Genomic DNA, 57,671 nt, shown 5'->3' with positions numbered 1-57,671 from the left:
AATTTCATGGGTGTTCCGCCAAGAGCTTCTAACCATTTAGGCGTGTCTGGAGCTAAATTCATGGCAACGGAATAATCGTCACCTAGGGCTTTTTCAATAGTTTCTCGGGCGATTAGCTGAGTATCTGAGTCTGCTACACGTACCAAGATTTGTTCGTTTTCAAGTACAATACTTTTACTTGGTATATTTGCTGATTCCAACTCTGCCGTCACTCTTTGCACTGTAGATGCATCGATTACGGCACTACTGCCAGCAGATATTTGTACTGCATGATCTTCACCATACAAATTTGGGGATGCATACAGCGCACAGATGCCTACCACTATAATGACCGCAAAGTATTTCCAAAGCGGAGTTTGATTTAACACAAGACATTCCTTCCGATTTATAAAAAAAAGGGGAGATACCCCCTACAACTTAAGCCTTAGATTGCTTTCATAGTACCTTTAGGTAATACGGCTGATATAGCAGATTTCTGAACAACAATATTAGTGCTGTCGTTTAACCCTATTTCAATGAAATCTTTATCTTCAGAAACTTTTGTAATTTTACCAACCATACCGCCTTGGGTTAAGACTTCGTCACCTTTGCTTAGTGAGCTTACTAAATTCTTATGCTCTTTAACGCGTTTGGCTTGTGGGCGATACAGCATAAAGTAAAAGATTAAGCCAAACACACCTAACATGATTAACATTTCAAAACCGCCACCAGCAGCTCCACCAGCATCTTGTGCGTACGCATTCGATATAAATAAACTCATAAATTCCCCTAACATTTGTTATTAATTAAAAATTTGGACGCCGTTACTCTTTCAACTCAGGTACCGGTAATCCTTTTTGTGCATAAAATTCGCTAACAAAGTTATCTAACTCGTTAGACGCTATTGCATCACGTAATCCTTGCATAACACGTTGGTAATAACGCAAGTTATGTATGGTGTTAAGACGTGATCCTAGGATTTCATTACATTTATCCAAGTGATGTAGATATGACCGAGAATAGTTTTTACAAGTGTAACAATCACATTTATCGTCTAAAGGACCGGTATCTGTCTTGTGAGCAGCATTACGAATTTTAACTATCCCATCGGTTACAAATAAATGACCGTTTCTGGCATTACGGGTTGGCATAACGCAATCAAACATGTCTATACCGCGACGCACTGCTTCTACAATATCTTCAGGTTTACCCACGCCCATCAAATAGCGAGGTTTATCAGCTGGGATTTGCTCAGTGGTATGATCAAGTATTTTAATCATTTCTTCTTTCGGCTCGCCTACAGATAAACCGCCTATGGCATAACCATCAAATCCTATATCTTCTAACCCTTGTAAAGATACATCCCGAAGGTCTTCATACATACCACCTTGAATAATACCAAACAGGGCTGAAGGGCTGTCGCCATGCTCTGCCTTACTGCGCTTCGCCCAGCGTAAAGACATTTCCATTGACACCCTAGCTTCGCTTTCGGTTGCAGGATATGGGGTACACTCATCAAAAATCATCACTATGTCTGAGCCAAGGTCACGTTGAACTTGCATAGACTTTTCTGGCGTTAAAAGTATCTTTTCACCATTTATTGGAGAGCGAAAGGTCACCCCTTCTTCAGTGATCTTACGTAAGTCCCCTAAACTAAAGACTTGAAAACCACCTGAGTCAGTCAAAATTGGCTTATCCCAATGCATAAAATCATGCAAGTCACCGTGTTGTTTGATGATTTCGGTTCCCGGACGTAACATCAAATGAAAAGTATTACCTAAACATATATGTGCCCCAGTCTCATCTAACTCTTCAGGTGTCATACCTTTAACTGTACCGTATGTACCTACTGGCATAAACGCAGGGGTTTCTACCACACCGCGCTCAAATACCAATCTACCGCGGCGAGCCTTGCCGTCTGTATTGTCTAATTCAAATTTCATGTATCTCTCTCTGCTTATCGGAAAACAGTCCGATGGCGAAAAAACCACCTTAAATCACAGTCTATTGCGTTAAAGCTGGCTAAAAAATTTGCGAGATTATATACGAATCACTGCCTTGTTTGAAAATATATAATGGCTTAATTTTAGATGTTTGCTTTATGGAAGGTTTAGTTTCAATATTTGCCCGACTTGGCAGAGCAAACATTGAAGACAAATTAGAATGAAACGAGAGGCACAACTTAGCACTTATAGGTATAAAAATTTCACCTAAGGCTTAACCAAAGTAAATTATGATAGTTTGAACTGATTGACTATTTTATCTAGCTCGTCGGCTTTTTCACGTAAAGTGCTGGAAGTTAGATTATTTTGTTCAGCAATATCTTTTAATCCTTGAGTTTGTGTTGAAATATCCACAATTCGTTTACCTATATCAGTTCCGACTCTATCTTGCTCTTCTGACGCATTCGCAATTTGCGTGTTCATATTTGTTATGACAGAAATAGACTCAGCAATATCGTCTAGCGCAACCGAGGACTCAGAGACGCTCACCTCAGCACTGGAACTACGAGTAATACTTTGCTGCATTGCTTCAACGGCTGATTTTGAACCATTTTGCAATTTAATAATCATTTGCTGAATTTCATCTGTACTTCCCTGGGTTTTACTCGCTAAATTCCTAACTTCGTCAGCGACAACCGCAAAACCACGGCCCTGCTCTCCAGCCCTTGCAGCTTCAATAGCAGCGTTCAATGCGAGTAAGTTAGTTTGCTCAGCAATACTTTCAATTACTTGTAAAATCGCGCTGATATTATTGATATCGTCTCCAACCACTTGCACCACATCATTCGCTTTATTGATTTCTGTGATAAGCGCTCCCATTTCACTGCGACTTGTTTTCACTTTATCAAGGGCAATTAAACCGTGGCTATTGGCGGAATGTGCGGCATCAGCAGCACTTTTAGCATTGAGTAGTACTTCATTTGAAGAAGACACCATTTCGGTAGAGGCTGTTGCAACGAGCTCAACTGCAGACTGCTGCTTATTACTCATTAGTTTTAGGTTTTCAGCCTGTTGCACCATTAAATCAGTCTCTGCACCTAAATCTTCTGCCACCTTAAGAACCCGTGTCATATTTCCCTGTAATGAAGAGAGCAAGGCGTTAAGATTTTCAGCTAACCGGCCAGTTTCAAACTTATCTTTAACTGGGATACGTTTGGTTAAGTCACCATGTCCTTGACTTAAAGTACGAATCGAATCAGAAACCGAGGATAAAGGCATTAGAATGGACTTAATAATACTGATGCTGATTAAAATCATAATAAAAATCAATACTATAGATATGGTAAACACAGAAGTTATAAGCATTAAACTTACTTCTTCTACTTGTTTTTCAAACATAGAAGCAGATGTATTAATACTATCAATATAAACCCCTGTACCTATCATTAAATCCCATTTTTCAAGGTAAATGGAATAAGACAGTTTAGGATAAGCTATGCTCTCATTTGGTCGAGGAAAATGATAAATGACAAAGTTATCGCCCTTACCTAGATTATTTTTCTTTGCTGCAGTTACTAAGTCATTAATGAGATAAACACCGTTTTCATCCTTAAAATCACGATAACTATTTCCTATTCCCGCACTTCCAGAGCCACTAAACACTCTTATAGAGTTGCTATCATAACCAAAAATATAGCCATCAGAACTGAACTCCATTCTTTTTAGTAATGCAACGCCTTCCTCTCGGCTTTTCCCCGAGTCATAAATAGGCTTAACTGTGGAATAAGCTAAATCTATAATATTTTTTAATTCTGCCTTTTTCCCTTCAGTTAACAACATAGTCGCAGCTTGGGTTTCAGTTTTAACTAGCCCATTTAACTGCACGTAAATAATAGAAAGCAGTGCGACGCAGGTGATTAATAGAGGTGCCAAAGAAACAATAAAAAGCCTTTGGCGAATCGAAAATTGATTGAAAAACCTACTCATTATTAATGTTTCCCTAAATAAAGCACGTAAACGTTTATGAACAAAATAGTATATTACTTAGATAACGGCCAACTTCCGGTTTTACTTAGATACTATTTAGCAGCAAGGTAAAAAATATAAGAAATGGAGTGGTTTCTACCCGACATTAACAAATTTAGGGTAAAGGGTGCACTACTAAAATAGTTATTTGAAAGTGTAAACCTATTAGGCACGCCCTTAATTACACTTTTTTTCCAAAAACATAGCATCGCCATAACTGAAAAATCGATAGGCATGTTCAATAGCTTGATGATAAGCGTTAAAGATATTTTCTTTACCACTAAATGCGCTAACAAGCATGAGTAAAGTAGACTCTGATAAATGAAAGTTAGTGAGCATGGCGTCAACTAGCTGAAACTCATAACCAGGATAAATAAAAATATCTGTATCATCAAAGAAGGGTTGTAAATCGTTACCTGATGTCAGGGATGCTTTGGCTGCAGACTCAAGTGAACGTACAGAGGTAGTCCCTACTGCAATCACTCGCTTCCCCTTTGCCTTAGTCGCCTTAATAGCATCCACAACCTGTTGCGAAACTTCTGCATATTCGGAGTGCATTTGGTGCTCAAGTATATTATCTACCCTAACAGGCTGAAACGTTCCCGCTCCAACATGTAATGTTACAAACTCAGAGTTAACCCCTTTATCTTTAAGCTTTTGTAAAATAGCCTCATCGAAATGCAAACCAGCAGTAGGGGCAGCAACTGCTCCAGGGACTTGATTATATACAGTTTGGTAACGCTCTTTATCAGAGTCTTCATCTGGCCTGTCAATATAGGGAGGTAAAGGCATATGCCCAAACTGCTCTAGCAAAGCTAATACGGTTTCGTCACTATGAAATTTCAATTCAAATAACGCTTCATGACGAGCTAGCATTTCGGCTTTTAACTGCCCTTCCAAGATAAGCATACTCCCCTGTTTTGGCGACTTACTGGCTCTTACATGGGCCAATACCCTATCCTCATCAAGCACCCTTTCCACTAATACTTCAACCTTACCACCAGACTCTTTTTGGCCAAGTAGGCGGGCTGGTATCACCCTTGTATTATTAAATATTAATAGATCTCCCTCATGAACTAACTCGACTATGTCATTAAAATTTTTATGGGAAATGGCGCCACTGTCACCATTTAAATGCATCAACCGACTAGCCGTACGGTTTTTAGTTGGGTATCTAGCGATTAAGTGTTCAGGTAAATCAAATTGAAAATCTGTTAGTTTCATAATGTTCTCGAGGTTGAATCGCCGAGCATTTTACGGTGATGTGAAGGCTAGCTCAAGCTGGGTTTTATTATTCCAAACTAATCTGCCTAATACCTTTCGTTAGGAATGGCAGCCCCTTTATTTGTCAGAGCTAATTAACCAATAAAAGCACGCTGCTTTTATTTTAAAAATTACGATTCAGACAATAGTCGTAGAGCTATCAATAAATCTAGTTTGATATGCTAAAGTGTCTGATATATCAATCAAATAAAAACGAATTTTCAATGGCATTTGGCTGGATTGTATTAGCATTAACCTACTTAGTCGGACTATTTTTTGTAGCCAAATGGGGAGAGAAAAGCTCCCCCCTTGCAACAAAGCTTACATCTCACCCAATAGTATATTCACTAGCACTGGCAATTTACTGTACCGCTTGGACGTTTTTTGGAGCGGTAGGAGAAGCAGCTCGAGATACTTGGCAATATTTACCGATATTACTTGGGCCAATTATCGTCTATATTTTTGGCTACCGATTTATATACAAACTTACCCTAGTCAGTAAAAAGCAGCATATTACGACTATTGCAGATTTTATTTCTTCAAGATATGGAAAAAGGCAATTAGTAGCTTTGCTGGTTACCATTATTGCTTTATTAGCGACTATTCCCTACGTGGCATTGCAGCTAAAAGCGATTGGGGCCGCTTTTCAGATTGTAACCAAACAGGATGGAAGCGATCTCATTGTGATGTTGGCCACTGGATTTATTGCTTTATTTTCAATCTATTTTGGCACCCAACGCACAGATGTGACCGAGCACAGGCATGGCCTGATTTTAGCTATCGCACTTGAATCATCACTGAAGTTAGTTGCTTTAGTTGGGGTGTGTTTTATAGGGTATCGTTGGTCACTATCTGTTGATCCTGAAGCCTTTAAAAATACACTTAAAACCTTTAATGATTTGAGTGGATTCAGCTCTTTTTCATTTATTGCGCAAACCATAATGGCTGCAGCAGCAGTGGTTTGCTTACCTCGTCAATTTCATATTGCTGTCATTGATAACCTTAAACTGAAACACCTAAAAACAGCCCGCTGGCTATTTCCCTTGTACTTGATAATTACTGCTGCAGTCATTCCTATTATTGCAGCCTCCGGAGAAACAATTTTAGGTCACCAAGAGCCCGATACTTATGTACTCAGCTTAGCAATGGCTTCAGACTCATTAATCGTTCAGGTTCTGGTATTCCTCGGCGGATTATCTGCAGCTACCGCCATGATAGTTATCGCAACGCTTACACTTAGTACCATGATAACCAATGACGTTATCATGCCAAAAATTTTAGCCAAGCCACAGGATCAAAATACTAACGCAGGCGACAGCAAAAATTATGCAAGGGTAATTTTAATTGTTAGGCGCTTAGTAATTGGCTGCTTACTCCTCTTAGCGTATATCTATCAGCAGCAAATGACAGGAAGCCGCTCTTTAGCATCAATAGGACTAATAGCCTTTTCACTCGTTATTCAACTTCTTCCAGCAATCGTTGGTGGACTTTACTGGAAAAAAGGACATGCCCATGGTGTTTATGCTGGCCTTGTGAGTGGATTATTTACTTGGGTGTTATGGATAATTTTACCTTTGAGTAATGAGTTGGCTAACGATGCACTGCACTCAGATGCAATTAGTATGGTTGCGTTATTAAGTTTAACGATTAATACGTTTACCTACATTTTGTTTTCATATTTTGCACAGGACAGGCTAATCGACCGATTGCAGTCTCAAGCGTTTGTATCTCCTCGTGAAGGGCAAGTAGATGAGTCTAAAAAAAGGCAAACCTTAGCTACCGTTAGCGACTTATCAACATTACTTTCAACCTTTTTGGGTGAGCCCAGAACAAAAAGTTTATTATTTGATTACGAAAGACGCAGCGACCGTCCGCTGGACTGGCAAAAGCCCCCCCAACCTGATTTTCTAATGTTTTGTGAAAAAGCTTTAGGAGGTGTACTTGGCAGTTCAAGTGCAAAACGCTTAATTGACAGTGTGCTTATCGGTAAAAAACTTAACTTTGAAGAAGTAGTGACCTTTTTCGACGATACCACTCAAGCCATTCAGTTTAACGCATCAGCTCTTTTTACATCTATTGAAAATCTTGAGCAAGGGATAAGCGTAATAGACAAAAACCTTAATTTAGTAGCTTGGAATAAGCGCTATTTAGAACTGTTTGATTATCCTGACGACCTCATAAGTGTAGGAACGCCCATTGAAAAAATGGTTTACTTTAATGCTGTCAGAGGTGAATGCGGGATTGGTGAGGTAGATACATTAGTCAAAAAACGTATCGATCATTTAAAAGCGGGCCACCCTCACAAATTTGTGCGCCAAAGAAGCGATGGAAAAATGATTGAAATGGTGGGCAATCCTTTGCCTGGTGGTGGCTTTGTAACAAGCTTCGCCGACATCACCTCTCACATTGAGATTCAAGAAGCGCTCAAAGAAGCCAACATTAATTTAGAAAAACGAATTGAGATAAGAGGTAAAGAAGTCCAAGCAATTAATGGAGAATTAAGATTAGAAATAGAGCGCCGAGCCCAATTAGAGCATGATTTACTCAAAGCCAAACAAGCAGCAGAAGAAGCCAATGCCAGTAAAACTCGCTTTTTAGCTTTTGCCAGCCATGATGTTCTCCAGCCGTTAAATGCAGCCAAGTTGTATCTTTCTGTCCTCGATGAGGCCGACGTTACTACAGAGGTGCGAGAAGTACTCAAAAAACTAAATGATAGCGTTATTTCCAGTGAAACCCTGATAGCTACCTTACTTGATATAGCAAGGCTGGATCAAAACGAGCTACAGATCAATCAAGAGCCTTTATCTTTGCAGTCACTACTTAATCCTCTTATCGATGAGTTTTCAATGAAAGCACAAGACAAAGGCCTAGTTCTTCGTACGCGGATAGCTGATTCTTGGGTAACATCCGACAAAACCGCTTTGTATCGAATCGTACAAAACCTACTTTCAAACGCAATAAAGTACACCAATGAAGGTAAAATTTTAATTTCTGCTAGGGTTCGTTCATCAAAAGATAGCCCTACCAATAACCCATCATTGCTATTACAGGTATGGGATACTGGAATTGGCATGGCTAAGTCTGAGCAACAAAAAGTTTTTGACGATTTTTATCGAGTGACAGAGCACACAGTGCAAGGGGTGGGATTAGGCTTAGGGGTTGTAAGCAGATTGAAAGACAAACTAGGTATTCCAATAACACTGCGCTCTGAACTAGGAAAAGGCAGTTGCTTTTCAATAATTCTGCCTATTGCTGCCCCGCAGCCCTTTTCACCGATAAAGGTAGTAACTGCCAAAACAGATCTAGCGCAGCTGAAAATATTATGTGTTGACGACATATCAGAAAATTTAGATGCAATATCGACACTTTTTAAGAAATGGAACATTCAAAATCATTGCGTGCAAACCACACAACAAGCATTAGAAATAGCAGATACATTTTCCCCAAATGCGTTGTTAATTGATTACCAGTTATCAACATCAGAGAATGGCTTACAGTTAATTAAAAACCTAAGAGATAAGATGGGTAAAGCTTTACCTGCAATATTGGTCACAGCCAACCAAGAACAAACCTTATTGGAGCAGTGCAAAAAACAAAATGTTGAATATCTCAGTAAACCTATTAAGCCTGCTAAACTGAGAGCTTTGTTAAATAGTTTTAAGACCAAGATTTAATAAAATTAAAAGGTAATGACTACTCTTGGCCATTAACAGCGCTAGTTGGTGGCTCTAATTGTAACTGAGATGCTATAAGCACGCCTTGAGTACGATTATTAATAGACAACTTTTTAAAAACCTCAGTTACATGGGCTTTTACTGTTGCCACAGCTATTCCCAGTTCATAAGCAATTTGTTTGTTTAATAAGCCATCGCGCATTAAACACAACACCTTATATTGAGCTGGAGTCAAAGTGGCAACTTTGGCCGCCAACTCTGCAAACTCATCATCTTGTTCTTCTATGTCATTCACTAAGGTCTCAGGTATCCAAATATCTCCTTGCAGAACAGTTTCTACCGCTTTTGCGATATCCTCTGAACTGGTGGTTTTTGGTATAAATCCCATAGCTCCTGTATTTAATACTTTAGAAACTATGTCTTTGTTTTCTAGACCAGAAATAATTACTACAGGTAACTCAGGAAACAACTTACGTACGTGTATTAAGCCAAACAAATCCTGACTACCAGGCATATGCAAATCTAATAATAATAGGTCAATATCTGTCTCTTCGATTACTTTCAAGGTATCAGCAAGTGAGCCAGACTCGAGTAATGACAGAGCTTGCAAAGAGCCATTAAGTGCACCTTTCAGGGCGTCTCTGTATAGAGGGTGATCATCAGCAATGAGGAGTGTATACATTTTTCGCAGGTATTTTGTTAATAATAGGTTGTTGAAATAGTATAACCGATACAAATCAATAACATCACATGATATTGACCTATATCGGCCTAACTAACAAAAATTATTAACAAACGGCATAAGTTAACGTACTAAGCGGTTCTCGATTAGGTTATCGACTACGCTAGGATCAGCCAAAGTTGAGGTGTCACCTAATTGGCTATGTTCATTTGCTGCAATTTTACGCAATATACGGCGCATAATTTTACCTGAACGAGTTTTAGGCAAGCCTGATGTCCATTGCACCAGATCAGGAGAGGCAATAGGACTCAGTTCTTTACGGACCCATTTGATTAACTCTTTAGTTAACTCTTCTGAAGGCTCAATCCCTTCCACAGGACTCACGTAAACGTAAATGCCCTGCCCTTTTATATCGTGGGGATAACCAACAACTGCAGCTTCTGCAACGGCAGAGTGAGAAACCAAAGCACTTTCAATTTCAGCCGTACCTAAACGGTGACCTGAAACATTGAGTACATCATCGACTCGGCCTGTTATCCAATAGGTACCATCAGCATCTCTTCGAGAGCCATCACCAGTAAAATAAGCATTATCAAAGGTACTAAAGTAGGTTTGAATAAAGCGCTCATGATCACCATAAACCGTTCTGGCTTGGGCTGGCCAACTATCCTTAATTATTAAGTTACCTTCAGTTTCACCAGATAACTCATTGCCTTCACTGTCTACTAAAGCTGGCTTAATGCCGAAAAATGGTGTGCTGGCAGCGCCTGGTTTTAAATCAGTCACACTAGGAAGGGGCGTCATCATTATCCCACCCGTTTCTGTTTGCCACCATGTGTCTACGATAGGACAACGACTTTTACCAATAGTCTCGTAATACCATTGCCACGCTTCAGGATTAATTGGTTCGCCAACAGATCCTAGTAAGCGCAATGAGTCACAATGGGTGCCTTGTGCCGGATAGTCACCATGAGCCATCAATGCACGAATAGCGGTAGGAGCTGTGTATAAAATGTTTACCTTATGCTTATCTACGACTTGGCAAATACGCCTAACATCAGGATAAGTAGGGATACCTTCAAATAATAAGGTGGTAGCACCATTTGCTAAAGGCCCATAAACCATATAAGTGTGCCCAGTAATCCAACCCACATCAGCAGCACACCAATAAATTTCACCTTCGCGATAATCAAAAACATATTTATGGGTCATAGAAGCATAAACTAGATAGCCACCTGTTGTATGCACTACTCCTTTGGGTGTACCTGTAGAGCCAGAAGTATAAAGTATAAACAAAGGGTCTTCTGCATTCATTACTTCGGGTTCACAATTAAAGCTGCAACTATCTGTTAATGTGTTCCAATCAATATCTCTGCTTTGCTTGTCGACATCGCCGCCGGTATTTTTAAACACAACAACATGTTGAATACTTGGACATCTATCATCTTGCAGAGCTTCATCAACATTCACTTTAAGCGGCACAACTCCACCACCTCTGCGGCCCTCATCAGAAGTGATAACAACTTTTGCATCACAATCATTTATACGATCGGAAATGGCATTTGGAGAAAAGCCACCAAATATGACAGAGTGAATAGCACCGATACGGGCGCAAGCTAACATTGCATAACTGGCCTCAGGGATCATTGGCATATAAATGGCGACCCTATCTCCTTTAGCTACCCCTAACTTTTTAAGACCATTGGCTAATTTACATACCTCATTATGTAATGTCTGATAGCTGATATGCTTATCTTGGTCTGGTGTATCACCTTCCCAAATAATGGCAGTTTGATTTGCTTTGGTAGGTAAGTGCCTGTCAATACAGTTGTAACTAAGGTTTAATTCGCCATCTTCAAACCATTTAATACTTAGGTTATTTTTATCAAAAGAAGTATTCTTAATGATGGTAGGCTCTTTGAACCAATCAAGTGTTTCCGCTTGTTTTCCCCAGAATACATCTGGGGTATCCACAGACTCTTGATACATTTTTAAATACTTCTCTGGAGTAAGATGGGAGCCTATTTTTGCCTGTGTTGGCACTGGGAAACGTGATTCAGTCATAATTTTTATTCCGTACTAAAATTGGATGGCTAATACTGTAAACGCACTGCTCAAATTCAACATGAGACTTTGGTCTTATAGACCATCAGCCTATATGCAAACTCAAATAAATCGTTCAACGTTAACAAAACATCAAAATAATGTTAAATAGTTATCACAAGGAAAAACCCATGAGACTAAAAACAGCGTTACCAGCAGCTATGGTTATAACAAGTTTCGCTTGCTCAGCACAAGCGAATCTATTAGAAACAACAAACGTAAAATTTAGTGGCTACATTAAAGCCGATGCCATGTTTAGTAGCTACAGTGATGGCACTTTAGCTGCCGGAAGCATAGGTAGAGATTTCTATATACCTAGCCTTACTCCTACAGGTGGCGCTGAAGAATCAACACAGTTTGATGCACACATAAAACAAAGCCGGTTTCGCTTTACGTCTGATACTGCACTCGCTAATGGGGAAAAAATAACTGGGGTATTAGAATTTGACTTTCACGTTACCGATGGCGGTGATGAGCGAATCAGTAGCTCTTATATTCCACGAATCCGACATGCATTCATTAAATATGACAATTGGCTCATCGGGCAAACTTGGTCAACCTTTCAAGATGTGAGAGCACTACCAGAAAGTGTAGATTTCATTGGCGTAACCGACGGTACCATATTCGCTCGCCAAATGATGGTTAGATATACATCTGGTAACTTTGAGATTGCGGCAGAAAACCCTGAGAGCACCATCTCAAATTATCAAGCTGGCGGCAGGATCGTCTCTGATGACAGTTCATTTCCGGATATTACCGCTAGGTATACTTTCCAAGGAGATTGGGGCCACTTTGCAGTAGCAGGCTTAGCTCGGCAGTTGACATATATTAACAAGCAAGGAGGGGCTGACATAGACACATCAGAAACTTCAGTGGGGCTCAGTCTAACGGCTAAATTTAAATTAGGTGCCGACGACATAAGAATAATGGCCAACACAGGTAAAGGCTTGGGAAGGTATTTAGGGTTAAATGCCGCCAATGGTGCCATTTTAAATGAAAACAACGAACTTGAAACAATAGACTCTTCGGGTTTTACCGTTGCCTATAGACATATTTGGAGCGAAACATTACGGAGTAACTTTATGTACTCATCATTTAGCGCGGATAACGATATGAGTTTAAATGGTTCAATAGACCCTATTAAATCAACATCTAGTGCTCGCGTTAATCTTATGTATTCACCCACCAAAGAACTGACTTTTGGTGGAGAATACGCTTACGCCAAGAAAGAATTAGAATCAGGGAGTGATGGCACTTTGGGGCGTATTCAACTAACAGCTAAGTACGCCTTTTAAAGTTAATACCACTAAGTTTACAAGCGATACTATGGCGTCTATTTGGTAGTTTTATCATTTAGGCGCTTTTTATTGTCTTAAATATATATTCTTTGAAATCTATCGATAATTTTGCTGTGTGATACCTATTTAACACTTTGCAGCTAGCTCCTAATTATCAGATTTACCCTCAATAGTTTTCACTAAAACAACATACCTATTGATTAAAAAGCATACTCTTAAGTGATTGCAGTAATTTTTCACTAAATTACTATTTACCTACAGTTTTTATTGACGTTTCTCCCAAAACTGCTCTTTGCCCGAATGATATTACTATCAGCTCGGGCTTTTTTTTGAGTAAATTGTATGAAATTAATTGAAACTAAAACATGCTCAAAAATACAAACAAAGCAATTAATGCATAAAATTTATTTTTTACTTTTTATTATCGTATTTTTTATCATACCTACGCAGCTTCCTATATACCCTAATCTGATTGTGATTCTACCCAGCTAACCTAAGATGTAGACACAGTTTTTATTGACGTTTCTCCCAGAACTGTTCTTGTCCGAGCTTTGCTCGGACTTTTTTTTACTCGTTAAAAAATTACTCGCTACAACAATCCATTAAAGGGTAGTAAAAGTCATTTTGCGCAGATAGAGGCATTACTCAAGAGGATTTCCTAAATCTGTAAAAATATCCAAAATATCATCACGCTCAATTCGGCGCATATTTAATACGTACATGATTTGTAACAACAAATCTGCTCCCATTATCCCTTTATTTACTTTATTTCTTAGGTTGTCTGCGCTTTGATGTACCCCTATAGTAAGCAATCTATCGCTGAGGTCTTGGTACTTGGTACCTCTCTTTGACATTTCAGCTTTAAGAATGCGTTGTACTAGTTGACGCCAGTCACCTGTATGTGACCTGGCAGCGATTAAATTTTCTGCGTCATTCTGACTAGACATATTGAGCACCAATTGAAACAAACGTGAATTATAATTTACATTTAAAACATATAAATATCAAATGTTGATAAAAACAATTTGACTATTAAACTTTTTAATGGCTACACTATGCCTGTGTTTGAAGTTCGTTGCATCTCTAAAGTAATGCTACAAATATTAAGTTCAACACACAGTAGTCATAAGCCTAAAGGAGAATATCCATGACTTGGGATCTTAACCAACTTGAGACCCTTTTAGCTAGCAACCAAGACTTGGTTGTTACTAAAGAAGAAAATTGTCTTTTAATTGCCAACAGTGATGGCATTGATGCGTGGCTTGCCATTAGTGGAGAGCAAATTTTAGTGGAGTCACTGCTATTTGCTAAAGCTGAAGTGAAAGATACTGCAAGGCTAAATGAAGAGATATTGAAGACACATATGATATTTCCATTGACCACAGTAGGAATATCACAAGTGGCAGGTGATGAATACTACACAGCCTTTGGTTCACTGAGTTCCCAATCTAAGGCTGAGAGCATCATCATTGAATTAGCGACTTTGTTCCAAAATGTTGAAGCATTTATTGATGCCTATCAAGAACATTTACAGTAAATAAATTTGTAAAATTAGGAGAAAGAATATGTCAGTTTGGAGAAAATTAGTTACAGCCGTTAAAGGTGGGGCAACTGAAGCCGCACAAACTGTTGTTGATAGCCAAGCTATCCGCATTCTAGAGCAAGAAATTCGTGAAGCTAAAGATGAGTTACGTAAGTCAGATCACGCAAGAACACAGATACTTGCAAAATGTAAACTAGCGCAACAGAAAGTTGATAACTTACAAGGCTCAATTGAGCAATATGAAGCCCACGCACGTAAAGCTATTGATAGCGATCGTCAGTTAGCATTAGATTGCGCTCAAAAAGTAAGTGATTTACGTGCCGAGCAAGAAGCAGAACAAAAATACCTTGATCAATTCAAGCTGTCTGAAAAGCAACTAGCATCTAATATAAATCAGGCTAAATCCAACCTGAAAAGACTAGAGCAACAGGTTGATATGGTAAAGGCAACTGAATCTGTTCAAAAAGCGCAAGTAGCGGTTTCATCTAGGCATTTAGGTGCAAACAGTAAAATGAAAACAGCTACAGAGTCATTATCTAGAATTCAAGAAAAGCAAAATTTAAGAAACGCAGAACTGCAAGCTGCAGAAGAATTAGCTAACGAAGAATCAAGTGATGACCTTTCTAAACGTTTAGCAGAAGCTGGAATATCAGGTGGAACAACCTCAGCAGATGATGAGCTTAACCGTATTTTGGGTAAGTAATTTATAACTATTTAGAACACTTGTTGATGTATAAATATGTTTCCAAAGCTACGTAGATTATTAGTTAAAGCTTTTTCTGAGATGCGCTGGTACAGCATTGTGCTAGCGCTTCTTTTTTATGGTGTAAGCAGTTGGGTTTTACTGTTCCTAGCAGATGAGCAAGCACTAACGAAACCTGTCGATTTTATTTATTGGTTGATGGTCACAGGTTCCACTGTGGGATACGGAGATTTTTCCCCTTCTACTGTGTCAGGTAAATATATTGTTTCATTTTACATTATCCCCCTAGGATTAAGTATATTTGGTTTGGTATTGGGACGTATCGCCGCATGGGTCTCAGAACAATGGCAAAAAGGAGCGAAAGGGTTGAAAAGCCTTCATGTAGATAATCATATATTGGTGCTTGGCTGGAATGGCCCAAGAACTATTCGGTTACTTGAGTTACTTATACGAGAGCGTGACTCTATAGAAGATGACCCTGCTATAGTGCTATGCGTTCGAGCAGATATAGTAAATCCCCTGCCCGACCAAATCGAGTTTGTTAAGGTAACCACTTTTAGTAACGATGCCGATATGGACAAGGCATGCATAGCAAATGCTAGTGTGGTGCTAATGGACAATCCTGAGGATGACCTAACCATGACGACAGCGCTATATTGCAGCCAACGTAACCCTAATGCACAAATGATTGCGTACTTTAATGACGAAAGTTTAGTTAACCTGCTACAAAAACACTGCCCTAACGTAGAATGTACACCAAGTGTTGCAGTAGAAATGTTAGCAAAGTCAGCATTTGACCCCGGCTCAAGTGTACTGCACCATGACTTGTTAGACGTGAACATGGGGCAAGCTCAATACTCTGTTAGCATTCCTGAAGACATTCGTCCGCTTCAAGTCAAAAACATATTTCAAGCGCTAAAGATAAATTATCAAGCGACCCTAATTGGCATGGCTAGAAAGAATGAAAAGTTAAATATTCAAGTTAATCCAGACCTAGATAACACCCTTTATCCCGGCGATAAAATTTATTACATTGCACATCAGCGAATTAACAAAATTCAATGGGAAAAATTTCTAGAGGCAGATAATGTTTAGTAAATTATTCCGAAAAAAAAGCATAGTAAAAACCACCCAAGCACCCGAGGTAATGGGGTTGTACCTAGGTGGCTCCTTCGAAATAGACCCACTAAAGCTAAGGCTACTTGAGCCTAACCTGATGATTGAAAAAGCTGCTACTCATCACTTTATTCAAGCTGTAGGAGAAGTTAATCTAGACACTGGTGGTAAAATTTTACGTTTTTACACTGATGACGATGCCTTCTTACAGGTTGTTTTAGATGGAGGTGATACCGAAAATCACATAACAGATGTGAAACTATGGTATTTCTACGACACAAAAACAATTGGTTCCGATAAGCAATGGAAAGAAACGATTGCATCAGGCATATCTATGCCTTCATTCACCTTGGCTGGGCAAACCTTTGAAAGAGTCTGGGATGCGGTAGGAACAGAATCCCCCCCAGTGGCCATGACAGAGAAAACCTACGAAGAAGACGGAGATACCAGTGAAACCGACCAGTTTGTTATGTTGTATGAAAGAGCAGCCACAAACGATGAAGTCGAAACACTACTAATTTGCGCAGAAGAGAAAGTAGTAAACAACAATTTAGATCGCTGTTTAGTTATCAGCACAGGCTTTAACATTGGGCAAGCAGACATTACTATCAATGGCTAACCAATAAAAATTAAACACTCCCAATACAGTTGGGATTTACTTTAATAAAAAGGATAAAAAATGGACGCAGTTTTAAACTCACTAGCAGGATTAAGTAACTTTGCATTGTATTTTGCTGTTTCAATTTTGTTGTTGTTTGTATTTAAAATTATTTATGCATTTGTAACACCCCACGATGAATGGGCATTAGTAAAAGTTCATAAAAATGAAGCCGCAGCTATAGGCTTTGGTGGTGCAATGATTGGTTTTAGTATCGCCCTAGCTGGGGCCGTAGCTAACTCAGAGTTTTTAATAGACTTTGTAATCTGGGGAGTTGTCGCCATCATTGCCCAGTCTTTAGCATTTGCCCTGTTACGTTTTACATTTATGCCTAAAATCGCAGACAGAATTGATAAAAATGAAGTGTCTGCTGGAACAATTTTAGCGGCGGTATCTATTTCTGTTGGGCTATTGAACGCCGCCTGCATGAGCTATTAGGAGAACTAGATGGAACCTAATAAAAGTAAACGTTCAAGTAATATAAACTTACAGAGCATGCGTAAAGGGTTTTGTGTCAAACCTTTAGCTTTAGGTATAGCCGCAATATTCCTATCTTCTTGCGGTGAGCAGCAAAAAGCCACTGTTTATACTGACGTAGATGACTGTACTAATGCCAACCCAGAAGCTGCTGAGCAATGTGAAGCTGCATATCAGCAAGCTATGCAAGAAGCTGAGCGTACCGGCCCAAAATACAACACTCAAAGTGATTGTGAGGCCGAGTTTGGTTACAACCAATGCAATTACGTGCAAAACAGTTCAGGCTCCTTCTTTATGCCATTCATGGCCGGCTATATGCTTAGCAACCTTTTGTCTCCAAGAGGTTACTATTCTCAACCCATGTTTACCTCCTATTCTCGATATTCACCTTATAGAAATCGATGGATGGGAGCAGATGGCCGTGATTTTGGTGATTACCGCCGCCGCACAATGAACGTAAATGAAAGCGTATTTAAACCTAAACCAACGGTTAATAAAACCATCAAGCGTGGCGGCTTTGGTAGCAGTGTACGAGCAAAATCAAGTTGGGGCAGTAGTTCTAAAAAAGGTGGTTGGGGTGGATAACCTCAATACGCAGCACTTAGTTAATTTAAATTTTAAGTAGCTTTGAAATGTTACGTATCGACATTAAAGAGAGGCTAAATTGGCGCCGAAAAGCAGAGGAGTTTGGGTTTAAGTTCCATACTATGCATGGTGAGCCCTACTGGGATGAATCTGCCTACTACCAATTTACCCTAAAGCAAATAGAGCAGGACCTAGAAGCCCCCACAGAAGAAATACACCAGATGTGTTTACATGTGGTTGATAAAGTCGTTAAAGATCAGGCCCTACTAGAAAAATTCCAGATACCTGAGTTATTTTGGGACCAAATACATGACTCATGGCAGCAAAAAGATCCATCTTTATATTCACGATTAGACTTTGCATATCAAGGTTGTGGCCCAGCAAAGCTATATGAAAACAATGCAGATACACCTACATCATTGTATGAATCAGGCTTTTGGCAATGGCTGTGGTTGCAAGAGCAAGTTGACGCTGGAAATATAGCTAAGCAAGCCGATCAGTTTAACTCCCTTCAAGAAAAACTAGTCAACAGATTAGCTGCTATTGCTTCCCATTACAAAATAGAACATATGCACTTTGCCTGTTGCCAAGACACTGAAGAAGACAGAGGAACGGTTCAATATTTACAAGATTGCGCAAAAGAGTCTGGCCTGTTAAGTGATTTTGTTTTCATTGAAGATATTGGCCTGGGTGATTGCGGCAGTTTTAGTGACCTCGAAGATACTAAGATCCAAACTCTATTTAAACTTTATCCTTGGGAGTTTATCCAAAGAGAAGAGTTTGGAGCAGTGGTTCAAGGGGCAAATGTAAACTGGCTAGAACCAATTTGGAAAACAGTACTATCCAATAAAGCACTAATGCCTATGTTATGGAAGTTGTTTCCTGATCATCCTAACTTACTGCCATCCTACTTTGAAAATGAATTACATCTGGCTACAGAGTCGAAACTAGTTAAAAAACCCATATACTCACGAGAAGGGGCAAATGTAAGTGTAATAGAAAATGGAAAAACAATCTTACAAGCTCTTGGACCTTATGGAGATGAAGGCTTTATTTATCAAGCATATGCAGGTTTACCGCAATTTTCTGATAATCACACTCTCATTGGCTCTTGGTTGGTAGACGATGAAGCAGCTGGTATTTCAGTGAGAGAAGACAAATCGGCCATAACTCAAGATATGTCTCGCTACCTTCCCCATATTATTTTGTGACAATTAGACATGATTTCGACTTTCATTTTCAGCGACAATAGCGGTACTTCTTCTTGGATTTGATTAGCATATGAAACTTACTTCTGGACAAATTACCACTTCACAACAAGTTAAAGTAATTTTTTGGCTTTTCGCAATCATAACAATTGTTGAGGTTATCAACCTTTTTACAGGCCGTATGTTAAATCAACTGGGAAACTTCCCCCGATACATACCTGGGTTAAAAGGAATATTACTGGGGCCATTTATTCACGGTAGCTTACAACATTACTTTTCTAATATTATTCCACTGTGTATTTTTAGTTATTTACTTTTGCAATATGGTTTAAAAAAGTACGCACTAGTCAGTTTATGGATAATATTGATTACTGGGGCATTAGTATGGTTATTCGGCCGCTCGTCAAGCCATATAGGTGCAAGTGGCGTCATTTATGGCTATTTTGGCTACCTAGTGTTAGCTGGACTTCTAAGTGGTAAAATTAAACTTATCTTGATCTCAATCGTAGTGGCGTTTTTCTATGGGGGGTTAATATGGGGAATACTGCCCACGACACCATATGTTTCATGGGAGTCACATTTGTTTGGTTTTCTATCTGGGCTCGCCGCCGCTAAGCTATGGCAGCATAAATGAATAAATTAGCATTTCAAAATGCCTAGCCCGATTTTGTTAACTTTTATATACTCCACAAAAGCAATTTATTGCACAATTTTAGGTAAAATATGACCCAGTCTAAACCCAAAAAACAACCAGGAATGCTAGGTAACTTAGCGTTCAATATTGTTATTCCAGTACTAATATTAACTAAGCTCAGTGGCGACGACTATTTAGGTCCAGCTTGGAGTATTGTCGCTGCGCTTATATTTCCTATTGGTTTTGGATTATGGGATCTCAAGCAATCAGGAAAAGTTAATCCTTTCTCAATTTTAGGAATTGTAAGTGTATTTCTAACCGGCGGTATTAGTCTATTAGAATTACCAGCAGAGTACATAGCCATCAAAGAAGCCACTATCCCTGCACTTATTGGACTTGCTGTTTTAATTACTCAAAAAACCAGCAAACCATTACTAAAAGTATTTGTACTTAATGAACAAATTGTGAATTGGGAAAACCTTACTACCTCATTAGAAAAATCAGGAAAAACAGAAGCTTTTGAGAAAAAGCTCGCCACCAGCTCATTTATAGTCGCGGGCTCGTTTTTCCTTTCATCAGCTTTAAATTATATTTTAGCAAAGGTAATCTTAGTCAGCCCTCCTGGTACAACAGCCTATACGGAAGAGCTCGGCAGAATGACTGCTTTAAGCTATCCGGTAATAGTGATCCCTAGTATGATTATGTTAATTGGGGCCCTTTGGTATATATTTGCACAGATTAAGAAACTAACAGGCGAAGACCTAGAACATTTTTTAGTTGAGCAATAGCCCTTCTGAGAATAGAAAAGCCAGCATTAGTGCTGGCTTTGGGGCGTGATCTTTTGTAGTTACTAAATAATAACTAGTTAAACAAGATGATTAATTCGCCTTAAGCAACTCAAAAATATTCTCAGCTATTTGAGTGTTATCCAAGTGACCTTTAAAGTGATTACTCCCTGGACCGATAGCCATAACAGGTACATCTACTCCCGTATGCCCACCTGTTGTCCAACCTGTTATTGAACGGTTATCTAATATTTTTGTGATTGCTTTATGAAATACTCGGGCATTATCAGACTCTATATCCACCAACTGCTTTCTTTCTTCATCAGTTAACTCTAAACCTAAATGATTAGCCGCCACTTGCGCTCTATCCTTAGCCGTAACTAACAGCTTTGAAATTTCCTCTGGTGAAGATTTTAAGTTTTTAAGTGGCGCAGGATCCCAATTATAAATACGATTAGCGCCAATTGTGAGCCCACCAGTGCTATGATCTGCCGTTATTACCATGAGTGTATCATCGCGACTTTTTACGTACGCTTCTAGCCATTCTAGTGTTAAAGCTAGGTCATGCATTTCAGCCATAGCTGCTGCCACATCATTAGCATGACCTGCCCAGTCAACCTGACTCCCTTCTACTAACAAAAAGAAACCTTTGTCGTTTTCTAACTGCTTAACTGCTGTTTTCGCTAATGCTCTTAAACGTTGCTTGCCTTCACTGTCCAACGCCCAAGGCAAACCCACATCAGCAAAAAGACCAAGTAGAGGTACTCCTGCCTTAACAGTATCAAGTTGTTCGTATTTATCTATATATTGGTAACCGGATTGTTCAAACTGCTGCACTAAGTTTCGGTCTTCACGAATAAAATACTTCCAACCACCGCCTAACATAACATCCAATACAAATTGATTGTTTATTTTATCATCAAAGTAACTATCAGCAATTTCATTATAATTTTGGCGACTTTCATTGTGAGCACTAAAACCTGCGGGGGTTGCGTGGTTAATTTGTGATGTGACAGCAACACCTGTTTTACGCCCTTGTTGTTTAGCCAGTTCTAATACAGTCTGTACTGACTGTTTATCTACATCAACACCGATTGCTCCATTGTAGGTTTTTACACCTGTTGATAGGGCTGTAGCACCTGCCGCCGAATCTGTTACATACCCAGTAGTTATATCTGGGTGAGTACTTGCCATTCCTACTAGTAAGCGATCAAATACTGTTTGCTCTACCTCTGGAGTTGAAGGGTCGTCAGCATACATTCTATAAGCGGATGTAAAGGCTGGTCCCATGCCATCTCCCACTACCATAATAATATTTTTTGGGGCTTCTGAGGCCAAAGCTGAGCTACACAAGCCCGCCATTAATAACGTAAATACTCGCTTCATCTTCTCTCCAATGATGAATTTAAAGGATGGAATTATACGACAGACGTGTAGATTAGTAATGTAAAATTAGATGAAACTATGATGACAAAAGACGGGCTTGATGCTTAGGTTTAGGTATTCAGAATTTCTCTCATTCTTTGCTGTACAACCTCTACTAACAAGTCTGGTTGAAACTTTGAAATAAAACGATTACATCCTACTTTTTTAACCATAGCTTCATTGAAACTCCCACTCAAAGAGGTGTTAAGAGCAATAAATAGATCGCTCATCCTAGGATCATTTCGAACTTCAGCGGTCAATCTATATCCATCCATTTCTGGCATTTCAGCATCTGTAAACATCATGACTATTTCATCAGTGACAGTTTTACCCTCATCTGCCCACTTTCGAAGTAAATTTAAAGCTTTTAAACCGTCATTTACTGCAATTATCTCTAAACCAAGTTGACTAAGGGTTTCTCTTATTTGCCAATGGGCGGTGGCAGAATCATCAACCACTAAAATTTTCTTTCCATTTAAGTGAGCAGATATTTCAGTATCCAGAACGTCATCAGAAATTGATGTGTCATATTCTACTATTTCAGCAAGTACCTTCTCCACATCAATTATCTCCACAAGCTCACTGCTATCATTTATTTGAATATCAGTAATTGCAGTAAGGTAGTTATTTTTACCAGCCACAGTAGGTGGAGGCTGAATATCACTCCATGAAGTATTAATAATATGCATTACTTTACCGATTAAAAAGCCTTGAACGCTTCTATTGTATTCAGTAATGATTACATTCTCGGGTTCATAATTATCAGAGGTTAATTTAATACCAATAGCAGCACGCAAATCGATAATAGGAATCGAGGCCCCTCTATAGTTTGTCACCCCTTTTAAGTTTTTATGGGCACCTGGTATTTGATTCATAAAAGGGACAGTAATCACTTCCCTTACTTTGAACACATTCAAAGCAAAAGTATGCCTAGTCCCCAATTTGAACAGCAATAGCTCCAACCTGTTTTCACCTACAAGCTGGGTTCTTTGGTCAATTGATGACATTAACTCTGACATAGATATTCTTTAATTAAACTGTCTAAACTCATATAACTATAACTACAAATCTAACGAAAACAAAATCTTATTGCTTAAATATCCTACTGCCCCTACCCCATGTTGATATTCTTCAACCTGAAAAGAATGAACTAGAATCATTTATATAAATGTCAAAGTCAGTACAATTCCAAGATTAAAGAATTTAGGCTCGAGGCCAGCATGAATATTTCAAAGGTAGACTTAAACTTACTTGTTTATCTGGACGTTTTACTGCGAGAAGGAAGTGTTACTAAAGCAGCTAACCAATTAAGTATCAGTCAACCTGCCATGAGCAATGGTTTACGAAGATTAAGAGAGCTATTCAAAGACCCCCTATTAATTCGAACCAGTGGAGGGATGACCCCCACAAAACGGGCGATTGACCTACAACCTATCATTCGAGATGTACTATCAAAACTAGAAACAACCATTAAGCCAGAGGTTGACTTTGACCCGCTTCAAAGCAGTAGAACCTTTAGGATCATGGCAAGTGATTACGCGGAGTCAACATTATTAATGGAAGTTATTAGAAGGCTAACGGAAGAAGCACCTAACGTAACCTTAGATCTAATAACACCAAGTGATGTTACCTTCCATGATGTGGAGCATGGCAAAGTAGACATGGCAATTAATCGCTTTGATGAACTTCCTTTATCTTTTCACCAAAAAGTCATCTGGTCCGACTCATTCTGCTGCGTGTTAAACAGTCATAATCCAATAGTGGATAATTTTACCTTAGATAGTTACTTGTCCAGCAAACACATCTGGGTAAGTAAAACAGGGTTTGGAATTGGTGTAGGGATAGATCCTACTGAAGTACAAAAGCTAGGTTGGGTAGATGCTGAATTAACTAAAATAAATAAGCAGCGTAATATTCGGGTGTTTACTAGGCACTATCACGTAGCTTTGCAATTAGCGAAAGCACAGAACTTAATTGCAACCTTACCCAGTGAGGCAGCCAAACTCTATATTCATGACCCCGAAGTGGTTATGCTAGAGCCGCCTTTTAAAATCCCACCTATCACGTTAAAGATGGCTTGGAGCCCTTTACTACAGCACGATGCGGGTCATATCTGGCTAAGACGCTTAATAATAGAAGTAGGTTCTGAACTTTGTCCTCCTTAACTAATTTAGCTCTTCGCTAGACTGCGTTCATATCTGCACTTAGCACTACATTTTAAAAATGTTAAGGCTGATCAATTTCTTTAGTGAAGATATGTTTCCCGAACAGAAGCTTTGTCAAAGATATACACCCTTTGCTAACCAGATGATAAGTCAGTATGTGCAATGGCATTTTTTGAAAATGGCCTCTAATTAAAACCATAAATTCTGCAGTTGAAAAATAAGCTTGTCTGCAACTTGGATGACTTGGCTTGAGAGCTCTCATATACATGAAATCTAAAATCCTAATATTCCACGGACAAAAACGAGCAAGGCTATCGGTTACGTGATTAGGTATGGGAGTATTTACTATTTTTTGAGTATACCGACAAGCTAAGTAAAGCTCTAAACAAAACCCGGTTTCTTCGGCTAAACTGATGAGCGTTTCCCAAAATTTATTATTGTTGTTGGTCGTGACTAATGTATGTATGTCGATGATATCTCGGTAGCCTTTCTTAACCTCTTCATTAAAAAACAGGTGAATAATGCTATGCAAGGTCATTGCCTCAAAAGACAATATCTGCAGACCGTTCTCTAGCACCTTGCTATTTTTGGCAAACTTAGCAGCATCAACCTGCCTACCAGAAATAATTGGTACTATATTATGGTGAATGTCTACAATTGAACCCCGCTTCCCATGCCTCAGAGGGGGAATTTCATGAGCCCACTTCCTGTAGTATTTTTCATCGTGTTCCGTTAATTCCTCTGGCAACCAACCAGCCAAACAAAGCCTTTTCTCAATCCTATCTATTGAAGCTTTGTCAGCCAAAATATCTATATCATTATAAATACGACTTTCTCCTACAGGAGCCCCAGATAAACTATAACCTGCACCCTTGAGGAAAATTAGATACTCTTGTTTACCTTGCAAATATTTTTGTAACTCGTACGCTTCGAAGAGCACTTGCTTTTTGTGATTTTCCGCCAGCAGTTTTGCATTCAAAAAATGTCTTTGGGTTTGACTTGGTATTTTTTCAAAAATACCTGCCCGCTTGAAAATATAATAATAGCAAGCAAGCAACTGCTGATGGCGCAATACTAATACTAAGCTCTGCCACTGATTAGCATTAAGACTTAAAGCTGCCTCGGGGGTAATGAATACATCACAAACTTCATCAGAAGTTAAATTAGACACGAGCGATAACTTCCTCATCTAAAAATTCTGCTACTTGAGATAAATCACTATGAAAAATTTCAAACGTTTGAACATTATCAATTAAATTAGTTAACGTACTAAATGCGGTTTCCCGTAAAATACTGTAATTAAAAGCGTTTTCAACCAGCTGCATAAAGGCCTGTGTTTTATCTAACTGATATATCTGTAAATCTTGTTCAGCTCGAAAGTTTGGAAACACAACAGCTACCAACTCAGCGTTAGTAGTATGACTCTCCCAGCTAAGTTCAGGAGGAGAAAGATGTATTACATCGCCTTTGTGGGTATCTTTAGCAATATTTGAAAACTTACCATCTGGAAATAGGCTTTTAGCTAAATCAATTGATTGATTTTTCAAGCAAATTGGACGAACAAAAGGGACAACAGTTTTAGAGTTTGGAATAATTAAGGCCATTTCATCAGATAACAGCCTCCAGCCATTGTGACTCAAATACGCAGTTAACGTACTCTTGCCAGACCCTGGTGGCGCTGGAAATAAAATAGCCTTATTACCTTTCGCTAAAACGGCAGAATGGATTATAACATGTTGGACTTCATTGCCGGCTATTGTCCAATTCATGCCCCACTCTAAAAAAGCATAAGCCTTTTTAAAGTCTAAGGGTTTAAATGGCTCATGCTGGTCACAAAAAAATCGTGCTTGAGGACGAATAAAAGAACGAAAGCCACCAGATTTATCAATAGAAAGTTCATAGTCAGGAATAAAGTGAGGCTCGAAATGCTTAAATCGATTTCCATAGATGGTCGTTAAGTTTGCAACCACTCCCGACAAGTTAGTTTTTATGGAAAAAGAAAACGGGAATAAATCTAAAAAGTAGTTATTCAACATAGGATTCTTTGATTGTACTTGGCTTTAAGAAACCTTTTTGGACTAAGGTTGATAAGGCAGCTAGATTTTCAATGTCACTGCGCTGTTCTGAACAAATAAACTCAATGAGATTTGCTTCGGTTAATTTAACACTTAAAGTCTCGCCTGAATCGCTATTAAAAAATACACATCCAGAAGAATCAATAAAGGAGTGTAAAAACACTCCTTTTTCTAAAAAATCAATCAAACTTTATCCAGATTAAAGTTACTTTAGTTGACTTTAACAAGCTCCTCCTGAGCTGTACATAATAATTGTATCATTTAGCAACTTACCAACACCTGCTGGATCTTCTGAGGCTGATGTATATAAGTAATTTGCAAATGCTGCTTCACTCCCATGTTGTTCAATTGCAGGATAAAAAATGCCATTATATCCATGGTTTACAGCATTCAAATACATTAATACAAGCCCAATATTGACACTATTAACGCCCTTCTTGTGCCTATTGGTTGTAGTTAATATTTCTTTAAAAGTTAAATCTCCGTTGGTGCGAAGAGCTCCATTGTCATTCCACGGGATACCACCAAAAACACTTTCAAAAGAAACCTTTTTGTAATCACTAGCATTGAATTTACTAGAAAGTACAGTACAAACACCTGCTTGCGCATCTGAACCATGCCCAGAAGCTACAATAGAACCAGCAATCCCGGCCCAAGCAGAGCGGGCTGGTATTGAGGCTATCACAGCCCCTGCAGTGGCTCTTTTCAAAAATACGCGACGCTGCTTACTATCTTTAGAAACCGAAGAAACTATTCCATTTGGATTATCTAGACTCACAACAATTCCTTAATTTAAATTCTTTACTGAGCATAAAAAAGCAATTACTAGGCCAATTTGCAAGTAATTGATTTTTATAAATAAATTAAAAATCAACTCTAATACATGTAAAGAATAATGACACACGACTACATAGGAGATCTAGTTTACATCTAGACCTTTACTTACCGCAAGTTCCAATAGGTATTTTATGGGTATGGCGTAACTAATACCTGACGGCTTTTCAAGCACAGCTTCTTTTGACTCTTTTATAAAGACTTTGTTAAGTATCCCCAATACTTCCCCTGAATCCACATCATATATTGGACTACCACTGTTTCCGGGATAAGCAGTTATATCAAGTTGATAAATTAAAAACTGCTCATCCAATCTTTTGAGAATTCTTGTAGATAACACTTGAGAATTTACACTAGGAATTACATCGGGTGTTGTTGCGGCAATCATTCCTTTATGAGTTGCGGGATATAAACCTAACACTGCCCCAATTGGGAACCCAGTAAGCAAAATCTCTGTACCATCGGGAGCATATTTTTCATCAGCTAAGGCTATAGGTGTTAGAGGTTTAGGTAACTTTAGAATTGCTAAATCATGTGCCGGATCAGTGGCGACTACCTCAACTTTATAAATATTGGGTTTTCTTCCTATCCCTGAAAACACAATAAGATGCTGGACTTTTGTGGGATCTAACTCAATCGAAACAACATGATAATTAGTAGCAACAAGAGAACCGTCACCAAAAACAAAACCACTCCCCATCAATTTATGGGGCTGCACTCCCAATGGGTCATATAAACCAACCCCAACAATTGATGGTTTAACTTTAGTTACCAGTTCGCTGATTTCACCACTAACAACTTTACATGAAAAAACAACCGCAATTAATGTGACAATAAAATTCAATAAATATTTTTGATTTTTCATAATTTTCCATGCTGCTATCTGCAAGTATCTGAGTATAATCACAAATTACTCTATTCCAATCCATTTAAATTGTTAAGTTTAAAGGTTTTAAAGATATTAACTAAAATATAAGGTAATAAATATGAAAATTCTGGTCACCGGCGTTGCTGGGTTTATTGGGTATCATGTTACAAAATACTTACTAAGCCGTGGTGATCTAGTTGTCGGTATTGATAACTTGAATGACTACTATGATGTTGCTCTCAAAGAAGGGCGATTAAAAGAGCTAAGTAATCATAATGCATCTGAAAATTTTACATTTATAAAAATGGACTTAGCAGATAGAGAAAATATAGAAAACTTGTTCAAAACTAGTCACTTCGAAAAGGTAGTACATTTAGCAGCACAGGCTGGTGTTAGATATTCAATAGAAAACCCCCATGCCTATGTTGATAGTAACTTAATTGGGTTTATGAATATCTTAGAAGGGTGTCGGCACTTTAATATCAAGCACCTAGTTTACGCATCATCAAGCTCAGTTTATGGTGCGAATGAAACTATCCCATTCAAAGAATCAGATAATGTAGATCACCCTGTTTCCCTGTACGCTGCCACTAAAAAAGCAAATGAAGCCATCGCTCACTCCTATAGTCATCTATATAACTTACCCACAACAGGCTTACGATTTTTTACTGTATACGGTCCATGGGGCAGACCTGATATGGCTTTATTTAAGTTTACTAAAGCGATTTTAAAAGAAGAAACGATAAAGGTCTTCAACTATGGTAACCATCGCCGAGATTTTACTTATATTGACGACATAGTTACCGGAATAATACTAAGCCTAGATAATATAGCCCAAGCCAACACCCAATGGACGGGCGCCAAGCCGGATCCTAGTTCTAGTAAAGCACCTTGGAAAATATATAATATTGGCGCCCACAAACCGGTGAACCTATTAGCTTTCATTGAAACACTAGAAAATGCACTGAATAAAGAAGCACACAAAGAGATGCTGCCGTTACAAGCTGGAGACGTACCAGATACCTATGCTGATGTAAATGCTCTGGCTGAAGACGTTGGGTATCAACCTAAAACAGACCTAACAACAGGAATTGGAGAGTTTGTGAAATGGTATAAAGTCTTTTATGAAATACTGTAAAGTTAAGGAATCGCAACACTTCCTATGTTAGAAGATATAGCAAGATCTCTCAGCTCCCCTTTAGTTCATTCAGCGCTACTATTTATATTGCTAAGGCTTGCTTATTTAAGCTCTAAAAGTAAATTGTTATCATTCTTTTCATTCTTACCTATAAGTTGGCTTTTACTTTGCTCGATGACTTATCCAAGTGTTTTATTAATCAAGCATTTAGAAGATCCATACCCCACAGTCAAAATTGAATCTAAAGCTTGGCAACAAACAGATGCAATCGTTATCTTAGCCTGTAACTACTTTGAAGATAATGAGTTACCTTTTGTCTCAAGATGGCCAAATTGCTCTATGCAAAGAAACCACCATGCCGCACGAATGTATCACTTAGTAAACAAACCTATCTACCTAGCCGGCGACATTTTAGGTAAAAAAGATGTCAACTCACAAGCAGTACATAATCGGGAATTCTTAACGAATATGGGGGTAAACTCCCATGACATATTTATCAATGCCAAAGGGAGGAATACTGAAACCGAAGTCGCTGCACTAGCCGAAATGCTCGATGGAAAATATATCTCTTTAGTTACTTCTGCAAGCCACTTAACCCGCGCACTCACATACTTCGAAGACTACAATATTAAGGTGCTTCCTATACCAGTTGAACACTTGAGTCGTAAAAAAGTCGAGCCAGTACTAGGCTTACCCAATGCGTTTAGTTTATATAGGAGTGAAAGAGCCCTACATGAATACTTAGGGTTAATTTACCAAAACCACCTGCGTTAAACACATTAAAAACATGCTAAATAAGTGAGTACCAAATTACAGGTATTATTCTAACTTAACCATCTTTTAGACATTCTATCATTGTTATTTAGAATGATAAGTCAAATAAAAAAACAACTCTATTCCTCTTCAAAAGAAAGAATTTTAGATGTATCCAACCTATTTGTTTTTGAATTATTTGGCAAGTCTCCACTAGGCTTGCCTATTCTTAAAATCCACTGTATTTCTCTCGTTTCTACACTTAAAAGTTTACGATATTTAGCCACATCAGATTGAAGATAAGGTGCTTTTATCCCTGTGGCGCTGAATATATTAAGCTTTGGTTTAATATCAGAGTTAAGGATCTCTGTACTTAAGGTAGAAGGCTGAAAAGCATAACCTAAATTGGTTAGGTTAAGTAAAACATTAAACATTTCACTAGAAGCATTAACTTTCTCTTCCAAACTCATTCCAGCTTGTACAGAAAATACAAGTGCACTTTGACTAGAAACCCACAGTTTTTTCTGAGCAAACTTCATCATCAATCTAGCGCCGATAAACTTCAATAAATCAAAAAACACATGATGAAATTGTATTAATTTTATGGGAAATACTTCTGCTTTGCTTAAGCCTAAATTCCTCCATGGCAAACCAGTTTCTGACTTCGTATCAAAGGCAACACTATTCATGATATCAAGTCCTAACCCCTTAGACTGCCAAACTGTACAATCACAATTAGATAAAAAATTAAGTAGGTCCTGGGGAATATTTTTAATAAGTTTACATTGACTCAACTGCAAATTGTTATTTAACAAAGTTTCATCCGCACTAATAAAGCTTGCGGGTAAGTATGGCCGTCTATCTACAGCCCGTTTAGTTAAGGCCTGATATAAACTCTTTGTCGCTAGCTTGCTTTGATTACCACTTTTAATAACCTTAAGCGCTATGACAGATTCTTGGCTTGTGAAAGGCGAAAAATTTGCAAGGTTAAATTCTACATCCGAACTAAAACTATGCTCCTCTAAAGAAACAAGTATATAGGTAAGTAGACTCCCCAAAGTTATGGCAATAGTATAATCGTCATATACAAGTGCATGCTTCGCTTTATCAGCTAAATAATCAACATGAAATGTTTGTGTAGAAAGATTAAATCTAAATCTAAAAGGCTGGCAGTTATCCCCACTCATATAATACTTTGCAGTGTCAATTATTTTTACGGCTAACTCTTTATCCATCATACTACTTACTCAACACGATTCTTTTAGCAATATTAAATTTTATCTTTTGAATTAAACCTCTATTACCAAAAGGGCACCAAGTTTTTACTAGCTTATTCTTATATGCATCAAAGTGAAAACCATGAGGAGCAGAGATTAAGTCTCCTCGATTCAATAATATCTTTAGAACATATGTTCCCGCTACACCAGCACAAAAGTCTACTGACATGGGTGTAGATGGCCCTTTTCGAGCGTTAAAATCAGCTCGACTTTCGTCTACTAAATATGAGCGCTGCAACATACTTGGAGATAAACCAATTAAAAACTGTATGAACTGCTCATTTTCAGTTTTTGCATCGTTAAATCTAAAATATTCCTCATAGGTCATTTTTCCTGGCTCAAAGTATAAAAATGCCACCCCCATACCTAATGGAGCAGCAGTTAAAATGGGAATGTTTTTTTGTTGGCATTTGGAATAAACCAATTTTCTAGCTTCAAGTGCGAAGAAGTCCAGACTATCCACATAGACATCAACACCTTCTAAAAACTCATCTACATTTTCTTCATTGACACCTTTAAGAAACGTTTTTATTTGACTCTCTGGGTTTATATCTAAAGCCATTCGCTCCATAACCAAACACTTTGGTTGGTCAAGGGTAGACATAAATGCCCCTGCCTGACGGTTAAAATTATGAACCTCAAACTCATCAAAATCTGAAATATTGAAATTAGCAATCCCTAATCTAGACAGTGTCAATAGATGTACGCCACCTACACCGCCACACCCTGCGATTGCGACTTTTTTGCTTCTCAATATTTGTTGTTCAGCTTCTGTGACCCACCCAATATTTCTAGAGAATGCTTTTTCATAATTAAAGTCCGACATCAGTACCTCTTTAAAACACTTTTTTCATAAAAAAATTATGTTCAACAATGAATTATTCTTTATGCTTAAGAGACTTTCGGATCTCTTTAAGCATTACTTGAAAGCCAGGAGTTAAGCTCTCCATTAGCAAGGAAGGGTTGATATAATATGGCGCTCTTTTACCATGATAATCGACAGTCGGGCCTATTTTTTCAAACTTAATTCCAATAAACCCCATACTTCTAGCAAGGCGAGGTTCCATCATGACAAAGGTATGCTTAATGTTATTTTCTAACACAATAGAAGCCGCTGATAAATATAGACCAACCGCGATAAATGGGAAACAACGTAACTCATTCTCCGAGTAAATCTCTTTATTAATAACGGCAGTTGCAGCACCTTCGAATTTATCCGTGTGTCTTTTTCGAAAGCCTTTTGGTACTGCTAGCCTAGAAATTTCACAAATCTCATAGGGAGCGAAATCAGCTGGATTAATTTTATCTTTTGCAATTGAATCAGCACAATATGTCTGCAATGGAAGGCTATGTTTTGCTGTTTCCGGCCTAACAACTCTTACAGTACCAGCAAACTGTAATGATGGAATATGCTGTATAAGGCAATGGGTAGAGTAATTATCAAATTCATCACGTTCAAAACCATTGTCTGACGTATTTAAAAAACCCAACTCTTCACAATAAACATCGTGTCTTATTTTAAATGACTCTTTTGATAACTCGGGAGTCTCGGCTACTAACGGGTGCAGATATTTAGAAAAATGACGTGCTACTGTTTTAACTTCTCGATTAATTCCAAAATCTATTACCCTCTTAATAATTGGACCAATGACTGGTTTTTCAGTGTACTTTTTAAGTTTCTTCACATTTAACAATCCGTGACTTTCAAATCAACAACGAATACTTTAAAACCTCAATATACAATGTTTCTAAAGGTAGTAGTTCAGTATTCCATAACACCTAATATTGAACTAGTTACATAGGTGTCACGATCTAAAAATAATTTAAGCTTACATCATTACATAATGAGCATTATGGGACCAACTTTTTAAATCAGGTAAATAAGTTTCAAACATCTGTACTCCATCAGTGGCTGGTGGGGGCAAAAAGCTTTGATATTTATTTGGATCCTAGATTAGTGAATTGAGAATAACAACTTATAATACAGATATAAAAAAAACGCTATTTGCGTAATGCCGATCAGTTAAGCAAAATAACTTGACGCTCAGCGTAATGAGATCAAAATCTTGTGATCATGGTCACAGGATTTTTTTTATGTCTCTCGTCTCAGTTTTAGAATCAACATTATCCGAATTATCTGAACTTACCTCACTCGATAAGCTTCAAGGGTTACTCCACCCAGAGCTGCTAGAGCAAGCCTTCGAACATGCAGGAGTGATCACTGTACGCAGACGTCGTTGACCGCTGGATGCAGTGATATGGTCTGTCATCGGCATGAGCCTATTCCGTCACGCGTCAGTGTGGGATATTGCTAGCAAACTGGACATTTCATTGCCCGGTAAACATAAGTTAATCGCACCCAGAGCCTTGGTACAAGCGCATCAGCGACTTGGGTTTGGAGCGGTTTAAAAAACATTTGAATTACAAGCATCTAGAGCATTTGGCTCCTATGCAATCGAACAATGGAATGGGCTAAATCTTCTCGCTGCAGATGGCGTGGTATATCGAACTGAGGATACCCCTGAAAACTTCACTGCATTTGGTTGTGATAGAAATAATCACAGCCTGAGTCCTTACCCGTAGGTACGAATATGCTGTCTGGTGGAGGTATCCAGTCATTCATTAACACTGTTTAATAGAGGTTATTACTCTGTTGGATTACTTCATCAGTGGCAGCAAGCTGGTGAGAGTACGCATTGGATGCTCCCCGATACGATAGAAGCGCGGTTAACGACATACTACCTATCGAGTACTGAGTTCATTAACCGAAGTCTATGCAGAGCGCTGGGAAATTGAACTGGGCTTCAGAGAGATGAAACAAAGCTTACTGCACGCAAATTATACATTAAGAAGTAAGAAACCTGACATGGTTGGTCAAGAATTATGGGGGCTGCTGCTTGCTTATAATCTTGTTCGTATAGCCATTCTTGATGCGACTAAAGAGCTGGACATCACACCAATACGACTGAGTTTCTCTCACTGCGCCCGACATTTCATGGCATTCTTAACCACTATTCCCATACGAAGCGCAAACAAATTACCGTTGCACAATCAAGAACTACTTGGCACGTTAAAACTATTTATTTTACCCGACAAGGCAGTACCCAAGAGCGGTAAGAAGAAAATCTAAGAAGTATCTATACAAAAAAAATGCCAGTCAGTTGTTGACTGACTGGCATTACGCTATTTGCGATTTTTGATCATTTAATTAAATTAATAATTAAACTAATTTTCTACGGCGTAACCCAAGACCAACAAGACCCAAACCTAAAATAGCTAAGGCAGAAGGCTCTGGAACAACACCAACTTCAGACAAAATAAAATCAGTACTACCATTTAATGAATCAACAACGGCAGTAACTCTAGATATTTGGCTTAGATCAACACCACCGAACAATGACAACGATACCAATTCTGTATAGTTTACTGGGAAAGTAACAAAATCCGTATTAACCACTTCAGGAATAGTTACCGATGCAGTTGATGTTACATCATTTATATCAGTTAAAGAAATATCTACAGTAAAACCAGCATCTGCACTAACAATATCGAAATAGAAGTCACTACCAGCAGTAGCAAGGTCTAAAATTCCAGTATTATCGCCAGCGTCATATGTAGTGTCTCCGTTTACATCTACAAAGTAGTCAATGGATAAAACAGAATTAACACCAGAGTCTTCACTATAATTAAGATACCCGTCGTTAAACAACAAACTACTAGAAGTAGTATTGACGCTATCTGAAGGAGGTCCACTTTGCCAGGTTAAAGTATAAAATACATCCGCACCTGCATCCGAAACTTCTTGATCACTGTCAGTTTGCGTTACATTGGTTACTTCTAGCTCTACGCCTGGAGCCGGATAATTAAATGAATCCAATACAAAATTAGCTTGAGCCGGCATTACAGCAGCAAGCGTTAAAGCAGAAGCCATAATAGCTTTTTTAAATTTCAACATAGTTTTAATCCTTCAATTAAATTTTATAACACATCTTAGTTGCCTCAAAAAATAATATGCACAGGACATGCCAACAAACAAAAAACCTTACAAATCAACAACTAGTTACAACCTCAAACTCAACACCAAACAAGAATGTAAATATTACTGACACAAAAAAGTAATAATAGTTGGTGTTTCTTCTGTCCCAAACCTAATGAAGTGACTTACGTAACTCTTTAGATTTTAGTGAGTACTCCTCTGCTTTTACCTCATACCCCAATTTAAATAACACCTGTGAATATGTTTCCAACACACTAGGAGAATCAGGAGCTAGAACTACAGCCTTCTCAGCATATGACAAAGCCCCTTGATAATCAGACTCTAAAAATAATAAATATGCTAAGTTGTTAAGAGCGTTAATATTCTCAGACTCAACTTCTATAACATGTAAATACGATGATTTAGCTAAATCTAAATTCTCACTTAAAATTGCCAACTCCGCAATTTGCAACTCAGTGACAAGAGCTCTACCTGTCTGATTTCCATGGTTTAATAAAAACTTTAATGCATCAGTATATCTTTTATCATCCCTTAGAGCTTTAGCATACAAACTTGCATTATAATCACTTGGATACGCATCATAGTACTCTTTCAACTTAGGGATGGCCCCTGCATAATCTCCCTCTAAAGCCATTAGCTGACCTTTAAACCCATGACCTGTTGCACTGTTTTGAGTATCCAGAGGTAAATTAGCAAACGCTTTATTACCTTGAACTACTTCTCCTAGCTTTATATAAAAATAAACTGCAAGTATGCTAAAGCGCTTATCATCTGGAAATTTCTGTTTGGCTTCACTTATGACAGTTAACGCCTCTGTGTTATTTCCTAACATATCATTTAACGTAATCATCTTCAGATATACATTTTTATCATCAGGCTGGGCTGCATGCCATTTACCTAAAATTTTATTCAGATTTTCTAGTTCTTCTAGTTTGTAATAAACGTTTGCTAATAAATTCCATAACAAGCTTGAGGTATTTTCGTCAGTGTCATCCAAAGTAAACACACTAATAAATTTGTCAAATTGACTATCCGTATACAAGGCAGAGGCATAAAGTAATTTAATCCCAATGTTAGTTGAAGCTCTTGAAAATGCCTCTTCAATACGTGCTAAACCTTTGCTGGAATCACCTAATCTTTTGTTGATAAGAAAATATTTTTTTAAAGCTATTACATTTTCTGTATGAACTTCTAAAACATTTAATAAATAACTCTCAGCATTCTTAAAACGACCTTTATTGACATTCATATCTGCAAAATAGAAGTTTGCTTCTGGATTAGCTGGAGCAATATTCAATACTTTGTTATAAAGCAATTCAACATTAGCTATATTACTTAAACCAAGCTCTGCTTTAGCGGCTAAGGTATAGCCCTTGATATCATTAGGCTCTTTACTAATCCAGACGTTTGCTAACTCCAGAGCCTTAGTAAACATTCCTGCATCAAGATAAGCTTTGGCTAGAGCATTCTTACCAGCCTCACTGCTTGAGTCTAACTCTAATGCGCTTTCTAAACTATCTATCCCTTCTAAGTTATCTAACGTGAGCTCCAGTATTCCTTTTTGAATCAAATTTAGTGGATTGGTATAATCCAGTCTATTAGCTACAACAGCCAATTTTTTAGCCGCTTCATTTTTACCTTGCCTTAAAAGTTGAGACGATGCGGAAGATAACAGTAATACATCATCCTCAGTTAAACCATCAAAGTCAGATAAGGCATCGCCTGCTTGTTCGTTAAGACCTAATTTTAATTGGATAATAATCAGTAACTTTCGAATAGGGCTATCGTCTGACAATTGGCCTTTTATCGCAGAGATATGGTCATAGGCTTGCTCGTAATTTTTTAGCCTGAAAGCACTAAGCCCAGCAATAACTCTGTTTGGTACAGAAGACAAATTATTTTGAATCGCTTTTTCGATAAACAATTTAGCATTTTCAAAATCATCAGCTTGATAACGAATAATCCCTTTTAACTGGTTAACAAACGGTTGGTCTGGATTCGACTTGAGTAATTGGTCCACTTCTTTTTCCGCAATATCAAATTGATTATTTTTTATATAAGCATTCGCTAAAAACATTCTAGATTGAATATTTTGCGGTAAAAGCTCTTTGTATTTTTCATAACTTGCCACTGCTGCTTTACTATTATTTAGTAAAGTGGATAGCTGACCTTTCAACAAATAAGCATCAGACAAGGTGGGCTCAATTGCGATTACTTGATCAATTTTCTGTAATGAAGCTTCCACCTGTTTATTACTAAGGTCAACATAAGCGTTACCCAATTGACTATAAATAGAATCACTGGATATTTCATTAGCACCTCTAATGGCTTCTTTAGCTTTATACTCTTCGCCTAACTGAAAGTGTGCAAGAGCTTTGTATACTAATAATGAAGTCATGACCTCTGCAGAAAGACCTCTAGCCCTTTCTACTAAATCAATTATTTCTTTTTGCCTAAACTGTAAACTATACACCTTGACCAGTAACGGCAATACTTCATTAGCTTCGTACCCTAGATCCAGTGCTAATTTCAGTTCTTTCTCTGCGCTTAGGCTGCTTCCTTGCGAAGCATAAATTTCCCCTAACATAAACCTTGATTCTGCTATGTTAGGATTAACTCGAATAGCATTTTTCAACTCAACTATGGCAGCAGATATATTTTCTTTCGCTATATTTTCTTTTGCGAGCTCGATATATTCTTCTGAAGTTTTTTCAGTACACCCTGAAGCAACTATCATAAAAAACCATAAAAATGCCACACGAAATTTCAACATCACTTTTCCTATTTCCTATTCCAAACTATTTATATACTAACGCCAGCTGTGTAAATAATACTAATGCTTTGTTACTAACGGTTATCAGTATCAGAGATATCAGCTTATTTAAATCAATACTCAGCTATATAAAACTATCCCTGTAAAAGGTTGCGAAACACTAACTCTACAGTAGGCTAGAGTTCTTAGAAGCTGACTTTATCTAAATTTTTAAAAGGATGGAGTCTATTCAAAATAAAGTATATACATCTAATTAGTTTGTATTTTTATGTTCCATGTAGTTTTTCTTTTCTATGTGATTTCTGTCTAGTTTCGGTTAGCCTTAATATCATTAACCAACTTCACGTTATTGGAACCAAGCCTTGTCAGAAATAGAAAAGGAACTTATGTCTCAATTACCATTTACGACTAACTGTTATTTTCTGAAAGAAAATCAATTAGAACAATTGTCGCATAAATGGCTAGCACTAGAAGCACAAAGCAACTCCTCTATATTTGTCACATGGTTTTGGATTAAGCAGTGGTTAGCTAATAAAGACCTTTCTAACAACAACTGCATTTGTATCGAAGTAACAGCTGGTGAGAATATTGTTGGTTTGGCATTATTTGGGATCAAACGTAAACGTGTATTTTGGGGACTCAATTTCAACCAATACTTTTTACACAAGAGCGGCAATATAAAAGAAGACCAAACTTGGATTGAGCAAAACACATTTTTAGTACATAAAGAATATGCGCAACAATCCACTAAACAGATATGTCTTGCTCTTGAGAATATACCCACGATAGATGACATAAAGATAGGTATGAGCTCACCTAGCTTTATTAATGAACTAGAGATTTCAGGGTTTAAGCAAAGAAAAGAGTTATCTTCCACTGGCTATATGGTCAACTTATCCGGATTACAAACACTCGAAGATTATTTAGCGTCCTTATCTAGAAATACCCGCTCTCATATTAAGCGCTCTTTGAAATTGTTAGACGAAGGTAATTCATTGAAGTTAGTATTAGCTTCCGATACCACAGAGAAAGAAAAAACACTTGGTGATATCGCTGAATTACACCGGAAAAGATGGCGCTCTACCATCTACGGTAGCGGTTTTGATAATCCAGTATTCTATAAATTTCATCGAAATTTAATTAAGCAAGACACAAGTGGCACGCAGTGTAGGTTATATACTTTGTTTCATAATTCAGAGGCTCTTGGGCATGTGTATTTGTTAACTAATGGAAAAACCTGGACATTTTACCTCTCAGCTATAAATTTCGATAAAGATAATAGAATTAAAGTAGGATTAGTGATCCACACCCTTATCATTGAACAAGCAATAAAACTTGACGTTACAACCTATGACTTTTTAGCAGGAGAAGCCCAATACAAAAGCTCACTATCTAACTCCCCACCTTACGAGCAGCATATCTATTGTTTTTATCGTCAAAAGCCTTTGTTGTTAATTAGAGAGCAACTAAGAAAATGGAAACATATGATCTTTGGGGGAATATATACAAGCTTGCGGACAAAATTAAATGGCTAATATACATCAAATCCAACTGCCAATTACTCATAACGAAGACACACATAGTGAAAAGGAGCGTTATTGTGAGGTTTCAATTCCCTTACCTGAGTCTTTAGTCTTTAATATTGAACAATTATCGCTAAACCTAAACTCACAAAATGATAATGACAGTGAAGTAGATACCATCGATGGCATTTGCCAAATTATCTCCTACTGGCCTGATGGCAGTATTAAATGGCTTAAAATAACTTACCTGGCACACTATAAAGCCAATATTTATTTAGGTATATCTAAGGAGCAATCAGATAACAACTACACGTCTAATAATGAACCCGAAGCCTGTATCGTTATTACTGACGATTATCAATACAAAGCAGATGCGAAAACCCTATCAATTAATCTAATTGAGAACCACATTGATTTATTGAATCACAACGAAGAATCAATCTTATCTTTTACCGCTAAAGATTTAAAATTAACAGATCTCAACGGAGTGCCAATACAGGCTAAGTTTCGCCACGCCAAATTAATTGAGCGCAGCAACTTAAAACCTGATAGTGATTCGTCTGTATATCTGATGATTGAAGGAGTGTTTATAGATACGTTAGTGAGTTTCAAACTTAATATAGATTGGTTAATACCACTAAATTTACTTACCTGTTCGGTTCAAATCCACAACACTAACAGGGCTATACACACAGATGGAAAATGGGATTTAGGAGACCCAGGGTCTTTTAACTTCAAGAGCCTAATTTTAGATGTACATACCAACCCCACGGTAAGTCACCCCAGCCATAGCTTAACTAACATTGAAGATAATCTTAGTTACATAGGGGATAGTTTATTCTGCGAACAATTTTCAAGTGGTGGTGTTAATTGGCAAAGCCCAGTTCATGTAAATAAAGATAATAAAGTAGTCATGCTGAAGAATGGTTATGAACTTTCTGTTGACGGGACAAAGCAATCAGGAACACGATGCCAACCAGTTCTTCAATTGAAAAACAATTTAGCGCTAAGGTTAGATAAGTTTTGGCAAAACTTTCCAGCATCCTTAAAATTAAAAGAAAACACCGTATTTTTGGGTTTATTCCCTGAAACCTATTACTCACACGAGCTACAAGGTGGTGAGAAAAAGTCGTATACCCTATTTATATCCTTAGACAGTGAAATTAACGACTTAAAAGCGAACAGCCCTATTCACAGAAGTTCAATCAACTGGCAGTGGATCTCTGACGTAAATTTGTACCCGTATTTAGACCAAGAGAATTCAGATTTAACTCCCCTCCAACCTATAATTGATTTAGGACTCGCTCCTTCCGTTGGCTTTATTTCTAAACGAGAAACACTAGATGAATATGGTTGGCGCAACTTTGGAGATTTATATGCAGACCACGAAACATCAGGATATGTGGGCGACGATCTGTTTGTGTCTCATTATAATAATCAATACGACCCTATTTATGGCTTTTTAAGGCAATACCTAATCTCGGGTAATACCAAATGGTTTGAATTAGCTGATGATTTAGCAAAGCATGTAAGAGACATTGATATTTACCATACAAAACTTGATAAAGATGAATATAACGGTGGTTTATTTTGGCATACAGACCATTATTTAAAAGCTTTTACGTCAAGCCATAGATCATATTCAAAATATCAGTCCAGTGATGCTTATCAAGATCACGCTGGAGGAGGAGGCCCAGGCGGGCAGCATTGCTACACCACTGGTTTGTACTTACATCACTGCTTAACAGGAAATCAAGAGTCTAAAGATGCGGTGCTAACCTTAAGCAATTGGATTTCCCATGTATATGAGGGCTCAGGTACTTGTATTGAACTACTTTTAGCGTTTAAAAACCGTCATATTCCAGGTGCAAAAAATCACTTTACTGGTCAATATCCGCTAGACAGAGGTACCGCAAATTACATTAATGCCCTTCTTGATAGCTTTGAATTAACACAACAACAAAACTATTTGGATAGAATAGAAGATATTTTTGCTAATACTATGCATCCCGATGAGGATGTTGCCGATAGAAATTTACAAGATGTAGAAAACACTTGGTTTTATACTGTATTACTGCAATCCTTGTGTCGTTATTTACAGGTAAAAGAAAGTAGAAAAGAGTTCGATGAGAACTTTTATTATTGCCGAGATTGTTTATTAAACTATGCCGAATGGATGGTTCAACATGAATACCCTTATTTAGAAAAACCAAACATTCTAGAGTATCCAAATGACACTTGGACAGCTCAAGATTTACGAAAAGCCCATGTACTAGCTGGAGCATATTATTACTCCCCAGATAAACAAGAAAAATACGCAGTGAAAGCTCGTTACTTTCAACAGTATGTAGCAGAAGAGCTAAGTAAATCTGACACAAAAAGCTACACTCGCATTTTAGTTTTGCTGATGCAAAACCAAGGAATGGTTGAGTCGTTTCTTAATTCCACATCTGGCATAAGCTTTAATGCAATGAAAACTTGGCCTTTGGCTAGCTACCAACAAACATCTGTTGTAAGTGGGCTATGCAAAGTAATGCTCAAACGAGTAATCAATTTATCTCTCTCAGCAGAAATCAACTGGCTAAAAAAACGCTTGGCGTAGGCACATAAGGATAAATAATAACAAATGCAAATATCTTTTATTATCCCTCATAAGGGACGATTTGAAATGTTATCCCAAACATTAGAGTCAATTAACCGTCAAAACTTTAATTTGCAAAACGTTGAAGTAATAGTCGTTAGCCAAACACCTGAGCTCACACAACAGGAACTTGTCAAAAATCCACTATTTCAACTAAGCATATACACTAGGCCAGTTAATGAAACTATTTCTGCCCTGCGTAATTATGGGGTTTCTGAAGCTACCGGGAAGTATGTGGCATTTCTTGATGCCGATATTTGGTTATCAGAAAACTGGATAGAGCAAATGATTAATGAGCTGGCACTAAATCCAAATAGAATTATCAGTAGTGCTATGCAGATATGTAATGATGATGCGCCAGCTCTAGAAAAAATACGTACAAATTTAAGCAATGCAGATGTGAATTGTGAGGTAGCCTTTTTGCCTGGCAGAAATCTATTTTTAACAAAGGCAGACTTTAATAAAATAGGTGGATTTCCAGAGCACTTAGTTACCTGTGAGGATTATTACTTCACAGATCAAGCGGCTAAACTGGGTAAATTATTTTATACATCGAAGGCAACCTACATTCACCTCGGTGAAGATAAAGTATATAAAGATATGTTTCACAAAGAAATATGGCGGGGGCAGTCTAATTTGCAGTCTATTGCAGGAAGGAGTATCCCTTTAAGAGAATGGCCTAGCTTTATCGCTCCACCAGCAGTGCTTTTAGTGTTCACAGCGTCATTAATTTTATTGCTTTTGGGTTTTTTCTCATTCGCTTTATTGAGCTTTTTAGTGGCAGTACTCCCTATTTTTATATACAGTTTGCGATTATTTTTAATTGCGGACAAAAAACTGAGTTTAATTCACATCCTAAAGTTTTATTTTTGTTATTTTCCCGCAAGAGCAATTGGTACGGTGTTAGGTTTGTTTAAATCCATTGGCATCAAAACATATTAAGGACCTATGCCTGTGACTGAAGTAATTGAGCAAACACGCAAACACACAATAAATGTATTACAGTTTATATGCCCAACTGGATTTTACGGTGCAGAGCGCTGGGTTTTAGCATTAGCTAAACACCTAGACCCAGCATATATACGCTGCGATTTAGCAGTCACCATGGAGCCAGATCAAAAACCACTAGAGCTGGTAAAGGAATATCAAAAGTTAAACCTACCTTGTCATATTGTTAGCATGAAAAATAAGTTTGATTTTTCTGCAGTCAATAAAATGGTAGAGCTCATCAAAAGTAAGAATATCCATATAGTCCATACCCATGGTTATAAGTCAGATATAATTGGTGTTTTAGCAGCCAAAAAGGCAGGGGTACCTTGTGTAGTAACCCCCCATGGATTTGAAAATGCTAAAGACATCAAGTTACGTACTTTTATTTGGCTTGGTTGCCAAGCCATGAAATACGCTACCAAAGTAGTGCCCCTATCACAGCAGCTAAAACAAGACTGTAAGAGAATGGGTGTTAAAGAGGCTAAGACACTATATATTCAAAATGGTGTAGATTTATCTGAGGTCGAAGCCACCCCAACTCCCCCTAGAGATAACTCAAAAGAAAAGCGCATTGGTTTTGTCGGCCAAATGATTAGTCGTAAAAATATATTTGATATCTTAGATATTTTTGAACAGTTACATAGCAAACACCCAGATACTAGGTTGGTACTTTTAGGCGATGGTGACGCCAGAGCAGAATTAGAAGCTTACAGCCAAAAACTTTCAAGCTACGACTATGTTGAGTTTTTAGGGTTTAGAGACGACAGGTTATCTTTGTTAAAATCTTTTGATTTGTTTGTGATGACCTCTACCTTAGAAGGCATTCCAAGATGCCTAATGGAAGCAACCGCTGCCGGTATTCCAGTTGCCGCTTACAACATAGCAGGTATTGACCAGCTAATTGAACACCAAAAGACAGGATTACTGGCCCCCCTAGGAGAGAAACAAAAGCTACTAGGTTACTGGGAACAATTACTATTTAATCAAGACTATGCCAGTGAATTAGCAGATAATGCCAAAAGCTTCGTATACGAACACTATTCCGCAAATCGTATGGCTCGAGAATATACCGAGTTATTTGTTGAGTTATTAAAGGAAGACTGATGAGCTCTCATAGGGAAATGCAAAAACCTATCCTATTTGTACTATCCATAGACACGGAAGAAGAGTGGGATTGGAACGAGGATTTTCCACAAAAAGATGCCAATGTGTCAAATATAGACAAAATCCCTTCATTCCAAAGAATCTGTGAAAACTTGGGGATACGGCCTACTTATTTTATTGACTACGCAGTTGCTGACAACAAACAAGCGGTAGAAAAAATTCTACCTTTAATACCAAAAGGAAACTGCGAGATTGGCGGCCACTTGCACCCATGGTGTAATCCTCCATACTTTGATCCTGTTGGAGAATTTGAGTCACATGTCGTCAATTTACCTAAAGAGCAAGTATCTCAAAAGCTTGAAAATTTAGTGCAAAAACTAAAACAAAGCTTTGATATTCAACCTAAATCATTCCGAACGGGGCGTTGGGGCATTGACAAAAAGGTAATGAGTTTACTTGTGGAGCAAGGCTTTAATGTGGACTCTAGTGTCTATCCATTCTATGAAAATGAATACTTTCATTGTAATGGCGCCCCCTCATTGCCCTACTGGCCTGATTTAAATAACCCACTTCAAGAATCTTCACAAAATAAGATTTATGAACTTCCCGTAACCGTAGGATTTAATAGAAGCAATTTTGAATTGGCGAACAAAATTCATACAGCCTTTACAAAGCCACTACTCAGTTGGACTAGGTTTAATGGTATAGCATGGCATACCAATATCCTAAGAAAGAATTATTTGTGTCCAGAATTATCTACACCTAATGATATGATTTCGTTATGTAAATCTGTCATTGATAAAGGCTACCCCATCTTACATATGTATATGCATAGCTCCAGCCTAGTGGACAACAATAATAGCCTACACGGCAATAAAGACGCATTCAGTTTTATTACTAACGCTATAAAGAAGGTTGTTGGTAAATTATCAACCCAATACAATATTGAGTTTTGCACTATATCTGAAGCTGCCCAAAAAATGCAGGCTCGTGCTCCAATTAAAGGTAACTCCACTGAATGAATATCAGGTTAAGTGTTACAAGTGACAAACAAGCCTGGGAGCAGTATGTAAATGCTCACCCAGATGCAACGCCTTACCACCGTTTTGCATGGGTTCAAAGTATTGAGCAAGCTTACCACCATAAAAATGTAAGTTTTATTGCGCTAGAAGGCGGTTCTGTTGTGGGCGTTTTACCTTGCATTAATATGAAAAAACCATTTTCTAGTAGTGTATTTTGCTCACTCCCCTACTGCGACTTAGGGTTTTGTTTAGCAGATAATGAAACAATCCAAAAAGCTATAATCACCAAAGCTACAGAGCATTTAAAGTCAGTTAAGGGTAGTGCTTTTGAATACAGAGACAGTAATTTAACTGCTACAGACGAACTATCATTTGAGGGCGAAAAGGTACGTATGTTACTGCCATTGCCAGAGAGTTCAGATGAGTTAATGTCTAGCTTCAAATCTAAACTACGCAGCCAAATTCGTAAGTCTGAAAAAAATGGATTGACCTTCAATATAGCGAGCAACTCAAAAAGCATTGACGATTTTTATCAAATATTTTCGATAAACATGCGGAAGTTAGGTTCACCCGTTCATAGTAAAGAGTGGTTTAAAACACTATTTGATAACTACGGTGACAATATTATCTTATCTGTAGTGTACAGTGAGAACATACCCGTCGGTGCGGGCATAGTATTAGTAAATGGCAAAAAAGCATGTATACCCTGGGCATCAACTGTTTCTGAATACAATAGGTTAGCGCCAAATATGATGTTGTACTGGTCTTTGCTACAACATGTATCTAATACAAATGTAGAAGAGTTCGACTTTGGGCGCTCTACATTTAATGAAGGTACTTATAAGTTTAAACGCCAATGGGGTGCCAAACCACAGCCGTTAAAATGGTCAAACCTTATTGCTGATAACCAAGAAAAAAGTGAGTCAAACATAAAGGTCAGTAAAGTAAGAGAGTTAGTAGAAAATGTTTGGTCAAAATTACCCTTAAAAGTAACCACAGTAATTGGACCTATGATACGCAGACATATCAGTCTGTAAACTTGAGAATAGTTTATGAAAAACAAATCAAATAATAAAATTATATATATAGCTGGATTTCCAAGATCAGGAACGACTTGGTTTGCGAATTTATTAAACTCACACTCACAAACAATTTATCGTCATGAACTAATTGGCAGAAATAAACAAATTTTTGGCCAATCGCTTTACAAAAGTATGAAGTTTAATAATGGTGTGACTGACGATCAGCACTCAACCATTATGTCTTTAATACAAAGAGCAGAAGTAGAGACAGATAAACCACCTTTTTTTGTTAAGTCTAAAGGCTTTTTAAAGTTTCCATTTTTTCATCAACTCTCTTGGCTTTGCACTAAAAGCGCCCCTAAGATACTAGCTCCGTCATACAACTCCCTATACAGGGTTTCAGATAAAGATGACTACAAAATATTAATGAAAGAGACAGGGGAAGCAAAATTCATCGAGTCATTTCGCAATAGCCTGCGTTCCTATGTCACATTATTTTTAGTTAGAAACCCTCTAGGTTCAATTAGCTCACATATTAAAGGGATTAATAAAGGCTCAATGCCCGCAAAAACAACCGCTGAAAAACGAGACTGGCTAAATGAACGAATACAAAATAATCCAGAGCAAGCAAGTGAACTAAAAAAACTAAACCCTGATAATATGTCAGACGCTATATTTTTTGGTTTACAATGGCGCAACTACCACGAAAAAGTAGCTGAGTATTGTAATAAATATAATGATTATAAAATCTATTTTTATGACGAATTGGTGTCAGATACACCTCCCAAAGTCAATCAAATATTAGAAGATGTTGGGTTAAAATGGGAAAAGCAAGTAGGTCAATTTATTGCTGAAAGCTCAGGCGAAGGCAAGTCTCTAAATCGATTCAAAAAGTTTGATTCAAACGATAAATTTTATAGTGTTTATAGAGATACAACTTTCAAGAAAAATGATTGGCATGATGTAATAACACCAGAAGATGTAGAGTTTATAACTAACTACACCAAATCTACCCTAGAGAAGATGCAACAGCTATCTCAGGCAAATAAGGACTAATTTATGTGTGGGATCGCAGGATTCACCCAGTTTAGTGCCCCAGTAGGCAACAAAAAGACATTAGAACAAATGGGGAACGCTTTGATACACAGAGGGCCAGACGCTGGTGGAGAGTATATTGACGATCTTGTTGGATTAGCCCATAGACGTTTGAGCATTATAGATTTATCTGAATTAGGCAATCAACCTATGTTCTCCCATGACCGTAAACTAGTCATAGCGTTTAACGGTGAAATTTATAACTTTTCAGAATTAAGAGAGGAGTTATTGGCAAAAGGCTATCCTCTTAAGACTCCCGGTGATACGGAAGTGATTCTCGCTCTTTATGAGCTAGAAGGAGAAGCATGCCTACAAAAACTAAATGGTATGTTTGCATTTGCCTTATGGGATATCGAAAAAGAAAAACTATTTATAGCGCGAGATAGAATAGGTAAAAAGCCACTTTATTACTTACAAGATAATGATCGCTTTGCTTTTGCTTCAGAAATAAAAGCAATCTTAACCTTACCAAATGTTCCTCGAGACATTCGCCTTGATGCCGTTTACGACTTTTTTGCATATCAATACGTACCAGACCCCAAAAGTATTTTTACCCATATCCACAAGTTACCGCCAGGGCATTACATGACTGTAGACGCTACAGGTATGAAGACGACTCAGTATTGGGATATATCCTTTGGCCATACTAGCCACGACAGTGAAGCTTTGTTAACTAAGAAGTTGCAAGAAATCGCGACCCAATGCACTAACCAGCGTATGGTGAGTGACGTGCCCCTCGGCGCATTTTTAAGCGGGGGCGTAGACTCAAGTGGCGTAGTTGCAATGATGTCAGCTAACAGTGACTTACCTATAAAGACTTGCACAATTGGCTTTGATGAAGAAAAATTCAATGAAACAGAGTTTGCCAAAGAAGTTGCAGACAAGTATCACACTGAACATCACGAATTTACCGTACATCAAAATGTTGCAGACAATTTAGAGAAAATTGCAGAGTATTTTGATGAACCATTTGCAGATCCTTCATTAGTGCCAACTTACTTCGTGTCTGAGTTAGCCCGTCAAGAAGTAACAGTTGCAATAGCAGGAGATGGCGGCGATGAAGTCTTCGCAGGGTACGAAAAATACACTACCGACGCCACTGAAAATATGTTGCGCAGTAAATTCCCTATAACAATACGTAAACACCTATTTCCTAAATTAGCTAATATGCTTTCTAAGAGTAATTCCAAACTTTGTCGTAAAGGGAACTCATTACTCACTAGCCTCAGTCAAGAACCTGAAATGGGCTTTTACACTACCAACTCACAAATTAGTGACAAGCAGTGGAATAGGCTAGTTAAAAGTGATGTAAAAATGAAGTTAGGCGATTATCATCCGTCCCAAATTACCATAGATGCATACAGAAACTCTGATGGCCCAGACCATCTTTCAAAAATACTATACACAGACATGAAAACCTATTTACCGGGTGGTATTTTAGTTAAGGTTGACCGCATGAGTATGGCAAACTCATTAGAAGTTAGAGCTCCTCTTCTGGACAAAGATGTCATAGAGTTTTCTGCCACGCTGCCCTCAGCAATGAAATACAAAAATGGCGAAAAAAAGCACATTCTCAAAGAAGCTTTTAAGCCCATGTTACCTGATGGTATTTTGTACCGTAAAAAAATGGGATTCTCTGTTCCATTAGCCACTTGGTTCAGAAGTGAAATTAAAGAAATAGCAGAAAGACATTTGATAAACCAAGCTCAAGGGTTAAAAGCTATTTTCAATCACAATTATGTCAAAACACTGTGGAATGAACATCAAAATAACACAGCTGATCATAGTAACTTACTATGGAGCATGTTGATGTATGAAATGTGGTGGGTTAAATATTCGCAAGGTGAAGCTAAGTAAATGTTTGGTATTTATCGATTTGTATTAGCCTTAAATGTGATGATATTTCACATTTTACAAGTCCCTACAATAGGTCCATTAGCAGTTTATTCATTTTTCATACTAAGTGGTTTTCTAATGACCATTATTCTGCACGAGAACTATGGCTACTCAATTAACGGGTTTAAAGCTTATGTTATCAATCGGTTTTTGAGGCTTTACCCAACATATTGGTTTTTGTTAATAATTATTGTTTTAATTATCTATTTAGTTGGAGTTGACTTTGCTTCTGAATCCCATTCAAAAATGCAACTTCCCACAAATTTATCTGAATGGTTAGCAAATATAGGTATGATGTTTATTCAATTTAATCCAGTTGAATATTCACCTCGACTCTCCCCGCCAACATGGGCACTTACCATAGAGCTATTTTTCTATATACTTATTGGATTAGGAGTTAGCAAAAATAAAGGAATGACGTGGTTCTGGTTTATCGCTAGCGCTCTGTATGTTTTAACAAATAATATATTCTCAGGAAAACTTGGCACAGGCTACGGCAACATTTTAGATGCATCACTACCGTTTTCCATAGGTGCACTGCTTTTTTTCTATCACCAAACACTCTTCTCTTTGGCTTACAAAATTCCACATGGGCGTAACTTAGCAATTCTTGTTTTTATATTGAATGTGTTACTTGCGCCAATCACTAAAGCATTTGTACCAGAACTTTATCAATCACACGGCTGGAAAATAGAAGTTGTATCTACTTGGCTAAATTTACCATTAAGTGCACTAATGACTATTTTGTTATTCAATATTCGTTCCCAAAATAAAACATTAAAGCTAATAGATATTCGATTAGGTGACTACTCTTACCCACTGTACATCTTTCACACTGGGGCTGCTTGCCTTGCATCTTGGCTGTATTTCAAAATAGGGCTCGTAAGTGGGCCTGAACACACCTTACCAGTATTTTTGGTGGCATTAGCTATCACACTTGGCGTCAGCCAATTAAGTGAAAACATGGTTAATAATAAAATTAACAAGCTACGTAAACGAATAAAATCAGGAACGTCATGATTAAACCCACTACTTACTCTATTATGCATCTAACCTATGACATGCGCATTGGTGGTACAGAAATGGTAATTAGAAACCTGATAGAGAGCTCTGACAATAACCTATTTAATATGTCGATTTATTGTATAGAAACACCAATTGGGCCTTGGGGTAGAGAATTACAAAATAGTGGTATTAGCGTGACATCTAAAGACCGTAATCACGGTTTTGATAAAAAACTAATATCATCCATTCGCACTCATATAAAACAAAATAACATCGATGTTATCCATTGCCACCAATACACCCCTTGGGTTTATGGAGTTCTCGCAGCATTCGGTACTAAAACCAAAGTGTTATTTACCGAACATGGCCGTTTCTATCCCGACTCAAGTAGTTGGAAACGTAAGCTTGTTAACCCTTGGTTATGCAGAATTACTGATCGTATCGTAGCTATATCCAAAGCAACAAAACAAGCATTAGTAGACTTTGAGTATATTCCCGCGAAAAAAATAGAAGTCATATATAATGGGATAAAAACGCCAGAAGTAATTGCAGACAAAACAGAAGCTCTTAGAAAAAAATTAGGCATTACAGCCGACACTATATTGCTCGGGACAATAGCAAGACTTGATCCCATCAAAAATCATAAAATGATGCTTGATGCCTTTTCGAGCATATTAAAAACTCACTCAAACTCGAAACTAATTATTGTTGGTGATGGCGATGAACGGGAAAATATTAAAGAGCAAATACAAAAATTTGGCATAGAGAACAAGGTCATTATGCCCGGTTATGATTCCGAGCCTCAGCATTATTTAGCCTTGATAGACATTTTCTTGTTATCATCCTTGAGTGAAGGAACTTCTATGACGTTATTAGAAGCTATGTCACTTAAAAAATCCTGTGTAGTGACTGATGCAGGTGGAAACCGAGAAATTATTGAAAATGGCATTAATGGCCATGTGACTTTAAATGATGATGCGCAAGCGTTTGCTAATGGAGTACTTAACATCATGAATAGCTTTGAAACTCGGCAGCGTATGGAGAAAGAAGCTTTGTCACGCTTTAAATCATTATTCCATGTAAATACGATGGCAAAACATTACGAAACCATTTATCTAAATTTATGCGAGAAATAAGCTTGATTACACGCATAAAAAAAATATCAACAGCCATTCTTCTAAAGTTTTTAAAGCAAACAGATATTCAACATTTTTTAGATGACAGAGTGCGAATTGGTCAGCAAAGGTTACCAGAGCTAAACAACCTAGCTACCCCATATCTTAACCCTCGGGTAGAGTCTGTTAAAACAAATACGCGAGACGATATAGTATTTATTAGTAGTCGTTTTAGAAGTGGCTCGACTTTACTTTGGAATTTATTTAGACAGTCTGGCGAATGCACCTCACTATATGAACCTTTCAATGAAAGACAGTGGTTCAACCCTGAAACCAGAGGAGAAAATGTAGACCAAACACACAGAGGGGTAGATGACTACTGGGCTGAATATGTAGGAATGGAATCACTATCAGAAATTTATGATGAAAATTGGATACGTCACGAATTAATGATGACAGAAGAAAGCCATGCCCCTGCAATGCAAAAATTTATTGAAAGATTAGTAGAACTATCTCCTAAACGACCAGTTTTACAATTTAACAGAATCGATTTACGCCTCCCCTGGATACGACAGCATTTTCCAAATGCAAAAATTATACATTTGTACCGTCACCCAAGGGAGCAATGGTGTTCATTTCTGACTAATCACCAAATAATGAATAAAGATCACGTTATAGACACCTATCAAGACGCATTTTATCTAGATACTTGGTGTAATGACTTAGCGAAACACTACCCATTCTTAGATAAACGACACACGCCCCATCCTTACCAGAGATTTTATGCGTTATGGAAAATATCGTTTTTATACGGATTACAATTTGGAGATCACAGTTTAAGTTTTGAAGACTTAACTAGCCAACCACAAGAAGAACTTAACACTATATTTAATGTATTAAATTTAAAAACCTCTTCTTCCTCTATCGAACGACTAAGTCAGGTAATACAAGCACCTGCAGTAGATCGTTGGAAGCAATACGCTGATGATGAATGGTTCACTACTCACGAACAAAAAGTAGAAGCGATGATTCAGCCTTTTATTAAGAAGAATGAATAAAATGAAAATAATAAAAAAAGCGTTAATGTTCAGTGAAATTTTTCCACCTATGCACGGCGGCAGTGGCCGTTGGTTTTGGGAAGTTTACAGTAGACTCAACCCAGTAAACTACGTGGTATTAGCAGGTGTAACGCCGGGCCAACGGGAATTTGATGCCAATGCAAAAATAACAATTGAGCGGATCAAGTTTAAATATACAAAATGGTCTGACTGGGGGCTATTATCACTATCCGGTATAATTTTTTATATAAACCTGTTTATGGACACGTGGAAAATCATCAAAAAGCACGATATTGAAGTAATTCATTGTGGAAGGTGTATTCCTGAGGGCTTTGTCGCCTATCTCATTAAACTGATTTTAAAAACTCCCTATTATTGCTACATCCATGGTGAAGATGTTGAAAATGCAGCTACAAGTAGATCGTTTAGCTGGATTGTTCGCCGAGTCCTTAAAAATTCAGATCTGCTAATTTGTAACAGTGAGAACTCTAAACGCGTATTGCGTGCCCATTGGGACGTCAACTCCGATAACATAAAGGTAATTACACCCGGTGTAGATACAAATCTATTTAAACCTGCCTCAAGAAACCCAGAGCTACGCACAAAGTTTGGCTGGAATGACCGGCCAGTGTTACTTACAGTTTCTAGATTAGAACCCAGAAAAGGCCATGAAACCCTTGTAAAATCATTAGTTGCTCTAAAACAAGAAGTACCAGATATTCTCTACGCCATCATAGGTGGTGGCCCACAAAAAGAAGCCATCGAAAAGTTAGTTGCAGAACTAAAGCTTAAAGACCACGTTATGTTCATGTCTGAGTTATCAGATCAGCAAATGATAGAATGCTACCAACAAAGTGATATTTTTATTCTACCCAATCGAGATATTGGTCGAAATATTGAAGGCTTTGGAATCGTAATGCTAGAAGCTCAAGCATGCGGAATTCCTGTTATAGGCGGAAACTCCGGAGGAACACCAGAAACCCTGATAGAGGGGGAAACAGGGTATATAGTAGACTGCACAACACCAGATGCCCTTAGCCCCAAAATTCAATCAATGCTCAGCGATCCAAATACTATAGAAAAAATGGGCTCTAATGCTCGCAGTCACGCTTTGCATTATGACTGGGATATACTTTCTCAAAAACTAGAAGCCGTATTTAAAGGTAATACTCAAGATGTCTAACAACTCACCACTTATTAGCGTTATTGTTCCGATTTACAATAGATTGCATTTTTTACCGCAACTATTTAATACCATTTTTGCGCAAGACTATGAAAATTTTGAAGTTATTATAGTAGACGATGGTAGTACAGATGACTCGGCTAAATGGATAAATGATAACAAACATAGTTTTCGCAAAGAAATTACCATGATATATCAGCCGAATGCTGGTCATTACGCAGCCAGAAACAATGGATTAGATCACGCAAAAGGCGAGTTAATTGCTTTTCAAGATAGCGATGATGAATGGCCGTCCTATCACTTGTCACAATTTGCAAAACTGTTCGAAAAAAACCCTGATGTAGATTGGATATTTGGTTCACTACGTCGTATTAATCATGACACTCGAGAAACCGTTGAAGAGTCAAATTTTGTAACTAAAGGTGGTAACCGCCACCCATTTCTTCTTTTAGATACAGACACACGTGAAGATGGTTTAGCAGTTATTACTGATAAAAGAATTGGCGAAGTCGCTATTTTAAGTAGGGTTCCTGGTAGTACTCAAAGTGCTATTATGCGTAAAAAAATCTACAGCAGTTTACGCTTTGACCCTTCGTACCGCACTGCCTATGATCAGTTTTTTGCAGTTAAAGTCGTACTCGCTGGGTTCACATTTGGTTTCGTTGAAGACGTACACCAAATTTATCATATTCACGACGCCCATGTATCAACTGTAGCTGGCGGTAACGCTGATAAAATGGAAAAAAGCGCTAGAACCCATATACGAGGGTACTCTAGCCTTTTACCTTGTACTCATACCAAACAAGAAGCAGACAAAGTTAACAAACGACTAGCGCAAGAGTGGGCTTGGTCATTGAGTACTGCCTTGCGTGATAAAAAACAACATAAAGCTGAATTTAAGGCGATGTGTAATGCAATAAAATTGTTTCCTAGTGAGCCACTTTATTGGAAAACAGCTTTAGCAGCACTTACACGAAGTATAGTTGGATAGTAAGTGATAAAAAACAATCATAAAAATGTACTTTTTGTTCCAGATTACAGTGAGGCTAACCCTTACCAAAAGATGTTAGCTGATGAACTACTAGAACATCATGCTGAAGTAAAATATGACAAGTTTTATCCTTCTATATTTCCATTGTTTACAATTTGGAAAAAACACAAAAATATAGATGTAATACATTTACATTGGGTGGTTGATTTAATCTCTATTATTGCTTGGTCTAAAAACCCACTAATATTTAAGATAAAGTGTTTCCTATTGCGATTAGACTGTCTATTAGTGAGGGCTCTTGGGGTGAAGTTACTATGGACAATTCATAATAAATTTGCCCACCAACAATTAGAGCGTACCAAAGAAACTCAAGTCAGAAGAGCCTTAGTCAAAGGTGTAAATCAAATAATTGTACACAGTGAAAATGCCTTAGATACATTATGCGAACACTACCAATATGATTTTAGGTATAAATCTACTGTAGTGTTTCATGGAAACTATAATGGGGTATACCCTGCCCCTAGCGCTACTCGTGATCAACTGCTAAAGCACAGTAACTTAAACGCTGAAAATAAAATCATAGCTTACATAGGTATGATAAGACCTTACAAAGGAGTCGATAAGCTAATCAGTGCGTTTATGTCCGCTTCAATCGACAAAGCCAGCCTACTTATTGCAGGTGCACCATTAGACAAAGAATACGGTAACAAACTGGTATCTAAGGCAGCCAATAACCCCAATATTACATTTGATTTGCAGTTTCTTGAGGATCAAAGCCTAATTGACTACCTAAAAGTGACTGACGTAATCTGCTTACCTTTCAGTGATACTCTCACTTCAGGCTCTGTCATTTTAGCAATGACAATGGGTAAAGCCCTTATATTACCTGAAACAGCCAGAGTGTTTGGCTGTGTGCCAAACGAAGGTGTTGTATACTTCAACACTTCTTCAGAATTAACCGAAATTTTAATTAACATTGATAAATTGGACGTTATCAAAATGGGGCTAATAAATAAGAATAAAGCCAACTCTATGACTTGGAGTGAAGCAGCAAACCTAACCAATGCTCTGTACAATACGTAAGGATATTAGTGGCAACTTTTAAAAAAGCTTTAATTTTTTCGTTTGCAGAAAAGTATTTACGAATCATACTGCAGTTAGTTTCAGTCACTATACTTGCGCGGTTAATTACACCTGAAGAATATGGCATTTATACCATTGCAGTAGTCTTTGTTGGTATTGCATCCATTATCAAAGAGCTTGGTGTTAATAACTATCTAATCAAAGAACAAGACTTAACGACGGATAAAATCCGCAGTGCTTATGGTGTGCTAATAATCGTCGCAACGTTTACTGCATTGATTTTATTTTTATCCTCCTCATTTATCGCCGACTTTTACACAGAACAAACCCTGTCACCTATTTTAAAACTGCTAGCCTTTAATATCTTAATTGCCCCATACGGCAGTATTATTCAAACATTGCAAAGAAAAGAGCTTAATTTTCAACCATCTTTCGTCACTGGGTTATTAAGTCAACTAATCAGCGTTATTATGATGATTGGTCTAGCGATAAACGATTTTGGTGTATACACCTTAGTTTGGGGGGCAATTATTCAAACTGCCACCCAAGCCCTTTTAATCCAATTTTATCGTCCAAAGAGCATGCCTGCACTCCCTAACCTTAAATTATGGAAAGAGATCACCGGCTACTCCAGCTTTGTTAGTCTAAATGCAGTAGCCGGCCATATCGGCCATAACTCAGCAGAACTAATTACTGGTAAGTTTTTATCAATAACAGATGTGGGCATACTTAATCGGGCTTCAAATACCGCGGGTTTATTTAACAACCTTTTTACTCAAGCACTAGGGCCTGTAGTAACACCATTTTTTGCAAAACTAAAAGCAGAGAAAGGTGATATAACACGTTCTTTCAAAACAATTTTACAGATCCAACTTAGTATTGCTTGGCCTTTTTATATAGTCTTGGGCCTGTTTTCTGAACTTATTATCCGTATTTTATTCGGGGAACAATGGTTAGCCGCTGCACCTTTACTATCTCTATACTGTATAAGTAGAAGTATTTACTTTGTTACTCAGTTAGCCGAATCGATTCTGATGGGATTAGGGGAAGCTAAATCAATTATGAAAGCTGGATTATTGCTCAATTCATTACGAGTAATTATAGCCTTAATTTTTGCACCATATGGTTTAACTACTTTAGTAACAGCTTTAGTAACTATTCCTTCTTTAATTCGGCTTGCAATATATTTTTACTTAATAAAAACAAAGATACACATTACATCGAAGAATTATATTAGTTGGCTTAAGTCACCTTTTATAATCTCAATCTTCACCTTGACTCCATATTTGGTATTCTCAATGCTTCCATTCGCGTCAACGTCAAATATGCTCAGTGCTCTAGTAACAATTATCGCCATGGGCATAATTTGGCTATTCATGGTGTTTTATTCTGAACAAGGGCAACTATTGAAGAAGCAATTTTTACCAAGTACCAAGAAAAATATAAAACTATGAATTTAACCGGCAGACTACAATACTCTTGTAAAATGCTAGACACTCCACAAAAATTGTTACGAGAGTAGAGATAATTGAGTTCGTTTAAAATAGAAAAGCCTGTGATATCAGTTGTTGTTCCTGTTTATAATCGTAAGGAGCGGCTACTGGTGGTGCTTAATAGCTTATTAAATCAAGATATTACCGTTTTATACGAAATATTAGTTGTTGATGATGGTTCTTCCGACGGCAGTACTGAAGCTATTGAAAACATAGATAATAAAATCAGAGTAATACGCCAAGTAAATAGAGGCGCCGCGGCGGCACGGCATTGCGGTGGATTAAATGCTAGAGGGGAGATTATTATATACCACGATTCAGATGACCTCGCTTTACCAAACAAATTAAAGGTAATGAGTGAAGCCTTAAATCGACACCCTGACTGCGTTGCAGCGGTATCAATTTCCAAAAACCCTGACAAAAAAAACTGGAAACTTCCTTATTGGGCTAAAAAAGGGGACTCTAGTGA

Annotated in this window: 53 protein-coding genes (2 of these 53 running past the window's edge); 33 read left to right on the top strand and 20 right to left on the bottom strand. The window is 37.8% G+C overall.

Annotated features, from left to right (window positions below; genetic code table 11):
- The 5 genes from secD to queA form a co-directional block, all read right to left on the bottom strand.
- Positions 1-368, bottom strand: partial view of a protein translocase subunit SecD gene (gene secD, locus ACMUMK_RS05565; RefSeq protein WP_414700130.1) — the start only. Its footprint begins 1,477 nt before the window's first position; only the first 368 of its 1,845 coding nucleotides appear in the window; the start codon lies at positions 366-368; its stop codon lies beyond the left edge, outside the window.
- A gap of 56 nt (positions 369-424) precedes the next feature.
- Complete coding sequence (gene yajC / locus ACMUMK_RS05560) at positions 425-760, bottom strand: preprotein translocase subunit YajC (protein ID WP_414700129.1); 336 nt, start codon at positions 758-760, stop codon at positions 425-427.
- A 43-nt stretch (positions 761-803) separates the two neighbouring features.
- Positions 804-1,922, bottom strand: a complete 1,119-nt coding sequence (tgt, locus tag ACMUMK_RS05555; protein WP_414700128.1) for a tRNA guanosine(34) transglycosylase Tgt — start codon at positions 1,920-1,922, stop codon at positions 804-806.
- 288 nt (positions 1,923-2,210) lie between these two features.
- Positions 2,211-3,908 carry a methyl-accepting chemotaxis protein gene (locus tag ACMUMK_RS05550; RefSeq protein ID WP_414700127.1) on the bottom strand — a complete coding sequence of 566 codons (1,698 nt, stop codon included), beginning with the start codon at positions 3,906-3,908 and terminating at the stop codon, positions 2,211-2,213.
- Between the two features lie 216 nt (positions 3,909-4,124).
- Positions 4,125-5,171 carry a tRNA preQ1(34) S-adenosylmethionine ribosyltransferase-isomerase QueA gene (queA, locus tag ACMUMK_RS05545; protein WP_414700126.1) on the bottom strand — a complete coding sequence of 349 codons (1,047 nt, stop codon included), beginning with the start codon at positions 5,169-5,171 and terminating at the stop codon, positions 4,125-4,127.
- Between the two features lie 263 nt (positions 5,172-5,434).
- Here queA and ACMUMK_RS05540 point away from each other — a divergent pair, with 263 nt between their 5' ends.
- Positions 5,435-8,884, top strand: coding sequence for a PAS-domain containing protein (locus ACMUMK_RS05540; RefSeq protein ID WP_414700125.1), 3,450 nt, complete (start codon positions 5,435-5,437; stop codon positions 8,882-8,884).
- A 19-nt stretch (positions 8,885-8,903) separates the two neighbouring features.
- Here ACMUMK_RS05540 and ACMUMK_RS05535 read toward each other — a convergent pair whose 3' ends face one another.
- Positions 8,904-9,566 carry a response regulator gene (locus tag ACMUMK_RS05535; RefSeq protein ID WP_414700124.1) on the bottom strand — a complete coding sequence of 221 codons (663 nt, stop codon included), beginning with the start codon at positions 9,564-9,566 and terminating at the stop codon, positions 8,904-8,906.
- Between the two features lie 123 nt (positions 9,567-9,689).
- Complete coding sequence (acs, locus tag ACMUMK_RS05530; RefSeq protein ID WP_414700123.1) at positions 9,690-11,630, bottom strand: acetate--CoA ligase; 1,941 nt, start codon at positions 11,628-11,630, stop codon at positions 9,690-9,692.
- A gap of 170 nt (positions 11,631-11,800) precedes the next feature.
- On the opposite strand from acs, the gene ACMUMK_RS05525 reads away from it, so the two are divergent.
- On the top strand, positions 11,801-12,964 hold the full coding sequence (locus ACMUMK_RS05525; RefSeq protein ID WP_414700122.1) for a DcaP family trimeric outer membrane transporter: 1,164 nt from the start codon (positions 11,801-11,803) through the stop codon (positions 12,962-12,964).
- A 644-nt stretch (positions 12,965-13,608) separates the two neighbouring features.
- Here the strand turns inward: ACMUMK_RS05525 and ACMUMK_RS05520 are convergent.
- Positions 13,609-13,914, bottom strand: coding sequence for a DUF6471 domain-containing protein (locus ACMUMK_RS05520; RefSeq protein WP_414700121.1), 306 nt, complete (start codon positions 13,912-13,914; stop codon positions 13,609-13,611).
- 200 nt (positions 13,915-14,114) lie between these two features.
- On the opposite strand from ACMUMK_RS05520, the gene ACMUMK_RS05515 reads away from it, so the two are divergent.
- The 9 genes from ACMUMK_RS05515 (at position 14,115) to ACMUMK_RS05475 (ending at position 20,679) form a co-directional block, all read left to right on the top strand.
- Positions 14,115-14,504: a YjfI family protein gene (locus tag ACMUMK_RS05515; RefSeq protein WP_414700120.1), complete on the top strand. Its 390-nt coding sequence runs from the start codon at positions 14,115-14,117 to the stop codon at positions 14,502-14,504.
- Between the two features lie 28 nt (positions 14,505-14,532).
- Complete coding sequence (locus ACMUMK_RS05510) at positions 14,533-15,213, top strand: PspA/IM30 family protein (protein WP_414700119.1); 681 nt, start codon at positions 14,533-14,535, stop codon at positions 15,211-15,213.
- A gap of 36 nt (positions 15,214-15,249) precedes the next feature.
- A complete protein-coding gene (locus ACMUMK_RS05505; protein WP_414700118.1) occupies positions 15,250-16,308 on the top strand; it encodes a potassium channel family protein in 1,059 nt (352 codons plus the stop codon).
- The gene (locus ACMUMK_RS05500; RefSeq protein ID WP_414700117.1) at positions 16,301-16,948 is read left to right on the top strand and encodes a YjfK family protein; all 648 of its coding nucleotides are present in this window, start codon (positions 16,301-16,303) and stop codon (positions 16,946-16,948) included. The genes ACMUMK_RS05505 and ACMUMK_RS05500 overlap by 8 nt, the downstream gene beginning before the upstream one ends.
- Positions 16,949-17,008: 60 nt before the next feature.
- Complete coding sequence (locus ACMUMK_RS05495) at positions 17,009-17,425, top strand: DUF350 domain-containing protein (protein ID WP_414700116.1); 417 nt, start codon at positions 17,009-17,011, stop codon at positions 17,423-17,425.
- Positions 17,426-17,434: 9 nt separating this feature from the next.
- Entirely contained in the window at positions 17,435-18,049 is a 615-nt protein-coding gene (locus tag ACMUMK_RS05490) for a DUF1190 family protein (RefSeq protein WP_414700115.1), read from the top strand.
- Positions 18,050-18,096: 47 nt separating this feature from the next.
- Entirely contained in the window at positions 18,097-19,260 is a 1,164-nt protein-coding gene (locus tag ACMUMK_RS05485) for a glutathionylspermidine synthase family protein (protein ID WP_414700114.1), read from the top strand.
- Between the two features lie 70 nt (positions 19,261-19,330).
- Positions 19,331-19,891 carry a rhomboid family intramembrane serine protease gene (locus ACMUMK_RS05480; RefSeq protein ID WP_414700113.1) on the top strand — a complete coding sequence of 187 codons (561 nt, stop codon included), beginning with the start codon at positions 19,331-19,333 and terminating at the stop codon, positions 19,889-19,891.
- 89 nt (positions 19,892-19,980) lie between these two features.
- A complete protein-coding gene (locus tag ACMUMK_RS05475; RefSeq protein WP_414700112.1) occupies positions 19,981-20,679 on the top strand; it encodes a VC0807 family protein in 699 nt (232 codons plus the stop codon).
- A gap of 90 nt (positions 20,680-20,769) precedes the next feature.
- Here ACMUMK_RS05475 and ACMUMK_RS05470 read toward each other — a convergent pair whose 3' ends face one another.
- Together ACMUMK_RS05470 and ACMUMK_RS05465 are read right to left on the bottom strand one after the other, a co-directional pair.
- Positions 20,770-22,062 (bottom strand): alkaline phosphatase, encoded by a 1,293-nt coding sequence (locus ACMUMK_RS05470; RefSeq protein ID WP_414700111.1) that lies wholly within the window; start codon positions 22,060-22,062, stop codon positions 20,770-20,772.
- A 110-nt stretch (positions 22,063-22,172) separates the two neighbouring features.
- Positions 22,173-23,120 (bottom strand): chemotaxis protein CheV, encoded by a 948-nt coding sequence (locus ACMUMK_RS05465; RefSeq protein ID WP_414700110.1) that lies wholly within the window; start codon positions 23,118-23,120, stop codon positions 22,173-22,175.
- A gap of 201 nt (positions 23,121-23,321) precedes the next feature.
- On the opposite strand from ACMUMK_RS05465, the gene ACMUMK_RS05460 reads away from it, so the two are divergent.
- Positions 23,322-24,266 carry a LysR family transcriptional regulator gene (locus ACMUMK_RS05460; protein WP_414700109.1) on the top strand — a complete coding sequence of 315 codons (945 nt, stop codon included), beginning with the start codon at positions 23,322-23,324 and terminating at the stop codon, positions 24,264-24,266.
- 61 nt (positions 24,267-24,327) lie between these two features.
- Here the strand turns inward: ACMUMK_RS05460 and ACMUMK_RS05455 are convergent, their stop codons facing one another.
- The 5 genes from ACMUMK_RS05455 to ACMUMK_RS05435 form a co-directional block, all read right to left on the bottom strand.
- Positions 24,328-25,437: a nucleotidyltransferase family protein gene (locus ACMUMK_RS05455; RefSeq protein ID WP_414700108.1), complete on the bottom strand. Its 1,110-nt coding sequence runs from the start codon at positions 25,435-25,437 to the stop codon at positions 24,328-24,330.
- Entirely contained in the window at positions 25,430-26,302 is an 873-nt protein-coding gene (locus ACMUMK_RS05450) for an HprK-related kinase A (RefSeq protein ID WP_414700107.1), read from the bottom strand. Before ACMUMK_RS05450 ends, ACMUMK_RS05455 begins: the two co-directional genes overlap by 8 nt.
- On the bottom strand, positions 26,292-26,528 hold the full coding sequence (locus ACMUMK_RS05445) for a hypothetical protein (protein WP_414700106.1): 237 nt from the start codon (positions 26,526-26,528) through the stop codon (positions 26,292-26,294). Before ACMUMK_RS05445 ends, ACMUMK_RS05450 begins: the two co-directional genes overlap by 11 nt.
- A gap of 33 nt (positions 26,529-26,561) precedes the next feature.
- Positions 26,562-27,119 carry a hypothetical protein gene (locus tag ACMUMK_RS05440; RefSeq protein ID WP_414700105.1) on the bottom strand — a complete coding sequence of 186 codons (558 nt, stop codon included), beginning with the start codon at positions 27,117-27,119 and terminating at the stop codon, positions 26,562-26,564.
- Between the two features lie 141 nt (positions 27,120-27,260).
- The gene (locus ACMUMK_RS05435; RefSeq protein WP_414700104.1) at positions 27,261-28,040 is read right to left on the bottom strand and encodes a S1 family peptidase; all 780 of its coding nucleotides are present in this window, start codon (positions 28,038-28,040) and stop codon (positions 27,261-27,263) included.
- A gap of 121 nt (positions 28,041-28,161) precedes the next feature.
- Here ACMUMK_RS05435 and ACMUMK_RS05430 point away from each other — a divergent pair, with 121 nt between their 5' ends.
- Together ACMUMK_RS05430 and ACMUMK_RS05425 are read left to right on the top strand one after the other, a co-directional pair.
- Positions 28,162-29,181: an NAD-dependent epimerase gene (locus ACMUMK_RS05430; protein WP_414700103.1), complete on the top strand. Its 1,020-nt coding sequence runs from the start codon at positions 28,162-28,164 to the stop codon at positions 29,179-29,181.
- A gap of 24 nt (positions 29,182-29,205) precedes the next feature.
- Complete coding sequence (locus tag ACMUMK_RS05425; protein WP_414700102.1) at positions 29,206-29,955, top strand: YdcF family protein; 750 nt, start codon at positions 29,206-29,208, stop codon at positions 29,953-29,955.
- Positions 29,956-30,074: 119 nt separating this feature from the next.
- On the opposite strand, the gene ACMUMK_RS05420 is transcribed toward ACMUMK_RS05425, so the two are convergent.
- The 3 genes from ACMUMK_RS05420 to ACMUMK_RS05410 are packed head-to-tail and all read right to left on the bottom strand — an operon-like array spanning position 30,075 to position 32,896.
- Positions 30,075-31,172, bottom strand: a complete 1,098-nt coding sequence (locus ACMUMK_RS05420) for a hypothetical protein (protein ID WP_414700101.1) — start codon at positions 31,170-31,172, stop codon at positions 30,075-30,077.
- 1 nt (position 31,173) lies between these two features.
- Positions 31,174-32,037, bottom strand: coding sequence for a ThiF family adenylyltransferase (locus ACMUMK_RS05415; RefSeq protein WP_414700100.1), 864 nt, complete (start codon positions 32,035-32,037; stop codon positions 31,174-31,176).
- 52 nt (positions 32,038-32,089) lie between these two features.
- Complete coding sequence (locus tag ACMUMK_RS05410; protein ID WP_414700099.1) at positions 32,090-32,896, bottom strand: PEP-CTERM/exosortase system-associated acyltransferase; 807 nt, start codon at positions 32,894-32,896, stop codon at positions 32,090-32,092.
- A 409-nt stretch (positions 32,897-33,305) separates the two neighbouring features.
- Between ACMUMK_RS05410 and ACMUMK_RS05405 the strand changes: the two genes are divergently transcribed.
- The 3 genes from ACMUMK_RS05405 to ACMUMK_RS05395 all read left to right on the top strand — a co-directional run bounded on the left by ACMUMK_RS05405 (position 33,306) and on the right by ACMUMK_RS05395 (position 34,341).
- A complete protein-coding gene (locus ACMUMK_RS05405) occupies positions 33,306-33,452 on the top strand; it encodes a hypothetical protein (protein ID WP_414700098.1) in 147 nt (48 codons plus the stop codon).
- 33 nt (positions 33,453-33,485) lie between these two features.
- The gene (locus ACMUMK_RS05400; protein WP_414700097.1) at positions 33,486-33,620 is read left to right on the top strand and encodes a transposase domain-containing protein; all 135 of its coding nucleotides are present in this window, start codon (positions 33,486-33,488) and stop codon (positions 33,618-33,620) included.
- Positions 33,621-34,023: 403 nt separating this feature from the next.
- Positions 34,024-34,341 carry a hypothetical protein gene (locus ACMUMK_RS05395; protein WP_414700096.1) on the top strand — a complete coding sequence of 106 codons (318 nt, stop codon included), beginning with the start codon at positions 34,024-34,026 and terminating at the stop codon, positions 34,339-34,341.
- Positions 34,342-34,431: 90 nt separating this feature from the next.
- Here ACMUMK_RS05395 and ACMUMK_RS05390 read toward each other — a convergent pair whose 3' ends face one another.
- Complete coding sequence (locus ACMUMK_RS05390; protein WP_414700095.1) at positions 34,432-35,166, bottom strand: PEP-CTERM sorting domain-containing protein; 735 nt, start codon at positions 35,164-35,166, stop codon at positions 34,432-34,434.
- Between the two features lie 193 nt (positions 35,167-35,359).
- Positions 35,360-37,981, bottom strand: coding sequence for an XrtA/PEP-CTERM system TPR-repeat protein PrsT (prsT, locus tag ACMUMK_RS05385; protein ID WP_414700094.1), 2,622 nt, complete (start codon positions 37,979-37,981; stop codon positions 35,360-35,362).
- Between the two features lie 386 nt (positions 37,982-38,367).
- Between prsT and ACMUMK_RS05380 the strand changes: the two genes are divergently transcribed.
- The 16 genes from ACMUMK_RS05380 to ACMUMK_RS05305 form a co-directional block, all read left to right on the top strand.
- Positions 38,368-39,516: a GNAT family N-acetyltransferase gene (locus ACMUMK_RS05380; RefSeq protein ID WP_414700093.1), complete on the top strand. Its 1,149-nt coding sequence runs from the start codon at positions 38,368-38,370 to the stop codon at positions 39,514-39,516.
- Positions 39,509-42,106, top strand: a complete 2,598-nt coding sequence (locus ACMUMK_RS05375) for a hypothetical protein (protein ID WP_414700092.1) — start codon at positions 39,509-39,511, stop codon at positions 42,104-42,106. The genes ACMUMK_RS05380 and ACMUMK_RS05375 overlap by 8 nt, the downstream gene beginning before the upstream one ends.
- Before the next feature lie 24 nt (positions 42,107-42,130).
- Positions 42,131-43,087 carry a glycosyltransferase gene (locus tag ACMUMK_RS05370; protein ID WP_414700091.1) on the top strand — a complete coding sequence of 319 codons (957 nt, stop codon included), beginning with the start codon at positions 42,131-42,133 and terminating at the stop codon, positions 43,085-43,087.
- A 12-nt stretch (positions 43,088-43,099) separates the two neighbouring features.
- Entirely contained in the window at positions 43,100-44,239 is a 1,140-nt protein-coding gene (locus ACMUMK_RS05365) for a glycosyltransferase (protein WP_414700090.1), read from the top strand.
- Positions 44,239-45,261, top strand: a complete 1,023-nt coding sequence (locus ACMUMK_RS05360) for a polysaccharide deacetylase family protein (protein ID WP_414700089.1) — start codon at positions 44,239-44,241, stop codon at positions 45,259-45,261. The genes ACMUMK_RS05365 and ACMUMK_RS05360 overlap by 1 nt, the downstream gene beginning before the upstream one ends.
- The gene (locus ACMUMK_RS05355) at positions 45,258-46,298 is read left to right on the top strand and encodes a FemAB family XrtA/PEP-CTERM system-associated protein (protein WP_414700088.1); all 1,041 of its coding nucleotides are present in this window, start codon (positions 45,258-45,260) and stop codon (positions 46,296-46,298) included. The genes ACMUMK_RS05360 and ACMUMK_RS05355 overlap by 4 nt, the downstream gene beginning before the upstream one ends.
- 15 nt (positions 46,299-46,313) lie before the next feature.
- The gene (locus tag ACMUMK_RS05350; RefSeq protein ID WP_414700087.1) at positions 46,314-47,339 is read left to right on the top strand and encodes a sulfotransferase; all 1,026 of its coding nucleotides are present in this window, start codon (positions 46,314-46,316) and stop codon (positions 47,337-47,339) included.
- Positions 47,340-47,342: 3 nt separating this feature from the next.
- A complete protein-coding gene (gene asnB / locus ACMUMK_RS05345) occupies positions 47,343-49,235 on the top strand; it encodes an asparagine synthase (glutamine-hydrolyzing) (RefSeq protein WP_414700086.1) in 1,893 nt (630 codons plus the stop codon).
- On the top strand, positions 49,236-50,294 hold the full coding sequence (locus ACMUMK_RS05340) for an acyltransferase family protein (protein ID WP_414700085.1): 1,059 nt from the start codon (positions 49,236-49,238) through the stop codon (positions 50,292-50,294). It begins immediately after the preceding gene.
- Positions 50,291-51,415, top strand: coding sequence for a glycosyltransferase (locus tag ACMUMK_RS05335; protein WP_414700084.1), 1,125 nt, complete (start codon positions 50,291-50,293; stop codon positions 51,413-51,415). Before ACMUMK_RS05340 ends, ACMUMK_RS05335 begins: the two co-directional genes overlap by 4 nt.
- A gap of 2 nt (positions 51,416-51,417) precedes the next feature.
- Entirely contained in the window at positions 51,418-52,452 is a 1,035-nt protein-coding gene (locus tag ACMUMK_RS05330) for a sulfotransferase (RefSeq protein WP_414700083.1), read from the top strand.
- Position 52,453: 1 nt separating this feature from the next.
- Positions 52,454-53,635 (top strand): glycosyltransferase family 4 protein, encoded by a 1,182-nt coding sequence (locus ACMUMK_RS05325; protein WP_414700082.1) that lies wholly within the window; start codon positions 52,454-52,456, stop codon positions 53,633-53,635.
- Positions 53,628-54,626, top strand: coding sequence for a glycosyltransferase family 2 protein (locus ACMUMK_RS05320; protein WP_414700081.1), 999 nt, complete (start codon positions 53,628-53,630; stop codon positions 54,624-54,626). The genes ACMUMK_RS05325 and ACMUMK_RS05320 overlap by 8 nt, the downstream gene beginning before the upstream one ends.
- A 3-nt stretch (positions 54,627-54,629) precedes the next feature.
- Positions 54,630-55,709 (top strand): glycosyltransferase, encoded by a 1,080-nt coding sequence (locus ACMUMK_RS05315; RefSeq protein ID WP_414700080.1) that lies wholly within the window; start codon positions 54,630-54,632, stop codon positions 55,707-55,709.
- A gap of 8 nt (positions 55,710-55,717) precedes the next feature.
- Positions 55,718-57,163 (top strand): lipopolysaccharide biosynthesis protein, encoded by a 1,446-nt coding sequence (locus tag ACMUMK_RS05310; RefSeq protein WP_414700079.1) that lies wholly within the window; start codon positions 55,718-55,720, stop codon positions 57,161-57,163.
- A 74-nt stretch (positions 57,164-57,237) separates the two neighbouring features.
- On the top strand, positions 57,238-57,671 hold the start of the coding sequence (locus ACMUMK_RS05305) for a glycosyltransferase family 2 protein (RefSeq protein WP_414700078.1). Its footprint extends 505 nt past the window's final position; 434 of the gene's 939 nt are visible here — the first part of the coding sequence; it begins with the start codon at positions 57,238-57,240; the stop codon falls past the right edge of the window.

Source organism: Paraglaciecola sp. 2405UD69-4 (genome assembly GCF_047525415.1).
Classification (GTDB): Bacteria; Pseudomonadota; Gammaproteobacteria; order Enterobacterales; family Alteromonadaceae; genus Paraglaciecola.
Note: the sequence above shows the minus strand (reverse complement) of the source record. Positions and strands in the feature narration are given on the sequence as shown.

Coding starts and splice junctions, on each gene's coding strand:
- ACMUMK_RS05425 (WP_414700102.1), top strand. CDS start 29,206: ATGTTAGAAGATATAGCAAGATCTCTCAGCTCCCCTTTAGTTCATTCA.
- ACMUMK_RS05435 (WP_414700104.1), bottom strand. CDS start 28,040: ATGAAAAATCAAAAATATTTATTGAATTTTATTGTCACATTAATTGCG.
- ACMUMK_RS05490 (WP_414700115.1), top strand. CDS start 17,435: ATGGAACCTAATAAAAGTAAACGTTCAAGTAATATAAACTTACAGAGC.
- prsT (WP_414700094.1), bottom strand. CDS start 37,981: ATGTTGAAATTTCGTGTGGCATTTTTATGGTTTTTTATGATAGTTGCT.
- ACMUMK_RS05475 (WP_414700112.1), top strand. CDS start 19,981: ATGACCCAGTCTAAACCCAAAAAACAACCAGGAATGCTAGGTAACTTA.
- ACMUMK_RS05510 (WP_414700119.1), top strand. CDS start 14,533: ATGTCAGTTTGGAGAAAATTAGTTACAGCCGTTAAAGGTGGGGCAACT.
- ACMUMK_RS05550 (WP_414700127.1), bottom strand. CDS start 3,908: ATGAGTAGGTTTTTCAATCAATTTTCGATTCGCCAAAGGCTTTTTATT.
- ACMUMK_RS05465 (WP_414700110.1), bottom strand. CDS start 23,120: ATGTCAGAGTTAATGTCATCAATTGACCAAAGAACCCAGCTTGTAGGT.
- ACMUMK_RS05520 (WP_414700121.1), bottom strand. CDS start 13,914: ATGTCTAGTCAGAATGACGCAGAAAATTTAATCGCTGCCAGGTCACAT.
- ACMUMK_RS05375 (WP_414700092.1), top strand. CDS start 39,509: ATGGCTAATATACATCAAATCCAACTGCCAATTACTCATAACGAAGAC.
- ACMUMK_RS05325 (WP_414700082.1), top strand. CDS start 52,454: ATGAAAATAATAAAAAAAGCGTTAATGTTCAGTGAAATTTTTCCACCT.
- ACMUMK_RS05495 (WP_414700116.1), top strand. CDS start 17,009: ATGGACGCAGTTTTAAACTCACTAGCAGGATTAAGTAACTTTGCATTG.
- ACMUMK_RS05540 (WP_414700125.1), top strand. CDS start 5,435: ATGGCATTTGGCTGGATTGTATTAGCATTAACCTACTTAGTCGGACTA.
- ACMUMK_RS05430 (WP_414700103.1), top strand. CDS start 28,162: ATGAAAATTCTGGTCACCGGCGTTGCTGGGTTTATTGGGTATCATGTT.
- ACMUMK_RS05360 (WP_414700089.1), top strand. CDS start 44,239: ATGAGCTCTCATAGGGAAATGCAAAAACCTATCCTATTTGTACTATCC.
- ACMUMK_RS05415 (WP_414700100.1), bottom strand. CDS start 32,037: ATGTCGGACTTTAATTATGAAAAAGCATTCTCTAGAAATATTGGGTGG.
- ACMUMK_RS05380 (WP_414700093.1), top strand. CDS start 38,368: ATGTCTCAATTACCATTTACGACTAACTGTTATTTTCTGAAAGAAAAT.
- queA (WP_414700126.1), bottom strand. CDS start 5,171: ATGAAACTAACAGATTTTCAATTTGATTTACCTGAACACTTAATCGCT.
- ACMUMK_RS05400 (WP_414700097.1), top strand. CDS start 33,486: ATGAGCCTATTCCGTCACGCGTCAGTGTGGGATATTGCTAGCAAACTG.
- ACMUMK_RS05535 (WP_414700124.1), bottom strand. CDS start 9,566: ATGTATACACTCCTCATTGCTGATGATCACCCTCTATACAGAGACGCC.
- ACMUMK_RS05320 (WP_414700081.1), top strand. CDS start 53,628: ATGTCTAACAACTCACCACTTATTAGCGTTATTGTTCCGATTTACAAT.
- ACMUMK_RS05485 (WP_414700114.1), top strand. CDS start 18,097: ATGTTACGTATCGACATTAAAGAGAGGCTAAATTGGCGCCGAAAAGCA.
- ACMUMK_RS05525 (WP_414700122.1), top strand. CDS start 11,801: ATGAGACTAAAAACAGCGTTACCAGCAGCTATGGTTATAACAAGTTTC.
- ACMUMK_RS05355 (WP_414700088.1), top strand. CDS start 45,258: ATGAATATCAGGTTAAGTGTTACAAGTGACAAACAAGCCTGGGAGCAG.
- ACMUMK_RS05470 (WP_414700111.1), bottom strand. CDS start 22,062: ATGAAGCGAGTATTTACGTTATTAATGGCGGGCTTGTGTAGCTCAGCT.
- ACMUMK_RS05505 (WP_414700118.1), top strand. CDS start 15,250: ATGTTTCCAAAGCTACGTAGATTATTAGTTAAAGCTTTTTCTGAGATG.
- ACMUMK_RS05370 (WP_414700091.1), top strand. CDS start 42,131: ATGCAAATATCTTTTATTATCCCTCATAAGGGACGATTTGAAATGTTA.
- ACMUMK_RS05340 (WP_414700085.1), top strand. CDS start 49,236: ATGTTTGGTATTTATCGATTTGTATTAGCCTTAAATGTGATGATATTT.
- ACMUMK_RS05350 (WP_414700087.1), top strand. CDS start 46,314: ATGAAAAACAAATCAAATAATAAAATTATATATATAGCTGGATTTCCA.
- ACMUMK_RS05460 (WP_414700109.1), top strand. CDS start 23,322: ATGAATATTTCAAAGGTAGACTTAAACTTACTTGTTTATCTGGACGTT.
- tgt (WP_414700128.1), bottom strand. CDS start 1,922: ATGAAATTTGAATTAGACAATACAGACGGCAAGGCTCGCCGCGGTAGA.
- acs (WP_414700123.1), bottom strand. CDS start 11,630: ATGACTGAATCACGTTTCCCAGTGCCAACACAGGCAAAAATAGGCTCC.
- ACMUMK_RS05480 (WP_414700113.1), top strand. CDS start 19,331: ATGAAACTTACTTCTGGACAAATTACCACTTCACAACAAGTTAAAGTA.
- ACMUMK_RS05395 (WP_414700096.1), top strand. CDS start 34,024: ATGAAACAAAGCTTACTGCACGCAAATTATACATTAAGAAGTAAGAAA.
- asnB (WP_414700086.1), top strand. CDS start 47,343: ATGTGTGGGATCGCAGGATTCACCCAGTTTAGTGCCCCAGTAGGCAAC.
- ACMUMK_RS05335 (WP_414700084.1), top strand. CDS start 50,291: ATGATTAAACCCACTACTTACTCTATTATGCATCTAACCTATGACATG.
- ACMUMK_RS05420 (WP_414700101.1), bottom strand. CDS start 31,172: ATGATGGATAAAGAGTTAGCCGTAAAAATAATTGACACTGCAAAGTAT.
- ACMUMK_RS05450 (WP_414700107.1), bottom strand. CDS start 26,302: ATGTTGAATAACTACTTTTTAGATTTATTCCCGTTTTCTTTTTCCATA.
- ACMUMK_RS05515 (WP_414700120.1), top strand. CDS start 14,115: ATGACTTGGGATCTTAACCAACTTGAGACCCTTTTAGCTAGCAACCAA.
- yajC (WP_414700129.1), bottom strand. CDS start 760: ATGAGTTTATTTATATCGAATGCGTACGCACAAGATGCTGGTGGAGCT.
- ACMUMK_RS05500 (WP_414700117.1), top strand. CDS start 16,301: ATGTTTAGTAAATTATTCCGAAAAAAAAGCATAGTAAAAACCACCCAA.
- ACMUMK_RS05390 (WP_414700095.1), bottom strand. CDS start 35,166: ATGTTGAAATTTAAAAAAGCTATTATGGCTTCTGCTTTAACGCTTGCT.
- ACMUMK_RS05405 (WP_414700098.1), top strand. CDS start 33,306: ATGTCTCTCGTCTCAGTTTTAGAATCAACATTATCCGAATTATCTGAA.